Genomic DNA, 57,671 nt, shown 5'->3' with positions numbered 1-57,671 from the left:
ATATCAAGGGAAATGAACCCATTGCCCTGGATGAATTTATTCCTTATGCAGAAGTAGATTATGAATATGTGTTACAGCCTTTCGATATCATAGATATTGATTTTGCTTCGCCCAATGAAGAATTGTTGAGAGCTTTTGAATACCAGGGTGCCTCAGCGGCCAGAGGAGGAAGAGCCGGAGGAGGAGGTGGAGGAGCCATGGATATATTTTATTTTTCAGGCTATTCCCTGGATAAGGACGGTTATGTAAGAATGCCAGTACTGGGCCAAATCAAATTATCCGGCTTGACAGAGGAAATGGCCAGGGACAAGGTACAGGAAGCCATCAATGTTTATTTTAAAGAAGATGTAGAGGTCAGGTTAAGGATAGGAGGGATTAGGTTTACGACTTTAGGGGAGTTTCAGAGTGTCGGACCTAAAGTCATTCTCAAAAACAGGGCTACCATTTTTGATGCCATCTCCATGGCTGGGGAATCCAGTATTCTGGCGAGGAAAAATGAACTTTTCCTGATCCGGCAGTACGATGGAGGCATGAAAATTCACCAAATTAATTTGAACGACCGGCAATTGCTGGCCTCTCCTTATTATTTCATTCAGCCTAATGATGTTTTATATTTGCAACCCATGAAGATCCGGCAAATTGGTTCTGGAGAAAATATTTCCTCAAGCCTTCAGCTGGGGATCTCCATTATTACAGCGATGATGTTTATTTATGGGATTACCTCTGGAATTTTTTGAAAATGGAAAACTTGGATCTATCTCAATTTGAAGAGCAGGAAAAGCCGATTGATATCAAGTATTATATCATCAAATACTTCCGGTACTGGCCTTTGTATGTTTTTTGTATTGTTTTGGGATTGTTTGCCGTTTTTCTGTTCCACCGGTATACCGTTGAAAGTTATGAAGTAAAAGGCAGCATGATGATCAAAAGCAATGCTTCACCGGAGGTTAGGATTTTAGACCGTTCCAATATTTTTTCCGGAACAGAAAACCTCACCAACGATATTTTGCTTTTTTCCTCAAAAAACCTTGCCGAAGAGGCTTTGAGCAGGCTACACTTTGATGTCAGTTATTTTGCCTCTACCAACATCAAGGAAATTGAACTTTATAACAACAGCCCCATCAAAGTGGATGTGGATTGGAGCCATCCCCAATTGGACAATAAAAAAATAAGGATCCATATTCTTTCGGATTCCACCTTCCAATTGCTGCCCGGCGAAAATATGTTTTTGGACCAATTTTTTATGAGCTACCCTTATGCGGAAGAGGAACAGGCATTCTTTGGAAAAGAATATTATTTTGGCAAGGAAGTCAATGAGGGGAGGGCAAAATTCACCATCCATTTGGTAGACATCATGCGGCAATACGATGAATATGAATTTCTGCTTCATCCCCCGCAAGCGCTGATAGACCAATATGCCGGCGCTGTACAGGTAAGGCCCCTGGTCAATTACGGGTCGGTCCTTGAGGTAAGCATGGTCACCAAAATAGTAGATAAGGGTAGTGATTATGTCAATGCTTTGATGGATGCCTTTCTGGAGTATGATTTACGTGAAAAAAACAGAATTTCAGAAAATGCCCTGAAATTCATTGAGGAGCAATTGTTTATTGTAGAAGACTCCCTGAACTCAGTGGAATCCCGCATGCAATATTTTAAAGTAGAAAATAAATTGTTGGATGTCAATGCAGAATTTGGAGGAGTTTTGAACAACATACAGCAATTGGAGGAAAGTATACAGTCCATTGACTTCGAATTGGCGTATTACAATACACTGAAGGATTACCTGGTCAGCAAGACGGGCTCCTACGAAGAGATCGTTTCTCCATCGGTTATAGGCATCTCAGACGGTATATTGGGAGAATTAATAAAAAATCTGGTTGCCCTTTCTCTTGACAGGAGAAAACTGCTGGCTGTCGTCCGCGAAACCCATCCGGATGTAGCCGCACTTGACCAGCAAATTGAGCGGTTAAAGGAAAATATTTTTGAAAATATCGAAAATTTAATCGCCAATACAAACAGTAAAAAAAGAGAGTATCAAGAGAAATTAAGTGGATTTGACAGGCAGTTTTCCAAGCTTCCTCAAGCAGAATCCAGTTATTCCAATATTTTCAGAGAATTTAAACTTAGGGAAAACCTGTACACCTATTTATTGGAAAAGCGGGCTGAGGCGGGAATTGCAAAAGCATCTAATGTACCGGACAATAGCATCGTGGATTATGCCAAAAGAGGAGTGCTGATTTTCCCAAAGAAAACACAAAATTACTCCTATGCCATAGGGCTTGGATTTTTTCTGCCTCTGGGGTTTTTATTGATTTTTCATTATCTGAACAACCGGATCATGGATCAGATTCAATTGAAAAACATGCTGAAAATCCCTTTGTTGGGAACCATTGGGTATAGCGAAAAAGAAACAAATCTACTCGTAGCCGAGCATCCCAGGTCTCTTTCATCCGAATCTTTCAGATCTTTGCGATCTGCCCTGTTTTACATTGCCAGTGAGAAGAAATGTAAAAAAATTCTGGTCACTTCCAGTATATCTGGAGAAGGAAAAACCTATATCAGCCTCAACCTGGCCTCAGCAATGGCGCTCAGTGGTAAAAGAACCTGTATCATTGGTCTTGACCTCAGGAAACCCAAACTTTCAAATTACCTGGAAATCTCTAATAAAAGAGGTTTATCGACTTTTCTCGTGGATAAGGACAAAGCAGAAGATATTATCATCGCCACTAAATATGAAAACCTCTCTGTGGTACCATCTGGTCCGGTACCTCCAAATCCTGCAGAGTTGTTGTTGAAAGATAAAATGGGAGCTTTCTTAGAAAGGTTGGAAGAGGAGTTTGATATTATCGTAATGGATTGTCCCCCGGTAGGATTGGTATCTGAAACAATGGACCTGCTTCGGTTTTCGGATGTTAACCTTTACATCGTAAGGCATGATTTCACGCATAAAAATCACCTTTTGATGATCAATGATTTGTATGCCAATGACCAGATTAGAAATTTTTATGCTATTTTTAACGGTTTGAAAAGCGGAGGGGATACCTATGATTTTGGAGGGTACAATTACGGGTATGGCTATAATTACTCCTATATGAAGAAAAACAGGTATGGGGATGGGTACTACGAGGTAGAAAAAAGGAATAAACGAGGATGGGTAAATAAATTTTTGAATCGTTTTAAGGCCTGATTTATTTTGGGCTTTGTGAAAGCTTTAGGACTTTTGTGAAGTCCAGTCATTTTAATTTTAAAACCTATGAAAAAATCGATTTTGATTACTGGTGGGGCTGGTTTTATTGGCTCCCATGTTGTCAGACTTTTTGTGAATAAATATCCGGAATACCGGATCATAAACCTCGATTGCCTTACCTATGCCGGAAACCTGGAAAATCTGAAGGACATAGAGGACAAGGACAATTATGTTTTTTCCAAGGTAGATATCAATGAAGAGAAATTATTGGCAAAGGTCTTCAATGACTTTCAGATTACAGATGTGATCCATTTGGCTGCTGAATCTCATGTGGACCGTTCCATTTCGGATCCCCTTGCCTTCGTCAAAACCAATGTGATGGGAACCGTAAACCTGTTGAATACAGCCAGGAATTTCTGGAAAGACCTGGGGAACCACCTTTTTTACCATATTTCTACAGACGAGGTATATGGTTCCCTGGATAATGGAGGGTACTTTACGGAAGACACCCCATATGATCCCCAATCTCCCTATTCAGCTTCAAAGGCATCTTCAGATCATTTTGTAAGGGCCTATGCCAATACCTATGGTATGAAAACTGTCATTTCCAATTGTTCCAATAATTATGGACCCAACCAGTTTCCGGAGAAACTCATTCCGCTTTGTATCCATAATATAAAGGAGAAAAAGCCTTTGCCGGTGTATGGAAAAGGGGAAAATGTCAGAGACTGGCTGTATGTGGAAGACCATGCAAGAGCCATAGATGAGGTATTTCATAACGGTTTACCTGGCGAGACCTACAATATAGGGGGCTTTAATGAATGGAAAAACCTCGCTATTGTAGAATTGCTGTGTAAAATCATGGATGAAAGATTGGGCAGGTCAGCAGGTGAGTCGGCCAAATTAATCACCTTCGTGAAGGACAGGGCGGGTCATGACCTTCGTTATGCCATTGATGCAAAAAAGATCAATACTGAACTGGGATGGGAACCAAGCCTTACCTTTGAAATAGGAATTGAAAAAACCGTGGATTGGTATTTGGAAAATGAGCCCTGGTTAAAAGGAGTGACCTCAGGTGAATACCTCCATTATTATAAAGCGCATTACAGTTAATCGATTTTACAATGAAGCAATACCATCAACTGTTACAACATATCCTGGATAATGGTATTCAAAAGGGAGACAGGACAGGAACAGGAACAAGAAGCGTTTTTGGTTATCAGATGCGTTTTGATTTGTCAGAAGGTTTTCCTCTGGTCACTACCAAAAAATGCCATACCCGATCCATTTTTCACGAACTGCTTTGGTTTCTCAATGGAGACACCAATATTGCTTACCTGAAGGAAAACAAAGTATCCATTTGGGACGAGTGGGCTGATGATAAGGGAGATCTTGGACCCGTTTATGGCTACCAGTGGCGACACTGGCCCGATGGAAAGGGAGGGGAAATTGATCAGATCAAAAACCTGATCCATCAGATCAAAACCAATCCCAATTCCCGGCGATTGATAGTGAGTGCCTGGAATGTGGCGGATGTAGATCAAATGGCCCTTCCTCCATGTCATTTGCTTTTTCAATTTTATGTAGCTGATGGACACCTTTCCTGTCAATTGTACCAGAGAAGTGCAGATGTGTTTTTAGGGGTGCCCTTTAACATTGCTTCCTATGCCTTGTTTTTAATGATGGTTGCCCAGGTATGTGATCTCAAACCCGGTGAATTCATCCATACCTTTGGAGATGCTCACCTGTATAACAATCACCTGGAACAGGCCAGGTTGCAATTGAGCAGGGACTACAAGCCATTGCCCCGGTTGGAGCTTAATCCTGAGGTTAAGGACATATTCTCCTTTACCTATGAGGATATCATATTGAAAAATTACGACCCTCATCCCCACATCAAAGCAGCAGTATCTGTATAGGGTTTAGAAATTTTCAGGGCATTTCAAAAATGGAATCAATTTCGTCTATTGGCTGACAATCGTATTGTCGGCCTTCTATTTTTTCAATGTAGCTGATGCCGGCAATATTGCTGACAAAAACCTGATCTGCGTTTAAGAGGTCTTTGGGATGAAAGGACCCAACCTGACAATCTTTTCCCGTTTCTTTTAATTTTTGCAGGATTTGTTTTCTGCCCACACCTGCGATACAATAATTCTCCAGAGATGGGGTAAAGAATATCCCATTTTTTACCCAAAACAAATTGGAACTCCCTGCTTCGGATATACATCCGTTAAGGTCCAGCAGGATAACCTCATCCATTTGCCTATCCATTCTTTCCTGGTTTGCCATTACATAGGGCAGGGCATTTAAGGTTTTACAATTGGCCCATGGTGAAGGTGGAATTTTGATGGAAGCACAGAAATAGGCCTCTTTTTTAACCTTTGGAGCAGGTTGAAAGTCTGTTAACATCAGCCACTCAGCATGTCCTTTTTCAGTTGGGCTATATTTTCCTATTCCGCTTCTGTAAATATTCCACCTTATCCTGTAGGTGGACTGATCTCCCGGAAGATTTTTGACCAGGTCATTTACCAGGTGAATATTGGGATAGGTGAATGGTTGTATTTTAAGACATTCTATTCCGGCTGATAACCTTTCAAAATGATCTTTCCAAAATCGGATTTCTCCCTCCGAATACACCATCGTTTCAAAAATACCATCTCCAAAAAGAAATGCCCTGTTGGCAGGTATGGTATCAATATGTTCATAAACGCCATTAGGGTTCAATATAAATTGTCTCATAATCGTACAGCGATATGTTCGAAAACGAACAAATTTTTTTTAACTTTTTTCTTATCACGTTAAAATTAATTAAAAAATAAGGCTATTAGTTGATAATTCTTCGATTAGATGTTTACTTGGTGAAAATTATTTCTTTAGCACTAAATTTGAGTAATCATGTAAAGTTTTACTAACTTTATAATTGAATTTTCTGTTAATTGAAATCCTTCCCTTATCTTTCAAATTCGCTTAATTTATGAAAAATGTTTTGGGTTTTATTTTTTGTGCCTGCTGTTTGTCTATAGAAGGGTTTGGGCAGGCAACAACAGGCAAATTAACACTTGAGCAAAGTGTGGCCATCGCGTTGGAAAACAATTTGGATCTCAAAAGAGCTGAACTGAATCTCCTGAATGCAGAAGCAGGTCTTTTGGAGACTCAGGGGCAACGTTTACCCTCTTTTTCGATGGGGGCATCTTCTGGGTACCGTTGGGGCAGGTCCATTAACCCGGTGACCAACGATTTTGAAACCAGAAGGATAGGGAATGTCAACATTTCAGGAAGTTCAAATGTACCCTTATTTGCAGGCGGGCAGATTAATAATAGTATTAAACAAGCAGAAATCAATACAAAGACCAGCAGACTTAATGTTGAAGCCAGCAGGAATGATATCTCACTAAATACCATCAATTTATTTATCAATGTGGCTTTTTCAAAGGAGCAGTTGAATATTGCCAATTCACAATTGCAAACCAGCAGGGACCAATTGGAAAGGACTAGCAGATTGGTCCAGGCAGGCTCCATACCCATCGCAGACCAACTCGATCTGCAGGCACAAATGGCTACTAATGAGTTAGAGGTAATTAATGCGGAAAACAACCTGAGAATTGCCAGATTAAATCTTTCCCAGTCACTTCAGTTGCCTTTTACCGATGAATTTGACATCATTGTTCCTGAACTGGAAGTGGAAGGGTTGGAAATTGACAATAGAGGAGTTGAACACATCTACAGCGTGGCATCTGGTTATCTCCCGCAAGTGGAGGCAGCGGAATTGGGGGTCGAGGCAGCGGAACTTGGTGTTCGCATCGCCAAAGGGGCTTTTGCCCCAAGCCTTAATTTAAGTGCCAATGTGTTTTCAAACTACGTTGATCAAGCCAATTTTGGCACTGTAGATCCAATTTTGAGTCAATTTGAAAACAATCTTTCTCAATCTGCCAATTTACAATTGAGCATTCCGGTATTTTCTAATTTCAGGAATAGGGCCGGGATACAAAGAGCAAGGGTGCAGAAGCGGCTAAGTGAAATCCAGGAAACTGAAACCAAAAACCTGTTGCGACAGGAAATAGAAACCGCCTATACATCAGCCTATGCAGCAAAGCAATCGTACCGGAGTTCTCTGCTGCGGGTAGAAGCCCTGCAGGAAGCTTTCCGCATGGCCCAACAAAGATTTGAGGTGGGGGCAATCAATGCCGTAGATTTTCAGGTTGCCCAAAACAATCTCTTCAATGCACAGGCAGATTTGGTAACTGCCAAATATGAATATGTATTCCGCACCAAAGTTCTTGATTTTTACCTAGGAAACCCACTTTCACTTTAATCAGATATAATAATGGCAAAGAAAAAGGCAAATAAATTAATTTTTATCTTATTGGCAGTTGTGACTGTATTGGTGGTTTTTACAGTCGTCGCCAAAAATGCCGGATGGGTGGGCGGCGAAAAACCGATAGCGGTGGAGGTAGGAAAGGTGTCCAAAAAAGCAATTGTAGAAAAAGTCAGTGCATCAGGAGTGGTTCAACCCGAAACAGAGGTGAAAATGAGTCCCGATGTGGCTGGTGAGATCATAGAACTGAATGTCAATGAAGGTGATTCTGTAAGTGTAGGAGATCTTTTGGTCAAAATACGACCTGATAATTTTATTTCAGCACTGGACAGGGCACAGGCCAATCTCAATCAACAAATGGCCAATTTGGCACAATCAAAAGCCACCTTGAAGCGTTCTGAAGCGCAATTCAACCGGGCAGAATTGGCTTTTAACCGGAATAGTAAGCTTTATGAGGATAAAGTTATATCTGATGCTGATTTTGAACAAGCCAAAGCCGATTTTCTGACTGCCGAAAATGACCTGGAAGCAGCAAGGCAAACGGTCCTGGCAGCTGAATATATTGTTAAAAGTGCGCAAGCTTCGGTGGAGGAAGCTTCTGAAAACCTCCGTTTGACCAATGTTTACTCACCCACAGATGGAACGGTTTCTAGCTTATTGGTAGAAAAGGGCGAGAGGGTAGTTGGGACGGCTCAAATGGCGGGAACGGAGATGCTCAGGATTGCGGATTTATCCCGCATGGAAGTGAGGGTAAACGTAAATGAAAATGACATTGTTCGTATCAGTATGCACGATACTACTTTGATTGATGTAGATTCCTATGCCTTTAGTGGGAAAAAATTTACCGGAGTTGTCACAGCAATAGCCAATTCTGCCAATGAAAAAGCAAGTGCTGATGCGGTTACAGAATTTGAGGTGAGAATTAGGATTTTAAATGATTCGTACAAGGAATTGATTACCAATGAAAATCCTTTTCCATTCAGACCTGGGATGACAGCTAGTGTGGAAATCATTACAGAAAGAAAGGAAGATGTGCTCTCTATCCCTCTGGCTGCGGTGACTACCAGGGCAGACCAAACTTTTACTTCCGGGCCGTTGGATGGAAACCTGAAGGAGTTGGTTTTTTTGAAAGATGGAGAAGTGGCCAGGATTCAGGAAGTGAAGACCGGAATTTCTGATTTTGAGAACATAGAAATTTTGGAAGGCTTGCAGGAGGGCCAGGAGGTCATCACAGGCCCCTATTTTGTGGTAAGTACCCAGCTTGAAAACGACAAACCGGTGAAGTTGTCTGAAGAAGCTGGGTCGGAATAAAAAAGTTGGCATCAAGTCTCATGTCATCGTTTGAATGAGAGTAAAAGGCTTATTGGATTTTAAGATAGGTCAAGGCACCAAAAATTATATTGCTATTTGCGGTGTTTTGAACGATTGATGTAGCTGAAAGATCCCAGTTGATTACGCGTAGGTTCAGGCATGACTTGACATAAGGATAGTAGGGGGAATTGGGTGATTACAAATAAAATTATTTATAATCTTACCCAGGAACCAAACTTTTTCTTATTTTAGCAGGTGTACCAGTATATCCTGCATGTTTTCTATCCTTGGTTTATTTCGCAATAAATGGTTCGTTTTTTTCGCACCGCTTATTTGTGCTTTCTTACATTTGGCTTGCAGCCCAAATGTACCTGAGGCTGTTCGTCTGGAGAAGAAAAATATTCCGGAGCAAATCTCCTATAACCTGCATGTGAAACCCATTTTGTCCGACCGTTGCTTTTCCTGTCATGGTCCGGATCCCAATACACGCGAGGCAGGGTTACGGCTGGATACAAAGGAAGGCGCTTACAAAACCCTGCAGGACCGGTGGATGGAAAAAGCCATTTCTCCCGGAAAACCTGGAAGCAGTGAAGTTTTTCACCGCATTTTAGCAGAAGACCCTTTTCTTAGAATGCCCCCTCCTGAATCCAATTTGTCTTTATCAGATCAGGAAAAAGCGATTCTGATTCGCTGGATCGAGCAGGGAGCCGAGTACCAGGACCACTGGGCCTATCTTCCACCCAAAAAAGTACCGCCTCCAGTTCCAAAAAATCCAGCCTGGATCAGTAATGAACTGGATGCCTTTATTCTCGATAGATTGGACAAGGAAGGATTGTCACCCTCAGCCCAGGCAACAGCAACTACCTTGATAAGAAGGCTGGCTTTTGACCTAACGGGACTTCCGCCTGACTGGGAGATGGTGGAACGGTTCGTTAAAAATCCCTCGCAAAACACCTATGAAGAGATAGTGGATGAATTGATGGCTTCAGATGCCTATGCCGAACGGATGGCCCTGGACTGGTTGGATGTGGCCCGTTATGCAGATTCACACGGATTGCATGCGGATGGTATCCGGATGATGTGGCCCTGGAGGGATTGGGTTATAGAAGCTTTCCGTTCAAATATGCCTTATGACCAGTTTATCCAATGGCAAATAGCAGGAGACATGATGCCGGAGCAGACAAAGGAACAAGTGTTGGCAACAGCTTTTAACCGGAACCATCAAATGACAGCTGAAGGTGGGATCATTGATGAGGAGTACCGGTTGGAATATGTTTTTGACCGGTCTGAGACAACTGCCAAGGCTTTTTTGGGCCTGACCATGGAATGTGCAAAATGCCACGACCATAAATTCGACCCGCTTTCTCAAAAAGATTATTTTAGTTTAGCAGCTTTTTATAACAATATAGACGAAGTGGGCATGACCGGTGACGACAAAAATGCCGGCCCTATGATGCTTTTTTCCGACGAAAAAACAGACCAGGAAATTGCCCGGATCAAACAAAAAATCCTGGCTTTGGAATCCAGGCAGAAAACAGCGTTGGCCAGTCAAATACCTGAAACCACTAGGAATGTGCCGCCCAAAACCCTGGAAAAAGGATTGGTTGCCCAATTTCCCCTGGCTACCCATGAAAATGAATTGACAAGCTCTCTGGACAAGCATTTGGAGGCCAGGGTGTCCGGGAATCCCGAACCGGTTTCCGGCCCCAGCCTCGAAAAAGGTGGCTTGCGGTTCAAGGCCGATTATGACATCATTGAAATTCCGGAAACCGGGCTTTTCGAAATGGACAGGGGATTTTCATACAGCATATGGATCAATCCGGAAACCATTGAGCCCTATCGGTTTATTCTGGGAAATATTGGTAATAAAAATACGTATTGGAGAGGATATGAATTGTACCTGGATAGTTTAAATCAAATTAACGTCCAATTAATCCATGCACTTCCGCACAATGCCCTTCATGTTAGGAGTGGTCTGAAGCTGCCATCAAAAAAATGGACCCATGTTGCATTCACCTATGATGGATCAGGAAAGGGCAGCGGGCTAAGGATTTTTATTAACGGAAAGGAATCGGAAAATAAGGTCGAAAAGGACAATTTGTACAAAAGCATTCTTCCCGTTAATACAAGTTACACTGTAGTGAAAAAAGCACTGCGTCTTGCCAGAAGTTACCGGGTTTTTAGCGGGGATGATGGGATTTATACCGGCAGCCTTTCGGATTTAAGGATTTATGACCGGGCACTGACTGAGTGGGAAGTGGCCTGGGTTTTTTCTGAAGCCGCTGGAAAAGCGATGTCCGGTAAGCCTGCGGCGCTTGTTCACAGTAATTATTGGGACAATGCCAAACTGCAAGGAATAAGTGATTCCCTTTCCGATTGGCGGGCCGAAAAGTTGAAATTGATGGAAGGAATAGAGGAGGTGATGGTCATGCAGGAAAGTGCATCGCCACGGAAGACTTTTTTGTTGGAACGAGGTGCTTATGATGCGCCGGGACAGGAGGTGCAGCCGGCCGTGCCCGAAGTGATTTCTGGATTCTCTCCTGAATGGCCAAATAATCGTTTGGGCCTTGCCAAATGGCTTACTAGTCCGGAAAACCCCCTGGTAGCCAGAGTAACGGTAAACCGGTATTGGTACCGCATATTTGGCAGGGGCATCGTACCCACTGTGGATGATTTTGGCAGCCAGGGGCAAATGCCCAGTCATCCCGAATTGCTGGATTGGTTGGCAGTGGACTTTATAGAAAACGGCTGGGATGTAAAATACCTGATAAAAAAGATGGTCATGTCTGCAACATACCGGCAGTCCTCAGAGCCGACTGCACTCTTGTTGGAAAAGGATCCGGACAATGTGCTGTTGGCAAGGGCTCCACGGAGCCGGTTGCAGGGTGAGTTTATACGGGACAATTACCTAAAATCAAGTGGTTTATTGGTACACCAGGTAGGAGGCCCCAGCGTAAAACCGTATCAGCCTCCAGGTCTTTGGGAGGAAAAAGGCGAATTTTCTTATTTCCTGTACAATTATGAACAAGACACCGGTGAAGATTTATACCGAAGGAGCATGTATACCTTTATTCGGCGTACTGCCCCACCTCCGGCAATGACTACTTTCGACGTGCCTAACCGGGAGGAGTGCCAGGTGTCCCGGCAGGAAACCAATACCCCGCTGCAGCCGCTGGTGCTAATGAACGATCCGCAGGTAGTTGAGGCAGCCCGGGTACTCGCAGAGAAGATGCTTCAATCCGATGAATTGGAGCAGCAGTTGGTGGTGGGTGTAAGGAATTCGTTGGGAAGAGATCCGGAAAAGGAAGAACTAGAGGTGTTGGGCAGTATGTACCGGTCTGAAATGGAGCGTTTTGGGAATGATTTGGAATCAGCCCGCGATTTGCTGGCCGTGGGAGAATATCCGGTAGATACCCGAATTCCAGCTGAAAAAACTGCGGCCATGACCATGGTAGCCAGCCTGTTGTTCAACCACTACGAATTTTATACCAAAAAGTAAAAAAGCAAGCATGTATCACTTATGCCAACACACCAACAGCTATTCCCGAAGGGAATTTTTGAGTAAAACAGGGCTTGGTTTGGGCGGGCTGGCCCTTTCTTCCCTGATTGGTCCTTTGGATCTGAAAGCGAACAGTATCGAAGCATTGAATGATCCGCTGGGAACACACTTTTCTCCCAAAGTCAAACGGGTCATTTATTTGTTTCAAAGTGGTGGTCCTTCACAGTTGGAGTTGTTTGATTATAAGCCGGAACTGAAAAAAAGGAATGGGGAGCAATTGCCGGATAGCGTACGGCAGGGACAGCGGCTCACCGGAATGACTGCCGGACAGAAATCCATACCCATGGTAGGTTCGGTATATGATTTTAAACAACATGGGGCCTCTGGTGCCTGGGTAAGCGAGCTTTTGCCGCACATAGCCGGAATCACAGATGAGATTTGTATGATCAAATCCATGTTTACAGAGGCCATCAACCACGATCCGGCGATCACCTTTTTTCAGACAGGTTCCCAGCAACCTGGAAGGCCTTCTATTGGCTCCTGGGTAAGTTATGGTTTGGGTTCAGAAAATGAAAACCTTCCGGCATTTTGCGTATTGCTTTCACAGGGTAAGCAGGGAGCGCAACCGGTTTACAGTCGGTTATGGGGCAATGGTTTTTTACCCAGCTTGCATCAGGGTGTTCAGTTTCGTTCGGGTAAGGACCCGGTCCTGTACCTGAATGATCCTCCGGGTATTTCCGGCAGGGACCGCGGAAATTACCTGGATCATTTAAAAAAATTGTATGATTTGGAATTTGCCCAATCTCAGGATGCAGAAATCAACGCCAAAATCGCGCAGTACGAGATGGCTTACCGCATGCAGACCTCTGTGCCCGAAACCATGAATATTACTGATGAGCCAAAGCACATTACGGATATGTACGGACCGGATGTCTACCAGCCGGGAACTTATGCCGCCAATTGCCTTTTGGCTAGAAAACTGGCCGAAAAGGACGTGAAGTTTATCCAGCTATACCACAAAGGTTGGGATCAACATGGTAACCTACCCAAGGACATTCAAACCATGTCACAAAGCATGGATATGCCAACAGCCGCCCTGATTCGTGACCTGAAACAACGGGGTATGCTGGAAGATACCCTGGTGATTTGGGGAGGAGAGTTTGGCAGGACCAGTTACTCGCAGGGCAGGCTTAGCCCGGAGAATTACGGCAGGGACCATCATCCCAATTGCTTCACCATGTGGATGGCCGGAGCTGGGGTGAAAAAGGGTATCTCCTATGGAGAAACGGATGATCTGGGATACAATGTGGTCCGTGACCCTGTCCATGTTCACGACTTTCAGGCTACCCTTTTACACCTGCTTGGGGTGGACCACGAAAGGTTGACATTCAAACACCAGGGCAGGCGGTACCGGCTAACAGATGTACACGGTAAGCTTGTCAAAGGAATTCTCTCCTAATGTCAGATCAGGCCTAAACAAAGGGAAATTCAGGAGTTTATTATGGACAGGCTCCCACTTTATTGTTGAAGAGAACAGGTGTTTGGACGCCACTCCCGAATTTATGCTTTTGACCCTTCCAGTGCCCGTTCGATATCGAGAATGATATCGTCCACATGTTCCAAGCCCACGGACAGCCTTACCAAACCATTCAATATTCCTACTCTTTCCCTTTCTTCCTCGCTGAGTTTACTATGGGTGGTGGATGCGGGATGGGTGATGATGCTCCTACTGTCGCCAAGATTAGCCGTTACTGTTATCATTTGCAATTGATCAATGAATCTTTTGGCTCTGGCCAAGCCTCCCTTAAGGGTGAGTGTGATGATACCTCCTCCATGTCGCATTTGCTTTTTTGCCAGCTGGTATTGGGGATGAGAGGGGAGAAAGGGATATTTCACCATTTCTACTTCCGCATTACCTTCAAAATACTGCGCTATTTTTAAAGCATTTTCACAATGCCGGTCCATACGTACCGCCAGTGTTTCCATGCTCTTGGCCAAAACCCAGGCATTAAAGGGAGAAAGCGAGGGACCGGTATGCCGCATGAAAAATTGTACCTCATCAATCAACTCCTTTTTACCAAGAATGAGTCCTCCGAGCACCCTTCCCTGCCCGTCGATAAATTTGGTGGCACTGTGGGTAACGATATGTGCCCCCCATTTGGCGGGTTGTTGCAGGTAAGGGGTGGCAAAACAATTGTCTACCACCAGAATCAGGTTGTGGGCATTGGCGAAATTTGCAATGAATTCAAGGTCAATGATCTCCAGCCCCGGATTGGAAGGGGTTTCGATAAATATCATTTTGGTATTGGGGCGGAGTAGTTTTTCCCAATTGGCTATATCGGATATATCACCATAGGTGTGGGAAATGCCCCATTTCGGAAAAACCCTTGTCAATAATTGATGGGTAGATCCAAAAAGGGACCTTGCCGCCAAAATATGATCCCCTTGTTGTAATAAGGAAGCCATGCTTCCAAACATGGCAGCCATACCCGAGGCAGTGCAAACACCATTTTCTGTTCCTTCTGCAGCACAGACTTTTTCAATCAGGTCACTGGTATTGGGGTTGGCATAACGGGAGTAAATGTTTCCGGGAATCTCATCGGCAAACATTTGTCTGGCTTGCTCTGCGGAATCAAAAACAAAACTGGAGCTCAGGTAAATCGGAGCGGAATGTTCCCTTTGATCAGAAGAGGAAGCATTGATACGGACGGCCTGGGTTTCAAAATTTTTATCTGACATGAATTGTATTTTCTGGATTACAAGATATAACAAATCCCTGCCGGTCATGGGTAAACACCTGCCGGGAGATTAAGCTGTTCGGATTGGAAAAACTAAGGGGAAGTTGAAATAATGAATATTGTGTCATAAAGCCTAATTTATCGGTCCCTAATGGGCAGGTATTGGCACCTTTCCTGTTCCCGGAAGGTTGCCAGAGGTTCGCTGAGCCTGTTCTCTCACCTCTTCTTTATAAATCAGTCACCTGAAATTTATGCAAATAAACAGACTGCCGGCCTTTTATCCAAATCCGGAAGTGGTTTTAGGCAGTTAAAATGAAAAATCATACTGTATCCTGAACCGCCAGCCGCTCGCTTCACGGTTTACGGATTTTTCCTCAAAATCAAAATGTGTAATGTCGGCAGTTAGTTTGTTTTGGTGGCCGCTGAAGAAACAGTTGAAAGCCAATGAAATTTCCTCCTCATTGTTCATTTGAAGTGCGCGGTTTGGCTGATAAAAGGCATATCGGGAAGCCAATTCGAACAGGGGCTTCTTCTTAACAATCGCCTGAGGATTCAGAATAAAACCGCCCTGAACAAACCAGCCATGCAATTTTGTCAATTCCTGCAGTTGCTTGTCAAGGATATTTTTACGGTGAAATTCACTGTGCCAACTAAAATTTTTATATTTAAACGTACTTTCCAGCAGGTATTGGTCCATTTTATAGCGACCAGGAGTATTTTCTTCAAAACCCACTAGCTGCCCACCTCCCTGAGAAGAATACCTGGTATACTGGCTGGTATTGGTCGCTCCCGCCCAGGCAAGCGATGCGACCGGGGTTTTATAAAAAGTTAAGGCAGATCCAGACATCTTTACCCCCTCTCCAAGGATATTCCACTGCAACCGCCCTGAATACATTAATTTTTCGTCATCATTGTTTCTGGCTCCGATTCCGGCCCCCGTCAGTACCATCAGGTTATAATTAAAATCAGCCAAACCGCCTCCATCCCATCTGCCATATATACTGGCACCCTGTTGCCTGTCCAGTGTAAATGGTCTATTGATAATGGACCGCTCCATCATTTGCTGGTTACCACTCGAAATCACCCTTTCCCTGGAATATTCTGATTTCCATTGCCCTATTTTAAAATTCAACAAGGGCCATTTTTCCACCATCACCCGGAAATCCAGTAACCTCGAAGCTCCCAGTTCATATTCAAAATAATATTTTAACCAGGGCTGGTAGGCATGCCCCCCAACCTTTAGTCTGGCCCGATTTATCTTAAACAGGTTTTGTTTTTGTTCAAAAAAATCGTCAAAGGTGATGGGGTCCTGGTCACTGGGGGTAGCAAAACGAAACTGAAGCCTTCCTCCAAAATTTAGCTGGTATTTCCCATCGGAGGAAGAAAATTGAAATCCCCTGGAACCATAGCTTATTCCTTGTTGAGGGATAGAGTCGTTTTCTCCTTGAATAGCAAATGCAAAATGGGGAAGTCCCACAAAAAAAAACAGTAAAATTTTATAACTCATGCCAGCCGAATATTAATTCCTGAAAGGCTAATCGGCTGGTTTTTCAGGTACTGATGTACAAAGTCACAGATAGTGCAGGGGGCTTTAAGATTAAGCATATATTAATTTAATATTACCTAATTGTTAAATTTCCTACAAAGTTAAGGATACAAAATCAAAGTCCAATTGTTTTTTGCAGTTGAAAGTGGATTTGAGGATGATAAATAAGGTTAGGTCTACCTACTTTTATATTAAAATCCTCATCCCGAGACCTAATATTTTATAAACACGGATATTGCGATGACGGTGGATGTCGTCACCACGAGAATTACCTTTTCTTATACGCAAAAAACGGGATGAGGATGGGTTTTTTGCAATATAGAGGTGTTCGTGGTACCAGGATTATGCCTCGAAAGCAACTATTATTCCTTTAATTATCTGTTCTTTTGCCCTGATGCAAAAGAACCAAACCTGTCTGCCGGCAGGCAGGAAATCAAGACAAAAAAATCCTTCCCCCCGCAAACCTGCCGCACCCCCGGTTTTTTGTCGGGCCTATGCTCTTTGCGTATATAAATATGAATCTTCGATTTCTATTAATTTTTTCGGTGGTTTTCCTCTATAAAATCGGAATTTAATACGTCATCGGTAGACCTAACATTTTAAAAAACGCAGAAATGGGGATGACGATGTGGGTTTTTATCGTGTTGATTTTCAGCTAGTTAACAAACACGTCTTCGGCAGGGTGCCAACCTGAACATAATCGAATCTCGTTAAAATGCCGGGCGCATGCGGAAGTCTGTAGTTATCCGTGTACGCATATCCGATCTTTCTGTCCTTTTTTCGATTTTCTTATGTTCCCGCTCCAGTTCGGATCGCTCCCTTTTTAGGCTGAGCCTGTCGAAGTCCGGCTCCGCTCAGGGACCATCGCGATGACGAGAGGAATGTGCAGCGAGGATGTAGCCGGGTTTAAGCATATGCTTAAACCGGATTCAGGGTTGAATTACAAAAACTTGCCGATGGTTTCGGCCCAGATGGCATATCCCTTCTCGTTCATGTGCAGGTTGTCCTTTAAAAAAATATCTTCCATTGGTTTCTTTTCTGAATTTAACATCGGCTTCCACAGATCAGCATACTTTACTTTTTTCTTTCCACGGGCATACTTTTTCATGGCTGCATTCAGGGCAATGTATTCATCAGCCAGATTCCACCTGGCCACGCTGGGCTTGGCGCTGATCAGGACGATTTCGGTATTTGGCGACTCATTTTCAATTTGTTCTACGATCAGGTTATAAGTAGTGATGATTTCTTCTGTGGACTTACCTGCAGATATGTCGTTATCTCCCTCATATATAAATACCTTTTCCGGTTTGTAATCCAGTACAAGCTCATCCAGATAATGCAGCAAGTCACTTGCCTGAGATCCCCCAAAACCAGCATTTACAATTCTTTCTCCCGGAAAATCCTGCTGCAAACTTTTCCACATCCGGATAGTGGAGCTACCGGTAAAAACTACTGAAGATTGGTAATCAGAAACCGGATAATCTTTGGAAATTTGGCTTACCTGATCAGAAAACCGGGTAGGGTCCTGGGCAAATGCCAGAGAGTTGCTAATAAAATACAATAGGAATAGATAGAAGAAATTTTTCATGGCTTGGTTTATAATGCAGGTCTAAACTACTATAATAATTTGAATATTAAAACCAGATAGCAACATGTACCGTCTCAAAATCGAACACAAAAAGCGGACAGAACTGAGTTTTGAATCGATTTGGGGATTAAAATCTGCCATCCATAGCATGATTCAATCCTGTAATCCCAGTCATTTATCAGAAAAGATAATTGTAATAATTTGATTTTTAATACGTTATGGTTTTAATCCTTTTTTGAATGACAATTGTTTTTCTCACATCTATACACAAGCAGGCATGGTATGCGTTTTGAAATGAATTCCGCTAAACATTAATCTATTCATGAATAATTTCGAAAAATTCCTGATTTTTTGTTCTGGTGCTTACCTGCCATTGGTCCGGAGGTGTCCTGCAAGTACAAACAGGTTCATAGGAATTGGGGCAACTGTGCTATTTACGGCTATTTTTGCAGGCCTGTCTGTAAGTTATGCCTTGTCTACCGTTTTTTCATCGTTTTGGGTGATTTTGGGAATTGCTTTGATCTGGGCTTTGATGATTTTTAATTTGGATCGGTATATTGTTTCAACCCTAAAAAAGCAGGATCAATTTTTTCCGGAATTCAAACAAGCCCTTCCCCGATTGGTTTTGGCTTTGTTGATCGCGCTGGTTATTGCCAAACCATTGGAGTTACGGATTTTTGAAAAGGAAATCAACAGAGAACTGGATGAACAGCGTCTGGCTACAATCGAAAATAGTAGGGAAAAAATAGCAGCAGGGTATCCGGAAATCAATGACCTGGAAAGTAAGATTGAAAGCCTCAGGGCTGGGATTGCCGCCAAGGAGGATTTCCGGAACCAGAAGCAGGTGGAGTATGATCAGGAAAGATTTGGCGTAAAAACGGATGGGACCACGGGGCTTGCTGGCATAGGTATCAATGCTGAGAAGAAAGAAGAGCAACTGGATCAGGCAGAGCAGGATTACCAATATACCCAGAAGCTGAATGAGGGCAGGATTGAGGATCTGGAAGCGGAAATCAGGAAAATCAATGTATTGAAGGAACAGGAATTTCAAAACCAGATGGTCTCCCTGGATGCGTATGATGGTTTGGCAGCCCGGTTACAGGCTTTCAGGGATTTGACTTTGAAAAATACGGCCATTTATTGGGCCAACTGGATGATAATTTTTTTGTTTGTCATGATAGAGATGGCACCCATTCTGGTCAAGCTGATGGGAAGCAGAGGGCCCTATGACCAGTTGCTGGATTTCCATGAGGCAGGCATTGTCCTGGCAGGGGAGGAGCTATGGCACAAAAAATCCGGGGATAGCGCATTGAGAAAAGAGGTTTTTGATGAATTGTATGATAAAAGGAAGGCGCGACGTGTGGATTTTGACCTGGGTATGCTTGGGGAAAAGTAAAACCGTTAGTATTTGTAGCCGGAATTGCCTGAGCCTGGCCAGCACTCATTGTCCGGATGGCTGGGATTCCTCTGGTAGGAGGGAACGAATTAAGGAAACTAAGTATAACCATAAAAATGTTATATTTACATCATTAGAATAAATCCGTAAAAAGAATGGACGTATCTACCAGAAAACTAAATTTTATACAGGATCTGTTATCGGTTAGTGATGAAAAGATCATTGGTAAGCTGGAATCTTTATTGAAAAAGGAAAAGCAGAAAGAAGTCCAGAAGCCATCTGTTTATGATCTTTTAGGGGTTTTGACCAAAGAAGAAGGGGAAGAAATGGAGAAAACAATAAAATCCTGTTGTGAAAAAATCCATGATGAAGACTGGAAATGATCCCTGCTTGCTCGATACAAATATCGGTATTGATTTACTAAAAGGGCAGCGGAGTGTAGCTGATGGAATCAGTAATTCTAAAACGGTTTACCTCCCCGTTTTTGCATTAGGGGAGTTGTATTTAGGAGAATGTTCTGGTCGAAAGGCTTTTCATTATGATCAGATTAAAACATTTTTGAAAATTGCGATGGTTTTAAATGCTGGAGAACGGACCGCTTTAATTTATAGCCGGTTAAAAGCGTATTTAAAAATTAAAGGTACACCAATACCTGAAAATGATATTTGGATAGCGGCTATTGCGCAAGAACACAATTTACCATTAGTCACCCGGGATATCCATTTTAAGTATTTGCCTGATTTAAAGATTTTGTCCTGGTAAAAAATCGTGCTATTCGACATTTGCCATGTCGGATCTAGATAATCAGGGTTTGCAACCCTTATATAAGTGAATCAATTTGTAGCTGAATTTCTTTTGGAAAACAAGGGCATTTTTAATTAAACAGGCAAGCCATTTTTCAGGCCTGCCTGTTTATTTTATGGCTGATCGATTTTAAATGCTTTTTTTGGCCAGGTAGAAATCTACCATTTCCAAATCACTGCTTTCACGTTCCTGCATTTCAGCTACTGTTTTTGGCGGGGGAACAATGACTTTATCTCCTTCCCGCCAATCCAGAGGCATGGCTACTTTGTATTTGTCAGCCGTTTGTAAAGCCACAAGCGACCTTTTAATTTCATCCATATTCCTTCCTACATTCAAAGGATAGTACATGATCAATCTTATTTTCCCGTTAGGGTCGATGAAAAACACAGCCCGAACAGCAGCGGTCTCACTTTCGCCCGGCTGTAGCATGCCGTATTTTTTGGATACTTTCATGTCAATGTCTGCGATGATGGGAAACTCAAACAAGACACCTGTGTTCTTTTTGACATTATTGACCCAGGCGATGTGGGAATGGATAGAATCGATACTCAATCCCACCAACTTGGTTTTCTTCTCATCAAAGAAATTTTGTTCCAGGGCAAATCCACTCATTTCTGTGGTGCAAACGGGCGTGAAATCAGCCGGGTGGGAGAACAGTATGGTCCAGCTGTCTTTGATGTATTCTGAAAACTTCATGGGACCGGTAGTGGTCATGGCTTCAAAATCCGGAGCCTGATCGCCGATCCTGGGCATGGTCATTATATCTTCTTCGTTCATGGTATTTTTATTTATTTGATACCATAAAAATGCAGCTTTTTAAATACCGAACCTGTGATTTTTATCACCACAGCTGGGTATTATTCCAAATCGATCAGGTAATTTTCATTTTCCCAGTTGTTATTCAGGCTATCCCGATAATGAATGCTCATGATAAATGGGCCCTGGAGCAGGGATGGGCTAAAGTACAGCTCCTGTCCGGCTTCACTGGAGGTACCCTGGTAAAGGATGTTTCGGAAATCCGGAAAATGAGACCGTTTTTCTGTGTTATTGATTTTATTTGTGAACCTTTTCGGGTGTTGTAGCCCCCTGTATTCGATAAACAATGCCTTCTCAGGTAAATCAAAACGTCCAAAATCATTTTCAAAGGAACTCAGGCTCACCAAACCATTGAAGCTGTGGTCCTTGATGTAAAAATTTCTGTTGATGATATCCATTTTGCGGATATTTTTGGGATTGAATTTGGCAAAATCATCACTTCCAAAAACAGGCATGCCATCTATCAATAGCAAAGGGTTTTCCTGGAATACCTCATTGTAGGGGATATTGAAGTTTTTGAAGATGGTCTTCCTGTCCTGGCTCCTTACCAGCACCGTGGGTACATATTCCCTGATGACAGTGGCCATGTCATCAAAACGGTTGTAATCGTCCAAAAGGTAGTTGAAATCCGTAATGAACTGAAAGGGGATGGAATCTTCCGCCAGGTTTTCGGGTGCCAGGTAATACTGATGGCTGGCCCTTGCCAGTAAGCGTTCTTCCAGGAATTCCCTATCCTCCGGTACCATTACCAAATCAGGCAAGTGGAAGTTTTTACCTGGTCTGGCTTCCCAAAAAGGGGAATCCAGGATAAAGTTTACTTCCTGTTCAGGGTCTGAGGCCTGGACCACTACATACTCGTAATGATTGAAATTACCTGTTTCAAAATAGCAGGTACCGGTACTGTCCGGTCTGCTGATAAAAAGATGAAATTGTTTGCCATGAGCCGTAAGGTAATAGAAGCCTTCCGGATCCACGGTATTGTCCAGAACCCTTCCTTTGATGATAGGACCGAAAAGCTCAGGTATTAGCGGCGTATTTGAGTTAATCTTTCCATACATTTTGTCGAAATCCAGCGCTATTTCCGGTTGTAGGGATGGATTTGCCTTCCGAATGACAACCGAGAGCCATGGGGCTTTGGGTAAGGTGAGTTTGACCTGTTCCGAAGAACTGTTTTCGGTACTTCCGGTAAAGGCTGGGTTTTCCAATTCTTTATTGGTACCAGTCCGGGGTTTTTTGCTGATTGTTGGCGGTTTTTCGGGGTTGATAATGGTAATGATATCCTGAAATACACCTTTACTTCCCGAAGTATAAGGGCTGATCCTGGTATACACCCTGAGCAGGTAATGGTCTGAATCTATGGTGGAAGGAATTTCCAGATATGCCTGGTTTCTTCCTGCATTTAAATTGGCCATTTCCTGAATGACAGGTACTCCCTCCCTGTCCAACAGTTCCATGTAGATTACTTTTGAAGGACTGGGCTCATTTTGTGCCAATACCTTGATGTCCATCCAAAGCTGTTCTTCTGTTAATAAAACCCTATTGGATAGCTGCACGGAAATATCCTCCTTTGGCGTGGCACGTTCCTCCTGGGCTAGCAGTGGACATACCATAGAGAACACCATTCCGGTAGCCATGCAAAAGACTTTGCTCATGAAAACCTGTATGCTTTTCTTCTTTTTATTCATCTTTCCAATAATCAGGTTTGTTGGTGGTACCTCCCCTTATCCTGCAATCGGTGCATTCTGCTGTGGAAGCAAAGTAACCCGAACAGGGAAAAGTCTCACAATCTTCATAAAGCGGCACATAATTGCTTTGCCCAAACTTCTCATCATAATCCGCTACGGCTACCGTGTCGATTTCACAGCCTTGATAATCTCTGATTTCGGTCCTCCAGGGTCCTATATCTTCCCGGCTGATATACATTTCTTTCTCCCTGGAAATACCCGCTGATATATATCCTATTACCGGGCTATCAGGATCTTCGGTATGGTAGATATTGCTGTTTACAGCAGAAGGCAAAGGACTGAAAATGCTTCCAATATCATCTGAATTTCTGCGAAGGCCTTCCCAAAATACATAGGCCTCCCTATCCAGCACATATTGCCTGGCACTGATCCGGTATCGGATTCCCAGTTTTTCGGAGAGACTGTCTATGGTTAACAGTTCTTTTTGAAAAATCTGGTTGTTTTCATACCTGGCTGAAGATTCCAGAATTATCCTTCTGGATCGATCAAAACTCCAACATTGGTAGGTCAAATCTTCCTGGTCAAGAAACTCCATATTGCCACTTATCTCATCGTAGGTATAATAGGAGATGTAAGGGGTACGGTACATCCAGGTTTCCTCATAGACCCATAGGAAAAACTCGTTCTGATCATCTCCACCGGTATTGGCATACAGCTGAACATCTCCTTCCTGATGGGTAAAACTAATGTCAAATTCCGGACTGAACATGGGCTTGATCGGGTCTGTGGTATAACTATTCCCATTATCCAGTTCTATGCTTAAGGTATAGTTTTGGTTTTCCGGCAGGTTTTCGGTGAGCTGATAGTATCCGTTTCCCATAGACTGGAGCAACCACTCACCTTCCCTTTCTCCCTGAATCATGATTTCCCCGCGAGGGCTGGGAGCATCCGAATCAGCACCATATAAAGATAAGCTGTTGCTGAGGCTAATTTGTGTAGTGCCTCCACCTACTTCTATATATCCTTCAACGACCAATATATTTTGATCGAGATCACTGATCTCCGGGAAAAAAGGCTCCCGGCAGGCTACATTGCACAACAATAGGATCGCAATAATATACCATGAAGTTTTACTCAGCAGGACATCCATTAAAACTTGAAATTATAGGTGATAAAAGGAATGGGTCTGGCAAAAATGGATAACTGGTACCCTTGAATCGTCCCATTTACCGGAGAGAAATAAACCGAATACGGGTTGGCCCTGCCAAGAAGATTGTATATACCCAGGGACCAGGAGGCATGTGCCAGCTTACGGATCTTATGGTTTCCTTCAATGTTAAAGGAAAGGTCCACTCTGAAATAATCAGGGATGCGGTAGGCATTTCTATCGGAATAAAATACCCGTTCTGAGCCATTGTAATTGAACTTGGCCACGGGATAGGTAATAGGTCTTCCTGTACTGTAATTGGCATTGACAGACGTATTGATCCTTTTGGTAAATTCAAAATTTCCTACCAGCATGATATCATGGGGTTGATCAAAATTACTTGGGTATAATTTTCCCGAGTTGACTTTTTCTCCTCTTTCGTTGGGATTGGTTTCCAGCAAGGATCTGGAATAGGTATAACTGATCCATCCATTTAACTTGCCCTGGGTTTTCTTGGCCATCAGTTCAATGCCGTAGGCCCGGCCTCGGGTATTGAGTACATCCTGCTCCAGGTCATTGTTCAGGATCAGTGTAGCCCCACTTCTGAAATCGACCAGGTTTTGCATATTTCGGTAATAGACTTCTGCGGAAGTCTCGATGATATTGTTTTTGAAATTTTTAAAATAGCCTATGGCAAACTGCCTTCCTGTCTGGGGCATAAGGTAGGGATCGCTCAGTTTCCAGGTGTCGGTGGGAGCGATGGCCGCTGTATTGGTCAACATGTGCAAGTGCTGCCTCATGGTATTGAAACCTGCTTTGACGGAGGTGAAATTGTCTATGGCATACATGGCAGAAATCCTTACTTCGGGTCCCTGGTAGGTATTGATGATTTCCCCAGCCTCGTAGGCACGCTCTCCGATTTTGGTCTCCTCGGTCCTGAGGGAATTGAAGGGGTATTGATTGACGCTGTTTGGGCCCAGGTAATTGTAAATAACATACCTCATTCCATAATTAATCAGCAATTTAGGATTCGCTTCAAATTCATCACCTATGTAAAATGCTGATTCAAGCGCCTTTTCCCTGTTTACCCTTTCATTTAAGACAATAGATTCCGGACCCTGGGGAGTCTGTTTGCCCGGATTGAGGTTGTAAAATAGATGATTCATGCCAAAGCTAAGCCGGTGTTTATCGCTGATCTCATAGGTAAAATGGTTTTTCCAGCTGCTTTGGTCCATTGTAAAACCGAAACGAAAAGCATTGAGTGTATCCTGTTCACTTACTACGCCAAAACCATATTGATCATGACCAAGATGGAATTGACCTTCCAATTTGTCATTGAAATAATGTGTCCAACCCACATTGATATTTAGATTTTGGTAACGGAAGGAAGTATCCCTGTCAAAACGAAATGCATCCTGACTCCAGTAAGCCGAAAGCCTCAACTCATTGTTTGGGTCCGGAGAATGTTTGAAATTCAGGTTTAAATCATGAAAAGATGCCCTGCTGTCCCTGAATTCCGAATCCTCATCCAGGAAACCAAACAGCCAATTGGAATAGGTTCCCCTGCCGCCAATGGCAAAGGTGGTGTTTTCTGACAGCGGTCCCTCCAGATACAACCGGCTGGTCATCAACCCGATTCCTCCTCCGCCCTGAATTTTTTCCTTATTGCCAAACTTGCTTTTCACATCCAGGACGGAAGAAAGCCTTCCTCCAAATTGCACGGGAATACCTGCTTTGTATAGGTCTACACTTTCAATCATATCTGGATTGAAGGCGGAAAACATCCCAAAAAGGTGGGTGGGATTGTAGATGGTAGCCTCATTATACAAGATCAGGTTTTGATCCGCAGCGCCACCACGTACATTAAATCCTGCACTGGCTTCCCCTACCGTTTTTACGCCAGGTAAGGTCAGCACGGCCCTTAAAACATCTACCTCACCCAGGACCGCCGGCAGTTTTTTTAGTGATTGGACAGTAATGTTGGCCAGGCCCATTTCAGGTCTTTCGATATTCGCAGACTTTTCTGAAGTGACGGTTACTTCGGAAAGAGAGATGATATTGTCATCCATGGCAACATCGAGTCGTCCATCACCTGACAAATTGATTTGGCGCTGCTCCTGGTAAGCCCCGAAGTTTTGGAAGATAAGTGTATGCCGGCCTTTGGGCAAGGTAATGACATAGTTACCAGATTCGTCAGAAATGGACCTGGCATCCTGATCCGATGTGTAGACCAATGCTCCGATTATAGGTTCACCCGACTCAAAACTTGTTACTTTTCCGCTAATGGTACCATTTTCGCTTGCTGGATTAGAACTGCCATCTCCCACTTCCCATAACCGGTTTTTGGCAAAATCCCGGTTTACTCTCTCCGCTGAAGGGTTGATGCGCTTCCCGTCTTCATCCGTCTCCGGTTGGATTCGGAAAAAACCAGCCGGAAGATTCACTTCCAATGCTTTATCCTTACTGAGAAAGATTCTATTTTGTTGATCTATGGTAAAAAACACACCTGCAGGCTGTAATATTTCTCTTAGCAGGTCTTCAATTGGACTGTCATAGGCGTTAATATTGACGGTTATTTCTTTGACATCATCGGATTTATAAAAGAACCTGAAAGATGATTTATCCTCTACCATTTGGGCAAAACGGCCAAAATCCAGACCTGAAAAGATGCCGCTGATCCGATCTCTTTCCGGAGTCTGAGAGAAAAGAAGAGAAGTAGTAGCTATAAAAAGCAAAATACCGGAAAATACGCTTTTTTTCATTTTCATTCCCCCTCATTCGACAGGTAGACCAGGGTTTTTAAATAGGCTTCCCTGTTTTTCCGATAACGCAGTCCATTTTTTCTTAGCTCTCGCCTGGCTGATTTCTTATTTAATTCCAGCAGTGGAAAAATCTTCCTTTTTGCAGGAACGGCCACCAGTTGCCCTTTGATTTCAAAAAAATACTTTTCCACTTCTTCATAGCTTCTGATAAGTTCCGCTGTTGAAGTTTCTTGTTTCCTTTGTTTGCGGTGTTTACAATATAGTCCGGTTTGGCCTTTGATAATTTCCCGGTAAAAACCATTTTTATGAAAAATAAAACCATCTGGTTGGGACTTCTTTGTAAAAATGGTACCGTCACTTAATACAATACCATCAATTTTTGCGTGATTCATGATCATTTTTTGCTTGAAAGCACTGGAAAAGGATAGGATCAGATCATCCCATATTTCATACTGAACGGGAATGTTTTCAAAAACGAAGCCGCTGATAGTCAAGGTCCCATTTTCCATTTTTGATGTAGCGAAGTAAGGATGACCATCGAGAGATCTTCTTTGTTCTATGTATTGTGTACCGGTATGAATTTCAGGATAGGATTGAATGATTTGTTCATACCGGTTGATAAAGTTTGTTTGAGCGAACAGTATTTGAACCTGCATCATGAGGAAAAAAATAAAAAGTATTCGTTGTATCATGGAATAGGTTAGAACAGGATTAGGCCAATCATTAAGCAGAATTTAAATATAATCTAATTTTCTCCTCATTTAATAGTTGCTTGATTAAATTTCTAATTTTTTTTGTTTATTTGGTCGCCTATGGTGGCAATACAACGTTTACTTTACACAAGGATCGATCCTTAATCATGATGAAAGAGCCCGAAAAAACAAGCAATCCATTAATCAATCCTGAGGAAGAGGCTTTTATGGCTGGTCCTCAAAGCAGGTATCTGGATTTTAAATTTATTGTAAAGGTACTTTTGGAATTTATCCGTGGATTCAGAATGCTTCATTTTGTTGGGCCATGTGTAACGGTTTTCGGGTCAGCCCGTTTCGAGCCAGGTGATAAATATTATGAATTAGGGTTGAATGTAGGGAGAGTTGTGAGTCATATGGGATTTACTGTCATGACCGGTGGGGGACCAGGAATTATGGAAGCAGCCAATAAGGGTGCTAAGATGGCTGGCGGGAAATCTGTTGGGTGCAATATTATTTTGCCATTTGAACAATACCCTAATGTATATTTAGATAAATTCATGAATTTTAAGTATTTCTTTGTTAGAAAGGTACTTCTTTCCAAATACAGTTATGCATTTATTGTACTTCCAGGGGGGGTTGGTACATTGGATGAATTTTTCGAGGCATTGACTCTTATTCAAACTCAGGTAATGAAAAGATTCCCGGTAGTGTTAATGGGTAAGGATTTCCATGCCCATCTATATCAGCACTTAAAGGCCATGGCTGAATTTGGTACCATAAGCAACGTTGATCTTGATCTGTTTTTGCTGACTGATAGTATTGAAGATATGGAAAATCACCTAAAAAAATTTGCTATTGAGGGGTTTGGGTTAAGGAGAAAAGATCCAGTGAGGCCTTCAAAAATACTAGGGGAGGAAGCCTAGCGAAAATTCATTTTTTCTGTTGACATTCTAATTTTGGCCTGATTCTTGAAAAATCAGTACTGAAGTAAGTAGTTACTTTTTTTAAAGTAGTATCAGTCAGGATCAAGTTAAATGGAAAATTGTTCACACCAAATTAATCCAACTCATACAGTTCTGATAGGAACAGGAAGCAGCGTTGCAGACTATCTTTTATATCTGGAAAAACAGCCATTAGTAGGGAGGATAACCATCATAGGACAGGATTGGACAGATCTTTTTTTTCTGCAATGCTTGTGTAGTTTGACGAAACTAAAGCTTAAGATTAACCAAATTGATCCTGGTGAATCTGCGGATCAGAAGGGTGTTTTTTTTGTTTTTTCAAAGGTGGAAAGTATTGATTTTAATGCGAAAAAAATTTTTTGCCAAAAAGGAGTGTTTCAGTACGATTCATTGATTTTGGTCAACGAAAATCGGCCTAAAGCCTTGCTTAACCATAAGCTTAAACACATTAAAAATTATCATTCCAGTTGTGAATTTAGTTCCTGGATCAAAGATGTTAATAATGTTGCGGTCATTGAAGGAAATGATTTTCCTGCTATTGCCATGGCAGAAAGATTATCATTTTTTGGAATAAAGACATATTTGGTTTGCAAAAGTAATTATTTGGCCGAAGGATTTCTTCCTGGTGAAGAGGCCTGTCTTTTAGCCAAACAATTAAAAAATAATGGCATAACGGTCCTGTTTGGTCAGCAAATAGAGAAATATTTGCTTGACCAATCGGGCAATATTTCAGGATTTCGGTTGACTGACGGGAAGGAATATGTTTGTACAATGGCGCTACATGCTTCCGGACATTTCCCGGAGTTTTCTTATTTGAGGGATACAGATTTTTATTCCGGAAAAACTTTCTTTGTAGATCAATCCTGTAGGGTTACATCGGTAAAGGATGTTTATGTGATGGGACATAATTTGTCAATTGAAAAAAAAGTGGGTGGGGATTTGAGTAAACGCTCGTTTTACCCGGATTTAGGAGCCATCAGCTTTTTTAAAGATAAATTAGATGTCCGAAAAAGACAAACAAATTTTATTCATTATGAGTTGATGGGGTTGACCTGGTCAATTTACGGAGATTTTTCCACTAATTGGGGAAAGAGCTCGCAAAATTTTTATTGGGAACATCCAAATGGCCAAATTTCTTTCAGGTTGCTTTTCGATGCCAGAAATTTTACGGTAATATCCATAGTCACATTGGGTATTGGTTTTAAAGATCAATTCATGATTAATGCCATTGACAAGCAGTGGAAGGCAGAGGAGTTGATGGATAAATTAGATAGGGGAATATACCCTGATCAAAGCTCTTCCGAAATATTCGCCCTTATTTTTAAAGCTTTCACGGTAGAGTTTAAAGAAAAGAAAAAAGAAAATAACTCCTCCTTCATGGAGAGAATTTTGGAGAAGTTATTTTAAAAGAATTACCTGTTTAATTAAAATCCTGCTCGCAATCCAAGTCATCAATTTGCTGCTCTGCATCTGCAACAGCATTTTGCCATTCTGTTCTTGATTGTCCGGTCAACGCCTGACAATTCCCATAAGGCCTTAACTCATCCAGATAGGCCCGGGCAGCAGTCCTTAAATTTTCACAACTGGCTTCAGTTTGCGTTTGACCATGAGCGATCGCTGCTTGTTGAAGGGCGTCGATTTCATCACTTAATTCAGTCCCCCATTGAACAGAGCAGGCAGTAGGTGAATCATCCTCTGAAGAGCAGCTAAATAAAAAGAGCCCGGACATGATAAAAAGAACAATTAACGATTGTTTTTTAATAAAATTCAACATAATTGGTTTGTATTTATTTTAAAAGCATTGCTCTAATGTAAATAAAAAGGAGAGGACAAAAAAACAAAAGACATAAAAATAAATATGAATAGCTAAAAAAAGGATTCAAAAATATATTACCCGTATGATTTATACCCTTTATTATGGTCAAAAATTGAAATGATACACCCAATCTTCCGGTGGTAGCTTACCGATAGGTGATTTTTTCAATTGCTCAATTATTTTAAGATTGCCTTTTTACATCTATAAATATTTATAACCAATTGAAATAGATGGTTCTATGCTTTTTTTTTAAATTCAAATGAAGATTAAGGTATTATTCGAGATACCCGATAAAAGGGTGGAAAAATATTTTCGAATTACGACAAACATTTGATTGTTCTTCGGGTTTAAAGAATAATATTTATAAGATTGAAAGACAATTATGGGAATGAAAGAGAATATACAGGAAATAGCAGATCATTCAATGAATGGTTTATTTGGTGAGAGAAACGAATCGAAAGATTTGCTGATTAAAAATGCCATTTTTATCCGTGATAAAGGCTGTTTAACAAAGGTCAAATATGAGAATATTATTTATCTTAAGGGTGATGGTAATTATACAACTTTGGTTACCAGAGAAAAAAGTTATTCTTTGAGGAACATTTTAAAGGAATTTGAAGAAATGCTTCCAACTGAAAACTTCCTCAGGATACATAAATCGTTTATTGTAAATCTCAATGAAATTAACACCATATCCCCTAAAGAGGTAAGTGTAAATAACCAAAAAGTCCCTGTTGGCCGTACCTATTATCAAACGCTTATCAATGGGGTAAACAAATTGGGAAGTAACGGTTTTGACTAAAACGAAATCTCAATTGGACAGATTTTCGTCAAAATTGATTTTATCGTGCCACAATAAACTACTGTCTCCATAACTTAAGAAACGGTATCTCTTCTCTACGGCTAGCTGATATATTTCTCTCCAGTGCCTTTTGGTGAGTGCAGCGATAAGTAGCATTAATGTAGAGCCAGGTTGGTGAAAATTGGTGATTAAACCATTACATACTTTGAATGAATACCCAGGAAAAATAAATATTTCGGTAGATCCAACTAGTTGTTCCAATCGATTGGTTTGCATGTGATTCAAAACAGCTTCAAAACTTTTCGATTTTGAGGGTAAATCCAGGTGTTGCTGGTAAGGATATAATTTCTCAACAAAAAAATCTGGTTTTTCTTTGTTTAAAAGTTTTACTCCAAACCAGTATAGGCTTTCCATTGAGCGCATAGAGGTAGTTCCTACCGCAACAATATTTCCTTTGGCTTCATGCAGCTGTTGTACATTTTTTTTTGAAAAAACCATTTGTTCACAGTGCATGGGGTGTTCGGTAACATTTTCATGTTTGATGGGCCGGAAAGTTCCTGCCCCCACATGAAGGGTAAGGTAATTGATAGAAATTCCCTTTTTGTTGATTTTTTCTATGCTTTTATCGGTGAAATGTAAACCTGCTGTAGGAGCAGCCACAGCCCCCTCCATTTTGGAATATACCGTTTGATACCTTAATTTATCCGAATCAATTGCTTTTCTATTTAGGTAAGGTGGTAAAGGAACTTCCCCGCAGGCTTCAACCAGACTGGCAAAGGACAAATCGGCAGGAGTCCAGCTGAATTGAACGGATTTGTTTGCTTTATTTATCAATACTGCCTGAACGGTATATTGAATGCCTTCAAGTACTATTTCTCCCTGTAGCTTTTCACCCTCTTTCCATCTTTTCAGATTTCCGATCATGCAATTCCAAACCACGGGGCTTGAGCTTTCCATACTCTGTTGGATCAGGTTGGATGGGGCAAGGGGGTTCAAAAGGAATACCTCTATAGTAGACCCTGTAGGCTTTTTAAATAGTAGCCTTGCGGGTATAACCTTGGTGTCGTTAAAAAATAAATGGCTATTGGAGGGAAGAAGCGCAGGTAACTCAGAGAATTGATGATGGCTTATATGGCCCTGCTCAAAATGTAGGAGCCGTGAAGCATCTCTTTTTTCGAGTGGGAATTTGGCAATGAGTTCCTCGGGCAAATCATAAAGGTAGTCCTGAAGTTTTGGAGGGTTTTGCAGCAGCATTTTCCGGCAATGGTTTTGATCCTAAATTCCGGACAAATATAGGCCTTTCACGGCAATTCAAGATTCTCTATTCGTTTTCTTTTGCATAAATGCGGTTCGGGAAATTCATTTTGGGATGCAGAATTAGGATCATTAATATCCTGAAATTCCAGGGAAATTAGCCATCTTTGAAGCGATGTAATCTAAATATTTTGGACTTTAGGGGGGGTACTTTATAATCAGTCAGGTCGAGGATTAGGGTAAGGAATGGTCCGGTTTAGATTTTAGGTCAAGAAAAAATGTTATACGCTTTTATGAAAAAGAATTGACAATTTTAAAATTGTTATCAGGGTGAAAATCTCAGGAAAATGAAAGATAATTTTAAAGTAAAAGTACAGATCAAGCCCTACACTTTAGATTTTAAATTTGAAGCGGGAACGAGCAGGGGTGTTTTAAAGGAAAAGGAAACCTTTATTATACATGTTTTTGCTGATGCTTTCCCGGGGATTTCAGGTTTTGGTGAAGCCGGTCCCCTCAGGGGATTAAGCCTGGATGACCTCACTGATTTTATACCAAAAACCAAACCTATTATTCAAAAAGTTGAAAACCTGTCTTTTTCATTGGATAGGCAGAAAATATTGCAAGCTATTCGGGAGTTGCCCCAAATTGATCGTTTTCCAAGTCTTCGGTTTGGTCTGGAAACTGCATTGCTGGATTTAATTCATGGCGGCAGGAAGAAGATTTTTTCCTGTGACTTTTATGATCACCAAAAACCTGTTCCCATTAACGGGTTGATCTGGATGGGTGACAAAGATTTCATGAAGCGGCAAATTGATCAAAAACTTAGGGAAGGTTTTAATTGCATCAAAATGAAGATCGGTGCGATGGATTTTGATTTGGAATGCAACTTACTGGAAATGGTGCGAAATCGTTATTCGGAACATGATGTTTCCCTGAGAGTGGATGCGAATGGAGCCTTTGGATTGGACGAGGCCATGGAAAAATTGAATCAATTGAGTCAATTTGGTGTCCATAGTATAGAACAGCCGATAAAACCCGGAAATACCGCAGAAATGGCTTATTTATGTAAACACTCCCCTGTGCCTATTGCATTGGACGAAGAACTGATAGCTGTGTCAAATGTAAAAGATAAAGAGGCTTTGATCGAACAGGTAAAACCAAGTTACCTGATCCTGAAACCCTCATTACTGGGTGGAATAATGGCTACTGAGGAATGGATTTCCATTGCCGGGAATTCAGGTACAGGCTGGTGGATGACTTCTGCTTTAGAAAGCAATATTGGTCTCAATGCCATTGCCCAGTTCGCCTCGTCTTTACAAACGGACCTTCCACAGGGATTGGGTACGGGTCAGTTGTATCACAATAATTTCCCTTCTCCTCTTGGCATCACCAATGGGCACCTTAGCTATAATCCCCAAAAACCCTGGTCTATTCCTAAGCTGTTTGGATTAGATGCAGACTAAGTAATAAAATCTTTATGCTTTATTTCAGATTACCTTCTATTTTTGTGTTTCCAATAATTTTATTCCAGCAAACTTTGGAATATTGTGATTTGTCTTAAGCCCATGAACCAAAAAAAACCTATTCTGTATATTGTTTTTCTATCTCTTACAGCAGCTGTTGGAGGTTTTCTTTTTGGCTATGATACGGCGGTGATCTCGGGAACCATTGGGCAAGTTAGCATGCAATTTGATCTAAATGCATTGGAGCAAGGCTGGTATGTGGGCTGTGCGCTGCTTGGGTCTATCCTGGGGGTAGCAATAGCGGGCAGATTGTCGGATCAATGGGGCAGAAAGAAGGTTATGATATTGTCAGCGCTTTTGTTCGCTGTTTCTGCATTGGGCTGTGCCATTACCCATAGTTTTGAGGCTTTGGTCATATACAGGATTATTGGTGGAGCAGGAATAGGCATGGTTTCAATTGTTTCCCCCATGTATATTTCCGAAGTGGCCCCATCAAAATTCAGGGGAAGTCTGGTAGCGCTTTACCAACTGGCCATTACTGTAGGCTTTCTGGGTGCCTATCTGGTGAATTACCAATTGTTAGAATGGTCAGCTTCAGCCTTTTTCAGCGAAAACACCTTGCTTCATTTGATTATTCACCAGGAAGTATGGAGAGGTATGCTGGGGATGGAGTTGGTTCCTGCCATTTTGTTTCTGCTGATTTTGTTCGCTATCCCAGAAAGTCCAAGGTGGTTGGTAATTCATGAACGAAAAGCGGATGCTGAAAAAGTATTTAGGCAATTGTATGAAAGCAGGGAACTGGCAATGCAAAAAATAGTGGAGGTAAAGGAACAGGCCGCAAAGACTACCGCCACCCATTGGGGCTTATTGAAAAATCCGAAGATATTGAAGCCCGTATTGTATGGAATGGCCATTGCCATCCTGGGCCAGTTTATGGGTGTGAATGCGGTGTTGTATTACGGCCCGGGAATTTTTGAGCAAAGTGGTTTATCCGGTGGGGATGCTTTGTATTATCAGGTGATGGTGGGCCTGGTTAATGTAATGACTACAATTTTGGCATTGCTGATCATAGACAAGGTTGGGAGAAAGCAATTGGTTTATTTTGGCGTAAGTGGTATGATTATCAGCCTGCTGATGATCAGCATCTATTTCACTTATGGTGAATCTTTGGGCTGGACATCAATGGCCCTGCTGGTTTTGTTTTTGGTATATATTTTCTGTACGGCCATCTCCATTTCGGCTGTCATTTTTGTTTTGCTTTCTGAAATGTACCCCAACAAAATCCGTGGTCTTGCCATGTCCATCGCTGGCTTTTCCTTATGGGTTGGCACTTACCTGGTGGGGCAGCTCACTCCCTGGTTTTTGGAAAATTTGGGTCCGTCAGGGACTTTTCTTTTCTTCGCCATCATGTGTTTGCCTTATATGTACATTATTTGGAAGAAAATTCCTGAAACAGCCGGGAAAAGCCTGGAAGATATCGAAGCATATTGGTTAGGCACAGATACCGATAAAACTTAAAATTTGATGAAATCCAGCATACCGGAGGTGACACACCGATGTATGCGTATAAAGCACCTGCTGCCGGTAGATAGAAGCAAGACTCCCTAAATCGGAACCATCTGTACGGGGCAAGTTATGACCTTTGAAAAACAACGATATAGACATGAAATCGAGCATGTCGCAAGCGACACACGGAGGAATGATTATCCAACATGCGAGATTCCACCCCGATTTATTGGGGCAAGTTATGGCAACTTAAAGACAATTATAAACACATGAAAAAATACCTGGATTTATACAAAAATGAGTTGCTGGACAACATCATTCCCTTCTGGATGGAGCACAGCAAGGACCAAACCTATGGGGGATATTTCACCTGCCTTGACCGGGAAGGTAAGGTTTATGACAGGGATAAATTTGTTTGGTTACAGGCCAGGCAGGTGTGGATGTTTGCCAGGTTGTATGATACGGTGGAAAAGCATCCGGATTGGTTGGAAATGGCCGGGTTGGGGCTCTCTTTTTTAAAAAAGAATGGAATGGATAAGGAAGGCAATTTTTTCTTTTCCCTAAACCAAAAAGGACATCCTCTGGTACAACCTTACAACATCTTTTCCGACTGCTTTGCCGCAATGGCATTTGCAGCCTATTACAAAATCGATCCCAGGGAGGAATATGCGAAGCTTGCCCTGAATACCTTCGAAAATATACTTAGACGCAGAGAGAATCCTAAGGGAAAATACAATAAAACCTATCCGGGTACCAGAAACCTGAAAAGCTTTGCTTTGCCCATGATTTTGAGTAATCTCACCTTGGAAATGGAGCATTTGTTAGGTGATGAAAGGGTAGATGAAATGGCTTCCGAAGTAATCCGGGAGGTCATGGACGTGTTTTATCAAAAAGAATCCGGCCTGATATTGGAAAACGTATTCGAAGATGGTAGTTTTTCGGATTCTTTTGAAGGAAGACTGAGCAGTCCCGGTCATGCCATCGAAGCCATGTGGTTTATGCTGGACCTTTCACATCGTTTTGGTGATGTTGATCTGAGAGATAAGGCAGTGGCCTGTGGTTTGAAGACCCTGGAATACGGATGGGATGAAACCTATGGGGGGATTTATTATTTCTTGGATAGTAAAGGTTACCCTCCTGAAAAACTGGAATGGAATCAAAAATTATGGTGGGTACATTTGGAAACCCTGGTGTTTTTGGCCAAGGGGTACGCCATGACGGGCAATCAACAATGTCTGCACTGGTTTGAAAAAGTCCATGATTATACCTGGAATCATTTTAAAGATCCTGATTATCCGGAGTGGTTCGGTTATTTGGACCGTTATGGTAAGGTGCAGTTACCCTTAAAAGGTGGTAAATGGAAAGGTTGTTTCCACGTACCAAGGGGATTGTTTCAAGTTTGGAAGACGCTGGAAAAATTATAATTAGGCCCTGATAAATAACCTATAACTAAGAAGAACATGAAAAGACGAGATTTTATTGGAAAGGTAGCATTGGGTGGGGGGACAGTATTTTCCACCTCCCTTATGGGCATGCCATCCACTGGAAAGGAGCATCAAAAAAGGGTGAAAATCCATGAAAACGGGAAGGTTTTCGAGGCTGACCTGGTCATCGCAGGAGCAGGCTTGGGTGGTTGTGCAGCCGCTTTTGCAGCATTGAGAAACGGACTGACCGTAATTTTAACAGAGGAAACCGATTGGATAGGGGGGCAGCTATCTCAGCAGGGGGTTCCTCCTGATGAGCACCAATGGATTGAAACACATGGTGCACCTGTATTGTATCGGGAATTCCGGGACAATATTAGGGCCTATTACCGAAGGCATTACCCATTGACGGATGAAGCAGCAGCCAACGACCGTTTAAATCCGGGAAATGGCTCCGTATCCAGACTATGTCATGAGCCAAAAGTAGCTCACAGGGTTTTGGAAGAAATGTTCTCATCCTATGAAAGTGCCAGAAAAATCCTCATCCTAAAAGAGCATAAAATAAGGGCAGCCGCTGTTACCGGTAATAGGGTTGAACATCTGAAAGCCAAGGATTTAAATTCCGGGTATGATTGTGTGTTAAAAGGCCGCTATTTTGTAGATGCCACGGAACTTGGGGAATTGCTTCCGCTGACGGGTACTGACTATATTACAGGGAGTGAATCCCGCGCTGATACGGGTGAATTGCATGCAGGACCTTTTCACAGGCCTGAAAATAACCAGGCATTTACGGTTTGTTTTGCCATTGATTATGTAAAGGGCGAAGACTGGACCATTCCCAAACCGGAAGATTATGATTACTGGAAGAATTTCCGACCCCAAATGGATCCCCCCTGGGCAGGAAAGATGCTGGAACTCAATTACAGTAATCCCCGAAACCTGGAGCCTAAGGCGCTTGGTTTTCATCCTGAAGGGATCAAAACAGGGGATAAGCTAAACCTGATGTTGTACAGAAGAATCCTGCATCAGGACAATTTCAAACATGGTTTTTACCAGGGAGATGCCACTATTGTCAACTGGCCTCAAAATGATTATGTTTCTGGAAATATCATTGATGTCAGTGAGTCTGAGTTTAACAAGCATGTGCAGGCCGGAAAGCAGCAAAGTCTTTCCCTTCTTTACTGGTTACAAACAGAAGCTCCAAGACCGGATGGAGGTAAAGGTTGGCCTGGATTGAGGTTAAGAAATGACATGATGGGAACTGCAGATGGTTTGGCCAAGTACCCTTATGTAAGAGAATCAAGAAGGATCAAATCCATGTTTACCGTATTAGAGGAACATGTAGGCGCAGAGCAGCGGGCTCAGGTTTCGGGATTATCCGGAGAGAACCTTAAATCAGCCGATTTTTTTGATAGTGTGGGCATAGGATACTACCATATTGACCTGCACCCCAGCAGTGGAGGGGATAATTATATTGATTTTGGTTCCCTGCCATTTCAAATTCCGCTTGGAGCGCTGATCCCACAAAAGACAGAAAACCTCCTTCCTGCCAATAAAAACATTGGTACCACTCATATTACCAATGGCTGTTACCGTTTGCATCCGGTAGAATGGAGCATAGGTGAAGCAGTTGGTATGCTTGTTCCTTTTGTATTGAATAAAGAAGTACAACCGGCAACTGTGAGGGCCGATCGGTCTTTGTTAACAGACTTTCAAAATTTTCTTCGTACCCAGGGGATTGAAACCGCATGGCCGGGCGAAAAATAAAAAATGTGGCCCGGATTCTCTGTGCTTCACTTTGTCATTTCGGGTTTAAAATATGGGATATTATGCATCAATACTTTCACATACTACAGCAAGGCTAAAATCGATTTAGCCTTGCTGGGTGAAATATATTAAAGATTTCAAATAGGAATAATCCATTATTTTAATCAAATTTGTACCTGCTTAAAAAAACAAAGCCATATTATCCGGAACCGGGAGACCATTTGTTTTTGATTTTTTTCTTCAGTTTCAAAACCTTCTAATGGATTGAAGGTTTGGTGCTATGGGCAACCTTTTCCGGGTGAATGATGTTGTATTTAGGTATAATTAAACGTTTCAACAAAAATTAATTTATGGCAAAATCGAAAGAAACTTTCAATAAAAAGGAAAAAGAAAAGAAAAGATTAAGGAAGAAGAAAGAGAAGGAAGAAAAAAAAGAGGCCAGAAAATCCACATCCAATAAGGGGGGTGATCTGGATGACATGATTGCCTATGTAGACGAAGAAGGCAATATTACCTCAACTCCTCCGGACCCTACGGTAAAGAAAAAGAAAATAGAGTTGGAGGATATAGAAGTAAGCGTATCCAAGCAGGCACCCGTAGATCCGGAAGACCTGAGAAGGAAAGGAAAAGTTACTTTCTTTAACGAATCCAAAGGCTACGGTTTTATCAAGGACCTGGAGTCTCAGGATAGTGTTTTTGTTCACGTCAAGGGATTGGTTGACGATGTTAGAGAAAATGACCAGGTTACTTTTGAGACAGAAAAAACGCCAAAAGGATTGAGTGCCATTGATGTCAAACTGGCGAAGTAAGCTTTTGAGTCATCTTTCCTATTTATAATTTATAAAATTGTGAACAGCTAAGTGGTGGAGGGCAATCATGTTATCTCCGCTTCTTTGCCCACAATTGTAATGTTTTGCCCTTTTTCAGCTGCTTCTCAATAGACAGGGATTGTCTCACTGAAACAAATTATTTCCCAGAACGGGGGCAATAAGTTTACCGTTGATTTCCTTTTGATTGCTGTTTAATATATCCCATGGCTCCATTATTGGTTCGTCTGAAAGATCAAATGTACCATAATGCATAGGGATAAAATATTTCCCTTTAAGTATATTGAAGGCGTTTATGGCATCTTGAGGACTAATGTGTGCCTGAGACATGAACCATTCCGGTTTATAGGCTCCAACGCCCATCAGACAGTATTCTGGGTCTCCCATGATCTGCCGGATATCTTCAAAATGTTTTCCAAAACCACTATCTCCCATAAAATAAACTGTTTTATCAGCATGGGCTATGTGGAAACCTCCCCATAAATTTTCGTTTAAATCCCAAAGCCAGCGGCGGGACCAATGTCTGCTGGGAAGGTAAGTAATGGTCAAATCAGCTGTTTGGTACTGTTGGTACCAGCCTGCCTCCTGAATTTCCTGGCCCCGGGTCCAATCCTGTAAGACTTCACCCAATTTCAGTCCGGTTAAAATTTTCATATCAGGATTATTTTCAGACAGAAATTGAATACTCTTTTTATCACAGTGGTCCCTGTGGTTATGAGAAATCAACAGGTAATCAATTGGAGGAAGGTTTTCTACTGGAAAAGGAAGTGGGCTTTCTCTTTTTAAAAAAAAATTATCAAATAAAACCGGATCCGTTAAAATTACCTGTCCATTGAGCTGGATCAAAAAGCTTGCATGGCCCAGCCAGATAAGAAAATCTTTTCCATCCCTTGGAATAACTGCCTGTTTATTCCATTCCAGTGTCCTTGTTTCGGCTGCCTTTTCTTCTTTTTGTGGGTTCGGAGATGTTTGCCATTTCCATAAATCTCCAAAACTTGAGTCGAATGGCTGGTATAGGTTGATGAATTCCCCCTTTGAATTCATGGGATTACCCTTCCAGGAGTCTGAGGGATGAATGGTTTTTAGCTTAGGATTATACATAAAGGTGATATCAGTATTTTCCTCTGGAGAAAAACAGGATATAAAAAGAAATAGAAAAAGCAATGGCAAAGGCCTGTAGAGCACCCGCTTTATCATTCTGTTTTTGTCAAATAGGAGTGATGCAATAAAATATTTTCCACTTCTGCCCAGGAATGAACCCTTTTGTGTTTACCAGGAGAGGTCAATGCATTATGAGGTTGGGTAAAAAGATAACTTTCACCTGAAAAAGTATCCAGATTTTTAAAGTGATCATCGATCATGATATCTGTCTGAATGATTTCCTTTGAACCACAGAAGACCATTTGTTTCCAGCTGATAAAAGGAAAATGCAAATTGAGCCAGGCTTGTTTTTCTGTCAGGCTCAAGGGAAATTCTGTGGCAGCGGAGACAATAAACAAACGGTATTTTGCGCTGAGATTTTCCAATGCTTTTTTTGCCCCGGGAATTAATGGCGCATTTTTGAAAAAACCTTCTGAATTTACATGTGTATATAAATAAGGAAAGGCCTCTTTCTCTGTCAATCCCTTTAGTTGCTCCGGGTTTAACCTTTCTCCGGTTTCCCGGAAATGCATGTCTATAAACTGCCGGTAAACGTCTGCCAATACGCCATCCATGTCTATGGCAATTGTTCTCATGTGTCTTTGTTGTTTAGCGCATCCACCAACTGCCGGTTGAGTTTTCTTTCTCTTTCCAGGGTATTTCTTCGGTGCTGCTCAAATTCCTCACGCAAATCCTCCAGGGTCTGTTGGGTTTCTGCGGTAATCCTGTGGCCTCTCTTAAAACGGAAAAAAGAGATAATCAACACAAGCAGAAGTAAAATGATGATGCCCCAAACCAAATTATTATAATAGTTCTTATGAAGCAGCATTCCTAAAAAGGTAAAACTGTCTCTCTCTGCTACGGCCTGATCATAATCTGCGGCGGTGGCGCTTAGTTTTTCATTTAATGCATTGATCTGTTCTTTATTTTGATTCAGCTGTTGTTTTAACTCCTGAACGCTGCTTTGGTAGGAATTAATGGAGTCCAGAATATTGGATTCAATTTTATCCAGTTGGCTTCTGCTTACCACTTTATATTCCTGGTAATTCGAAGAAGTATTTTTCAGGTATTCAAATTGTTCTGCTATGGTACCACTATCCAAAGAGGAAGTACCGGATGTTTCTACCTGGGCCTGAAGGGAGAAATTAACTCCCATTAGCGCTGCGAATAAAAAATAGCTGATTTTCATTATCATGGTGCTGTTTTCAATTTGATGATCAGTTGTAAAGCCTTATCAATAATGATGCAAAACTAAAAAATAATTGAAAAACAAAGCTTCATTTTTATATTTATGTACTATTCAATTTTCTTTTTCTTGAAATCCAGGGACACTGAATTGATGCAGTACCTGATTCCGCCTTTATCATCAGGGCCATCCGGAAAACGATGCCCCAGGTGTCCACCGCAAGCAGCACAACATATTTCTTCTCTCACCATCCCGTGACTATAATCCATGGTTACAATAATGGCATCTTCTGAAACCGGATGCGTAAAACTGGGCCAGCCACATCCGCTATCATACTTGTCTTTACTGTGAAAGATTTCGTTCCCACATCCCTTGCATTCATATATACCGGTTTCCTTATTAAGATAATATTCACCTGTGAAAGCCCTCTCAGTTCCTTTTTGCCGTAATACACGATAGGATTCAGGATCTAACTTTTTTTTCCATTCTTCATCACTGACCAATCGTTGCTGTTTATTTCCCATTATATTCAATTTTTCTACATGCTGATAACCAGCAAGACTTCATAATGGTTTCTTTATCTAATGGATTGATGCTATAATTCGAGAACAGGCCAGCCTGATTTCTTCTTCACTGATGGTAAGTGGTGGGGCAATGCGCATGGCATTGTCACAAAAAAGAAACCAGTCGGTAATTACCCCATTGACGATGCAACGGTCAATGATTGGTTTAAGCACCTCAAAAGAGTCGAAGGACAGGGCCATCATTAATCCTTTGTTTCTTATACCTGTGATTTTTGGATGATCCAGAAGCTCTCTGAACAAAAGTGCTTTTTGTGCTACCTGAGCGGTTAGCTTTTCCTCATGAATGACCTGTATGGTGGCCAGAGAGGCAGCAGCACTGACGGGGTGACCACCAAATGTGGTAATATGCCCCAGGAGCGGGTTGTTTTTTAAAACGGACATGATTTCCCGGGAAGAAATGAAAGCTCCTATGGGCATGCCGCCACCCATTCCCTTGGCGCAAACCAAAATATCAGGTTGTATATCAAAATGTTCAAAAGCCCAAAATTTTCCGGTTCTCCCAAACCCGGCTTGGATTTCATCCAGGATCAAAAGCGCATCTGTTTCGGTACACCTTTGTCTCAGAGCTTTGAAATACGTTTTGCTGCCTACCCGGATACCAGCTTCTCCCTGAATGGTTTCTATGATTACAGCCGCTGTATCTGCGGTGATATTTTCAAGGTGTTCCAATTCTCCATACTCAATATGGCTGATTCCTGGCAAAAGCGGACGGTATGCTCGTTTGAATATTTCATTTCCTCCTACGGATAAGGCGCCATGTGATGATCCGTGGTAGGCATTGACACATGAAATTATTTCTCGTCGGTTGGTATATCTTTTAGCCAGTTTCAGTGCCCCTTCCACAGCTTCACTTCCGCTATTGACCAGGTAAACATTATCCAGCGGATGAGGCAGTGTTTTGACCAAGGCTGCTGCCAACAAAGCCTGGGGTTGTTGGACATACTCGCCATAGACCATTAAATGAAGGTATTTATCCAATTGTTCCTGAATTGCAGCCAGAATATGCGGGTGGCGGTGGCCCACGTTACTCACTCCGATTCCTGAAATCAGGTCAAGGTAAGATTTACCATCAGGACCGTACAGGAATACGCCTTCTGCTTTTTCGATTTCTATCATCAGGGGGAAATCTGTGGTCTGGGCCAAATGGGATAAAAAAAGCTGTCGGTTATTCATGTGAAGGGTATGATTTTTTTAGGCGGTTTTGGAATTTCAAATGATGCACGAAAGTAAGCATATCTTCCTTGCTTTAAAACCTGATTCCATAACCGAAGGTTTTGGATGGGTAAAGTAGCCTCCTTTCCCACATTTTCATCAAAGTCCAAAATTTATCCATTCAGATGCGGGTTTATTTGGTACAATTCACTTATTTTGAATAGTTCAAAACCATAAACTTAAAAAAACCGATGAAAATTAAATGTTATAGCCTGGCCCTTCTTTGCGGGGTATTTTTCTCTACTGCTGTTCTGGCACAACAAAATCAAACAAAATTACCACCTGAAGCAACCGAGTTTTATGAACCGGAGGTAAAACCGGTTACACCGGGTAAGGAAAACCACCTTCCTCCGGCAGATGCCATTGTGCTTTTTGATGGTAATGACCTCAATGCTTGGGTAAGCGATCGGGATGGAAGTTTTCCCAAATGGAATGTAGAGAATGGGATCCTTACTGTGGCCCCCAAAACAGGAGGTATCAAATCCAAGGAAGTATTTGGAGATGTTCAGGTTCATATTGAATGGAGGTCTCCCAGCGAAGTATCCGGAAACGGGCAGGGCAGAGGCAATTCTGGCTTTTTCTTTATGGGAAAGTATGAACTTCAAATCCTGGATTCTTATGATAACAAAACCTATTCCAATGGTCAGGCAGCAAGTATTTACAAGCAGCATCCTCCTTTGGTCAATGCCATGAGGCCTCCAGGTGAGTGGAATACCTACGATGCGGTATTTACCGCTCCCAGATTTAACAGCAATGGCATGTTGATTTCTCCGGCAAGGATCACTGTTTTTCACAATGGGATATTGGTCCAAAACAATGTAGAACTTAAAGGCCCTACCGAATATATTGGGATCCCCAATTATGTAGCCCACCCGGAGCAGCTTCCGTTTCATATACAGGACCACAGTAATCCGGTAAGTTTCAGAAATATTTGGGCCCGAAAATTAGATTGACCCTACCCGATAGAAAAATCAAAAAGATCATGAAGTCAAGGAGAAAATTTATTCAAAAATCATTACTGGCATCTGTGGGTGCAGCAGCCCTTCCCAACCTGGTCACGGCTGCACATATGGATGCCTTAAAGACCAAAGTTGCTGCCAATGAGCAGATCAATTTTGGATTGATTGGGTGCAAGGGAATGGGCTGGTCCAACATGAACAGCCACCTGCTATTACCAGAAGTCAATTGCGTAGCTCTTGCGGATGTAGACCAGAATGTACTTGATCAGAGGACAGCCGATGTGAATCAACTCAGGGGTAAAAAACCAAAGCAATACAAGGATTACAGGCAAATGCTGGAAGATCCGGATATTGATGCGGTCATTATCGGCACTCCTGACCACTGGCATTGTTTAAACCTGGTGGACAGTCTTTCTGCCGGCAAACATGCCTATACAGAAAAACCCCTGGCAAATAGCATTGAAGAGTGCAATCTAATGGTAAAGGCGGCCGAACGCTATGGGAAGCTCGTCCAGGTCGGGCAATGGCAAAGAAGTGGTTCCCAATACGAGCAGGCCATCAATATGGTCAAATCAGGTAAACTTGGGAATATCAGACTTGTCAAGACCTGGGCTTATCAGGGCTGGATGAAACCTGTTCCTGTGGTTCCGGATAGTCAGCCACCTGCAGGAGTGGATTACAAGATGTGGCTGGGTCCTGCACCGGACAGACCTTTCAATGCCAATAGATTTCATTTTAATTTCCGTTGGTTTTGGGATTATGCCGGGGGCTTGATGACAGACTGGGGCGTACATGAGATAGACATCGCCCTTCACGCCATGGGAGTAAGTGCTCCCAAATCCGTCATGGCCTCAGGAGGTAAACTTGCCTATCCGGATGATGCCTCCGAAACCCCGGATACCTTGCAGACAGTCTATGAATATGATGGTTTTAATATGCTTTGGGAGCATGCTACAGGGATTGATGGAGGTAACTATGGCACAACCGAAGGTATCGCCTTTATTGGGAATAACGCTACCTTGGTGGTCAACCGCGGAGGTTGGAAGGTAATCGCCGAGACAGAAAATGTAAATGGGGAGCGCAAGGAGAAAATTGAATCCATGGAGCTTGTCAGACCAGAAGGTAATGCACAGCGGATTCATTGCAAAAACTTTGTAGAATCCATAAAAGCCAATGATCCTACCATGCTAAATTGTGGTATCAAAACGGGATCCATAGCAGCTATAAATGCACATATGGGTAACGTTTCCTATAAATTGGGAGAGAAAATCTACTGGGAAGCCGATAAAGGCAAATTTACCAATGGAAAAGCCAATAAAATGATCAAAGCCGATTATAATAATGGATGGAAACTTCCATCTGTTTAGGCAGAATAAAATACAAATAATAAAAAAGAGGCTGTCCGAAAAGGGCAGCCTTTTTTATTAATAATTAGCCAGCATTTTCTGAATATGGGCTTTAGCATTGAGCATGTCCTGGAATACATCCTTTATTACATGTCCTTTGTCCAACAGGTAAGTAACCCTTTTGGGAATTCCAATAAGAGGAACCAGGGCATCATATTTTTTGCATACCTCACCTGATGTATCTGATAGCAACTCAAAGGGTAGGTTATTTGCTTTTTTAAATCGCAAATGAGTGGCGATATCGTCTTTACTGATTCCGATAACCGGTAGATCCAGGTCTTTAAAATCGGCAAACTGATCCCTGAACTCACATGCCTGAGCGGTGCATCCTCCGGTAAAATCCTTCGGATAAAAATAAATTACACAGGCTTTGCCAAAAAGATCCCTGGAAAGTTTAAAATCAGTTCCTGAAGTGGAAGGTAAAGTGAAGTCTGGTGCTTTTTGTCCTTTCTTTAATCCCATTTTTTTATTGCTTAACAACCTGTACAAAATTAAGTTTGTAAAAAATGGATTTTATTGCGGTTCAGGAACCAATTTTTTCTAATGTTGCTTTTAATAAGAAATTTTCTTTTCGTGATAAAATAATCTGTTTTGAGTAATGAAAGTGTCCGACACATGTTGTTGGCAAGTTTTTTTTTCGCCCTTATGAATGTGACGGTCAAGTTCTTACCTCATATTCCCGCCATCGAAATCATACTTTTCAGATCTGTTTTCAGCTTTATTTTCAGTTTTTTGATTTTAAAAAGACAAGGGGTACCCGTTTTGGGCAACAATAAAAAATTATTGATCACGAGAGGAGTAGTGGGGTCCATAGGACTGATTACATTTTTTTATACCCTGCAGAACATCCCACTGGCCAGTGCCGTAACCATTCAATATTTAGGTCCAATTTTCACCAGTATTTTAGGGATTTTTATAGTTAATGAAAAAGTAAGACCCATTCAGTTTTTTTACTTTGCCATTGCTTTTTCAGGGGTACTGATGATTGAAGGATTTGACTCCCGGATTGATCCATTATTTTTGGGCATTGGAGTGACCTCGGCCCTGTTCTCAGGCCTGGCATATAATGTGATCAGAAAATTAAAAAATACCGAACATCCTCTGGTTATCGTTTTTTATTTCCCCCTAGTGACCATTCCCATTGCCGGTGTATTGAGCTATTATTTTTGGATTACACCTGAAGGTTGGGATTGGCTGTTGTTGCTTTTAATTGGCATCTTGACCCAATTTGCGCAATATTTCATGACCATGGCCTATCAAAATGCCAATTTGGCCAAAGTGGCCAGCTTGAATTACATTGGGATCATCTATGCCCTGGGTTTTGGTTTTGTTCTTTTCAATGAAACCTACAATATCTGGACATATGCTGGCATGTTACTGGTACTTTCAGGAGTGATCATGAATTTGTTCAATTCGAGAAGAGGTAGGATAAATTAAGGGTTAAATGATGGATTAAGCCGTTGAAACCTGTAAATTTGGGCTTCACAATACTACTTTTATGAAAATCACAAAAGATCTTTACCAAAGTTCACTGACCTTGTTGACTGATTTTTACCAGTTTACCATGGCATATGCCTATTGGAAATCGGGAAAAGCAGAGGAAGAAGCAGTTTTCAATCTTTTTTTCAGGAAAAATCCCTTTCAAAGTGGTTTTACCATTGCCGCAGGATTGGATTATGTCATTGATTATTGCCGAAACATGAAGTTTACGGATCAAGATCTGGCTTACCTGGCAGATATGAAGGATGCCAAAGGAAATAAGGAATTCGATCCTGAATTTATTACCTATTTAAAAAACCTTACTTTTAGTTGTGATGTAGATGCGGTTGAGGAAGGTGAGGTGGTTTTTCCCAATATGCCTATTGTTAGGGTAAAGGGACCATTGATCCAGTGCCAACTTCTGGAAACACCATTACTGAATATCATTAATTTCCAGACTTTAATTGCCACAAAAGCGGCAAGGATTGTACTGGCTGCCAACGGGGATCCGGTGATGGAATTTGGATTAAGGAGAGCTCAGGGCATAGATGGGGCCCTGGCTGCAAGCAGGGCTTCTTACATAGGAGGTTGTTCCTCTACCTCCAATGTAATGGCAGGTAAACTTTTTGATATTCCGGTTTCTGGCACCCATGCCCATAGTTGGATCATGTCATTCGACAATGAAATGGAAGCTTTCGAAGCATATGCAGCCACCTTTCCCGACGATACCATATTGTTGGTAGACACTTATGACATTACACAGGGTGTAAGGAATGCCATAGTCATTGCCCAAAGGTTGAGAGAAAAGGGAAGACAACTGAAGGGGATTCGTATTGATTCAGGAGATTTGGCCTATTTCAGTATTATGGCCAGGGAAATGTTGGATAAGTCTGGATTCCCCGAAGTGAAAATAGTAGCAAGCAATGATCTGGATGAACACATCATTACCTCACTTAAAATGCAGGAAGCGGCTATAGACATCTGGGGCGTAGGTACCAAGTTGGTGACCGCTTTCGATCAGCCTGCCCTGGGGGCTGTATACAAGCTTTCTGCCTTGAAAAATGCTGATCAGGAATGGATTCCGAAGATCAAGTTGTCCCAGCAATCGATAAAAATAAATATCCCCGGTTATCATAATGTATTGAGGTTCACCGCACAGGGAAAAGCCATTGCGGACATGATTTATTTGGAAGGGGTAGACCAGGGACACAAAGTTACGATCATCGATCCAAACGATCCAACCAGGAGAAAAAAAATAGCTGTGGAGAATGCGGAAGCTGAGATTTTGCTTAAACCTATTTTTTCAAAAGGAGAAAAAGTATATCACAGACCGACTATTCATCAAATCAGGCAAAGAACTCAGGACAGGTTGGCTGCTTTTGATAAAACACACAAAAGATTGATCAATCCACATATTTATCCCGTGGGCCTGGAGGCCAGTTTGTATGAATTCAGGACTAACCTGGTATTGAAGGCTAAATCCTTGGAAAATGGGATTTAAATAGAACTGAAAAATAATAATGATGTATTGGTTCAGACCTGAAAAAAATAGGGTAGGCGTTAATCTTTCAGATTTAGGTTAAAATCCAACTGGAATCCAGGCCATAATCTTTGGTATTTCAAAGGGATTGTTATTATCATTCTCCAGTTTTTTCATTTTCATGATTTCTAAATTACCGCAGGAAAAGGAAAGTGTTCCTTCCTCATCTATTTCAAAAGTATGAGCTGATTTTAAGACGGTAAGAAAAATGTCTTCCCCATTTCCTTCACACAACTTTTCTGTCATTCCCATGAACCCCAGCACATCAATACCGTTTCCTTCCAGGTAGGTGAGGATGCTAAAAATATTACAACCCGTGTGGCCAAAGGCTGTTTTATTGACCGTGTCAAAGTAAAGGGTAGGTTTTTTATCGGGAAAGAGCTCATCAAATGGCTTGAATTTGTCATAGATATAGCTCAATTCCCACAAACCCTCCAGTTCTTTCTGAGAGGTTGTTTTTTTCGATTTTTCAGGAAAAGGTTCTACTTCAATGGTATCGGGAATCTGGGAAAAACCCAAGCCTGCTATTAGGAAAAATAAAACCATCCAAATGGAAAATAATTTTTTCATGAGTGTAGGGTTTATTGTCAAAGGAAATATAAGGATTAATTGATAAGAATAAAATAAATTACTCAAAAATTAAGCCATAAACCAATTCTCGATTAGAGGATGTTCCTTAATAAAAAAACCCTTCAAGAAATTTGATCTTGAAGGGTTTCTGTTGAGAGAATAATTTTTGTGCTATTCCTTGGTTGCTGTGGCAGAATGCAATTTACCCATTTCCTGATCAATTGTCCAAAGTCCAATGCCTTCTTCCCCTATGATTTCAAAAATCTCCAGGGCTCTTCTGGCTAATGTCTCTTCTTCCCTTTGCTCGGTAACAAACCATTGCATAAAGCTAAAGGTTGCAAAATCTTTTACATTGAAACAATGGTCTACGATGCTATTGATGGATTTCGTCACTGCAATTTCATGCTCCAGGATAAGTTCAAAGACCTCCCTGAGAGAATTAAAATGTTGCCGGATATTGGTGATTTCTGGTTGGATGGCATGTCCTCCTGCCTCGTTGATATACCGGAACAATTTTAACATGTGACCCCGCTCTTCTTCCGCATGGTCATAGAGAAAGCTGGCAGAATTGGAAAAACCCTGCATTTCAGCCCATGAAGCCATAGAAAGATAATAAGCGGAAGATTTTCCCTCCATTTCTACCTGCTTGTTGAGTTTATTTTCCGTATCCATGAGCAGTGACCTTTTTAAGGTTACTATTTCTTTTTCTTTGGTTTTCATATACTTTTCGTTTATATTATTCTTTTGGTAATACCATAACATTTATTTTGCTCGGAAAATTTTCCGTGTGAAATACTTTATGCAAAGCCTTCACAAAATCTTCTTCTGAGGCTTCAAAGATATTCTCCACATATTTCTGAGGATTTCTGTCTATTAATGGAAACCAGGTACTTTGAACCTGTATCTGTATTTTGTGCCCTTTCTTAAAGGTATGATAAACATCCTGTAATTGAAAGTCTACATCGGTAATTTGGTCGGGAATAAAGGGGCTTGGTTTTTCAAAACTATCCCTGTACCTGCCTCTGATTACCTCCGATCGTACCATTAGGTGGTAATTTCCCATGTCTACTCCATCCAGGACATATGGGTGGTTGGGATGATCTCCCGGAAAAACATCAATGAGCTTCACAACCCAATCAGCATCTGTCTGGGAGGTGGCGACTTTTAATTGGGCCATGATTTCTCCTGCAAGTGTCAGGTCTTCTTCGAGCACCGGGGTTTCGAAGGTCAATACATCGGGTCTCCTTGCCGCAAAGCGCTGGTCGTCGGCCATGTATTTCCTGGGGGTAAATGTAATTTTGATATCCTGGCTGTAAGGTACGGGATTGGCAGGGTCTGATTCAAAAGATGAAAACCTGTTTCCCGTTGGTTTTTCAGGTGAAAGCCCTCCTTTTTCCTGAAAGTAAAAGCTTTTCCACTCACTTTCCTTTGGAGGCCATTCCTGAAAGGCTTCCCATTTATTCAATCCCGTATCAAACATGTACGCTTCGGGCAAGCCTGGCTTACCTGTTGATTCGGCTTTAAGAAAATGATGGAAAAATTTCCGTTCCACTTCTTTTTGGTACCAGGTGGAGATGGAATCCCCAAAATACATGTTGGATATTACTTGCGGACCCGTTTCTCTTGACCAGTCCCCGTGCGACCAGGGACCCATTACCAGGCTGTTGTAAGTATCGGGATTATTTTTTTCTATGGTCTTGTAAATTGTCAATGGCCCATATAAATCTTCTGCATCAAACCAGCCTCCAACGACCATCACAGCGGGTGAGACATCGTTCAAATGCGGAATAATGCTCCTTTTTTGCCAGAATTCATTGTAGTCGGGATTGTTCTTCAATTGCTGCCAAAAGAAATTGTCGGCACCATAGTATTTGTCAGCATTCTTTAATGGTCCCATGTCCATGAAAAATTGATAGCCATCATTGGTACCGGGATTGACCATGTCGTACCAGGCTTCTGTCGTCGGCTCTTCCTTTTGATAACCAAATACGGAAGTGGCCAACCAATAACTTAGGAAATAAGCGCCATTATGGTGAAAATCATCAAAATAGAAGTCTCCTATTGGTGCCTGGGGAGATACAGCCTTAAGACTGGGATGGGCATAGGGCAAGGCCGCAGCACTGTAAAATCCGGGGTAACTGATGCCCCATTGACCCACTTTGCCATTGTGGTTGTCCACATTGGCCAACAACCATTCTATGGTATCATAGGTATCTGTACTTTCGTCGATATCTTGCGGATCACCACTTCTTTCGGTTAATGTGGGCCGCATGTTGTCATAGCTTCCTTCAGACATCCACCTTCCACGAACGTCCTGATAGACAAATATATACCCGTCTTCCATTAGAAAAGGGGACGGCCCCAGGCTGTTTTTCAGGTTTCCCTCTCCGTAAGGTCCTGCACTGTAAGGGGTTCTTTGCATTAACATCGGATAAGTTCTGGATGTATCCAGGGGGCTGTAAACCACCGTATGCAGCTGGGTGCCATCCCGCATGGGGATTGTATATTCTTTTTTCTCGTAATTTTGTACCACATAATCGGCTTGCTCCTGCCCAAAAGTTGGTTGGAAGGATAACACCAGGAGCAAGGACATCAGCCAAAGGCTATTTACATGATTTTTCATAAGACATTTTTTAGCAGCTTGGGTACATTCCGGTAATACCAAAGCTTATTTCCCTATTTTGAAGTAATTTTCATTAGTTTTACAACTCAATATTTTACGGCTTCCGGAAGAACAAAACCAATTTTTCGATTGAAGCTGGTAACCGTTAAAGTTAAAACAGTATTTCCAATAAATGAAGACCATTGCATTAATTCCTGCAAGATTTGGGGCTACCAGGTTCCCGGCCAAGCTTTTGTCAGATTTAAGGGGAAAACCTTTGATTGCAAGAACCTATCTCAGCACCCTGGCAACCGGTGTTTTTGATGAGGTCATGGTGGTAACTGATCATAAAGACATTGCCAGGGCGATAGAAAATGAAGGTGGTAAAGTGTTTTTTAGCCGAAAAGAGCATGAAAGTGGTTCGGATAGGATTGCCGAAGCAGCAGAATCCATTGAGGCAGATATCATTGTAAACGTTCAGGGTGATGAACCCTTTCAAGACAAAAGTTCTCTTTCGGATTTAATAGCCGTTTTCGCTGATCCCCAGGTAAAAGTAGCCTCATTGATGAGTTCAATTAAAGGGCATGAGCTCATTCAAAACACAAACATCGTCAAGGTGGTGGTTGATGCAAATAATTTTTCCCTTTATTTCAGTCGATCAGCAATTCCTTTTCAACGAAATGAAAACAGCACCCCTGAATATTACAGGCATATTGGGATTTATGCCTATAAAAAGGAATTGTTAATGGCATTCACGGGGTGGGAGAAATCCACATTGGAAAAAACAGAAATGTTGGAACAGTTGAGGTTGCTCGAAAATGGATATAAGATCAAAATGGTGAAGACCAATCACCAGGCCGTGGCCATCGATGTACCTGAAGACCTTGATAAGGCCCTTGCCTACTATGATGCCTTTTTTGGGCAATGATAGCTCCAGGGAGATCCGTTTGCCAGAAAACTGAATTTAGTTTTAAACATGAAGTAAATTAAGGGTATGCACGACAGCTAGTCCCGCTGTTTCTGTTCTCAAGCGATGTTTGCCCAGCGAACAAGGTTTAAAGCCTTTTTCCAGGGCCATAGCTACTTCGCCTGGACTGAAATCACCCTCCGGGCCAACCAAAACCAGATAGGATTGATTGGGTTTGGCCAATTGGAATAAATGTTTGGTGTTTTCCTTGTCCAGGTAGGCGATGTAACGTTCGTGGTTGGTAAAAGCGTTGTCTGAAATAAAATCTTCAAATTCAGTGATTTCATTCAATACAGGCAGCCATGCTTTAAAGCTTTGCTTGCAGGCAGCAATCAGTTTTTTGGTCAGGCGATCAAAATTGACCTGGCTTCTTTCAATGTGGTTGGTTTTGAGAAAGGTAATCTCATTGAAGCCCATCTCTGTGATTTTTTCAAGCATCCACTCCATGCGATCCAGATTCTTTGTTGGAGCTATGGCCAAATGAATATGGAATTTTTCCAAAGGGGAGAAATCCTGGGCGATAATCTTTAATTTACATCTCTTGGGATGGTTGTCCTCAACCATACAAGTAAAGAATGACCCCTTGCCATTGGTGAAAAGGACTGTATCCCCAATATTTTTTCTTAAAACCTTTACCAAATGATTGGATTCCTTTCCTTCCAACTCAAAAGATTCTCCACTGATGTGTTCTTCAAAAAACAATTGCATTTGCCGGATTTTTGTTTTTTCTTGTCGCAAATATAACCTGAAAATGTAAGTAGTAATTCCTTATTGTAGCAGATATTTATTTACCAAAGAAATTTGTCATATATGAAGGCCAAAACTCTCATAGATTTAATTAAAACCAGTCCTGATCCCGATTGGCAGCATTGGTTGGAGGAAACGCTTGCAGCATTTGATTGTGTAACGGGCACGGTGCATGTGCTGGGCAAAGAAAGTGATCTTTTGGAATTAAAGGCCCAGGTAGGTATACCGGATTTTTTATTGCCAAAAATGTCCCAGATCCCTGTGGGGAAAGGGATGGCGGGTATTGCCGCCGAAAGAAAAGAAGCTGTGCAGGTTTGCAACCTGCAAACTGATGCCTCAGGAGTCGTACGGCCTGGAGCCAAAGACACCAAAGTGGAAGGAGCCATTACCGCTCCTATGCTCCTGGATGGGGTTCTCTATGGCACACTTGGCATAGCCAAAAAGGATCCATACGAATTTTCCGATGAGGAGACCCATGCCTTGATGCAAATAGCTTCCGCCATGGCAAAGGCGGTTTAATTACTTACACTTTAACAAATATTTTAAGGCGATAAAGGATGTAAAGAAAAATCCAAACCAACATAAATGCACCAAATGCCTGAAATACGGGATGCCAATCCTCTGGAAGTGGAGCATATAGGCCACCAAATAACTTGGTGCTGGTGTAATTGAAATTGATAAAGCTGTAGGCAAAGTAAACCGTGAGCGAATTCAGACCAATAACCTGGAAAAAAAAGGCCCATTTTCTGATTTTCCAAACATCAATGACCAAATAAAACATCAATAGAAACAAGAACGCTATTCCTGAAGTCAGAAGGATAAATGAGCTAGTCCAAAGGTGTTTGTTGATCGGGAAGTGCAGGCTCCAAAGTAAACCGACAGCGATTCCCAAAATTCCCGCCAGGGCAAGGTATTTAATTTTTCGGTTATCCAGCCAGGCTTTACCCAGAATTTCCCCGGCCAGTGTGCCAAAAAGGGTAAGGCATAAGGCTGGTATTTGGGTTAAAATTCCCAATTCGTCATAGTTCCCCTGTAACATTCTTCCCGGAAGGAAGGTCCTGTCAAACCAGCCTACCAGGTTTCCTTCTATGCTCAGGTCTCCTGCGCCAAAACCAGGTACAGGGATTAAATATAAAGCCGCGTAATACAACAACAGTATGCCCAGGCCTGTGACAAGTCGTTTGGTAAAGTCAAGGTTTAAAAACAAAAGGGTAGATACAAAAGTGGCCAATCCAATCCTGCCCAGTACACTGCCCAGCCTTATCTGATCCGGTTCAAAAAATGGGATGGGGGCATTTTTATAGAGAATGCCTAATAAAATCAAAATCAGCATTCTGATAAATGTTTTCCTGTAGAGGTTGAATTTCGAAAAACCCATAGATCTGCCCTTATTTAATGAAAAAGTCAGGGACACCCCGGCAATGAATAAAAATAAGGGAAAGATAAAATCATAAAAAGTAAAACCGTTCCACTCCGGATGGGTAAGTTGATCTGCTATCCAGTCCAGCGCCGCTATTCCTGTTTTACCTTTTAACAAGACCAGAAATGTACCCCCTCCTGCAATCAGCAACATATCAAAGCCTCTCAGGGCATCAATGGATAGTAATCGCCTGGATTTTGTCGGGTCTGCAGAAATAGGGGACTCCAGTTCCGGATCTTTTTTGAGGCCTTCTTGAGTGGTTTTATTCATGATTAATATATTAGGTAAAATGGGTTTTTACTTGTAAATCTCCTTTGATTTAAAGGATTGCTTCCAATATATTTTATTTTTCTGAATTTAAAAAGTATTTTTATTCCTTGCATTGGATACTGGTATGAAGTGCCAATGGTTGGTTTTTGTAAATTTGTGTTAATGATCAAGATGAAAAAGAATAGAAGAGATTTTCTAAAAGTTGGAAGCTTGCTTGGCTTGGCGGGTTTATCTGGCTGGTCTTCAGAAGTAAAGGCTGCCCCTACGAAGAGAAGGGCGGCTTTAGCCAATTTCAATATGAGTGGTTTTGCAGCACCGCCGTTGGAAAAAGTAAGGATAGGTTTTGTAGGTCTTGGAAACCGGGGGCCGGGAGCAGTGGTGCGAATGAGCAAAATCGAAGGGGTAGAGATCAAAGCTTTGTGTGATCTCAGACCGGAAAGAATAGCACATGTAAAGGATAGGATAAAAGATACCCCCCATAAACCTGCAGTTTATACCGGGTCAGAAGAGGCCTGGAAGAAAATGTGTGAATCCGAGGATTTAGACCTGATCTATATCGCTACTCCCTGGTACCTGCATGCACCTATGGCGGTATATGCCATGGAGCAGGGCAAACATGCGGCTACGGAAGTTCCTGCAGCCATAAGCCTGGATGAATGCTGGCAGCTGGTAGAAACTTCCGAAAAAACCAGAAAGCATTGCATGATGCTGGAAAATACCTGCTACGATTTTTTTGAGTTGCTCACCCTAAATCTTGCCAGGCAAGGTTATTTTGGGGAGATCATTCACGGAGAAGGGGCCTATATCCACGATATTTTGGAGGGTAATTTTTCCAAGACCAAGTATTACGATATGTGGCGGCTAAAGCAAAACCTGCGCAACGGAAACCTTTACCCCACCCATGGTTTGGGCCCTGTAGCCCAGATCATGAATATCAACCGGGGTGATCAAATGGATTATCTGGTAGCCGTTTCAAGCGATGACTTCATGATGGGAGAAAAAGCCAAAGCACTTGCCGCTGAGGACGATTTTTACAAGGAACTTGCGGGAAAAAGCTTTCGGGGCAATATGAATACCACAACCATTAAAACGCATCGGGGACGAACCATTATGTTGCAACATGATGTCACTTCTCCCAGGCCTTATTCCAGGCTGCATACCATCAGTGGCACAAAAGCCTATGCTCAAAAATATCCGGAACCGGGCAAAATATCAACCGGTCATGAAGGCTGGTTGTCTGAAGAAGCCATGAAGGAATTGGAAGAGGGTTTTTATCCTCCTATTGTAAAAAAAATCGGTGAATTTGCCAAACAAATTGGCGGCCATGGTGGTATGGATTTTTTGATGGATTGGCGTTTGATAGATTGCCTTAGAAATGGCATCCCTCTGGATATGGATGTTTATGATGCTGCTAGCTGGAGCGCTATCGCCCCTTTGAGTGAATGGTCTGTAGCCAACAGAAGTGAAAACATTGATGTACCCGATTTTACTAGAGGTGCCTGGCGAAACAATCAGCCTGTAGATGTGGAATTGAGCAAAGGCGGAAATACCAATATTTTGACGAGATGAACACAGGTCTGGAAGGGAAAACCAGCCAATCCTAAAAAAGATTTTGCTTTTGCCCCCTTTTTCCACCACTTTTAAGATTTATTATCATCAATAAACCATTTGAATGAAAATTTATAAGCGAAAAAATCCGCTGGAAATGGGTAAATTGGCAGGAGACCATGCTGCTAAGGCCATCCTCGCAGCCATTAATAGTAAAGGGTCTGCCAATATTATTCTTGCCACCGGAACCAGTCAATTTGAAACGATCAAAACTTTATTGACCCATCAGGAAATAGATTGGAGCAAAGTAACCATGTTTCACCTGGATGAATATCTGGGATTGCCCATTACCCATCCGGCCAGTTTCCGGAAATACCTTAAGGAAAGGTTTTTGGATGAAGTGAAGCAGTTAAAGGCCTATCACCTGATTGATGGAGAAAAAGATCCACAAGAAGAAACAGAGCGATTGGGAAAGCTGATTTTAGCACAACCCATAGATGTGGCATTGGTGGGTATTGGAGAAAACGGACATTTGGCATTCAATGACCCACCTGCTAATTTCTCTACTGAAGTGCCTTATCTGGTGGTAGATCTCGATGAGGACTGCCGTAAACAACAATTGGGCGAAGGGTGGTTTCCTAACCTGGAGGCAGTGCCAAAGCAAGCCATCAGTATGTCTATCCAGCAAATCATGAAGTCAAACAAAATCATTTGTTCTGTTCCTGATGAAAGAA

General features: G+C 42.0%; 49 protein-coding genes and 1 riboswitch (2 of these 50 cut by a window edge). Of the genes, 27 read left to right on the top strand and 22 right to left on the bottom strand.

Annotation, left to right across the window (positions count from 1 at the left end; all coding sequences use genetic code 11):
• From G9Q97_RS04820 to G9Q97_RS04805, 4 genes are all read left to right on the top strand, one after another.
• Positions 1-737 carry the 3' portion of a polysaccharide biosynthesis/export family protein gene (locus G9Q97_RS04820; protein ID WP_187357708.1) on the top strand. The gene continues 79 nt to the left of window position 1, outside the view, so the window shows 737 of its 816 coding nt (coding positions 80-816); its start codon lies beyond the left edge, outside the window; it ends in the stop codon at positions 735-737.
• Between the two features lie 2 nt (positions 738-739).
• The gene (locus G9Q97_RS04815) at positions 740-3,187 is read left to right on the top strand and encodes a GumC family protein (protein ID WP_166143717.1); all 2,448 of its coding nucleotides are present in this window, start codon (positions 740-742) and stop codon (positions 3,185-3,187) included.
• 66 nt (positions 3,188-3,253) lie between these two features.
• A complete protein-coding gene (gene rfbB, locus G9Q97_RS04810; RefSeq protein ID WP_166143715.1) occupies positions 3,254-4,300 on the top strand; it encodes a dTDP-glucose 4,6-dehydratase in 1,047 nt (348 codons plus the stop codon).
• An 11-nt stretch (positions 4,301-4,311) separates the two neighbouring features.
• On the top strand, positions 4,312-5,106 hold the full coding sequence (locus G9Q97_RS04805) for a thymidylate synthase (protein ID WP_166143713.1): 795 nt from the start codon (positions 4,312-4,314) through the stop codon (positions 5,104-5,106).
• A gap of 13 nt (positions 5,107-5,119) precedes the next feature.
• Here the strand turns inward: G9Q97_RS04805 and G9Q97_RS04800 are convergent, their stop codons facing one another.
• Entirely contained in the window at positions 5,120-5,926 is an 807-nt protein-coding gene (locus G9Q97_RS04800; protein WP_166143711.1) for an aminotransferase class IV, read from the bottom strand.
• A 235-nt stretch (positions 5,927-6,161) separates the two neighbouring features.
• Between G9Q97_RS04800 and G9Q97_RS04795 the strand changes: the two genes are divergently transcribed.
• The 4 genes from G9Q97_RS04795 (at position 6,162) to G9Q97_RS04780 (ending at position 13,771) form a co-directional block, all read left to right on the top strand.
• Positions 6,162-7,499 (top strand): TolC family protein, encoded by a 1,338-nt coding sequence (locus G9Q97_RS04795; protein WP_166143710.1) that lies wholly within the window; start codon positions 6,162-6,164, stop codon positions 7,497-7,499.
• A gap of 12 nt (positions 7,500-7,511) precedes the next feature.
• Positions 7,512-8,813 (top strand): efflux RND transporter periplasmic adaptor subunit, encoded by a 1,302-nt coding sequence (locus G9Q97_RS04790; protein ID WP_166143708.1) that lies wholly within the window; start codon positions 7,512-7,514, stop codon positions 8,811-8,813.
• A gap of 349 nt (positions 8,814-9,162) precedes the next feature.
• On the top strand, positions 9,163-12,312 hold the full coding sequence (locus G9Q97_RS04785) for a DUF1553 domain-containing protein (RefSeq protein ID WP_246255421.1): 3,150 nt from the start codon (positions 9,163-9,165) through the stop codon (positions 12,310-12,312).
• A 10-nt stretch (positions 12,313-12,322) separates the two neighbouring features.
• Complete coding sequence (locus G9Q97_RS04780; protein ID WP_166143704.1) at positions 12,323-13,771, top strand: DUF1501 domain-containing protein; 1,449 nt, start codon at positions 12,323-12,325, stop codon at positions 13,769-13,771.
• 101 nt (positions 13,772-13,872) lie between these two features.
• On the opposite strand, the gene G9Q97_RS04775 is transcribed toward G9Q97_RS04780, so the two are convergent.
• The 3 genes from G9Q97_RS04775 to G9Q97_RS04765 all read right to left on the bottom strand — a co-directional run bounded on the left by G9Q97_RS04775 (position 13,873) and on the right by G9Q97_RS04765 (position 18,184).
• Positions 13,873-15,051, bottom strand: coding sequence for a trans-sulfuration enzyme family protein (locus G9Q97_RS04775; protein ID WP_166143702.1), 1,179 nt, complete (start codon positions 15,049-15,051; stop codon positions 13,873-13,875).
• A gap of 134 nt (positions 15,052-15,185) precedes the next feature.
• A riboswitch (SAM riboswitch) is annotated at positions 15,186-15,286 on the bottom strand.
• Between the two features lie 71 nt (positions 15,287-15,357).
• Positions 15,358-16,557 carry a porin gene (locus G9Q97_RS04770; RefSeq protein ID WP_166143700.1) on the bottom strand — a complete coding sequence of 400 codons (1,200 nt, stop codon included), beginning with the start codon at positions 16,555-16,557 and terminating at the stop codon, positions 15,358-15,360.
• Between the two features lie 979 nt (positions 16,558-17,536).
• Entirely contained in the window at positions 17,537-18,184 is a 648-nt protein-coding gene (locus G9Q97_RS04765; protein WP_166143698.1) for an SGNH/GDSL hydrolase family protein, read from the bottom strand.
• Between the two features lie 322 nt (positions 18,185-18,506).
• Between G9Q97_RS04765 and G9Q97_RS04760 the strand changes: the two genes are divergently transcribed.
• The 3 genes from G9Q97_RS04760 (at position 18,507) to G9Q97_RS04750 (ending at position 20,342) form a co-directional block, all read left to right on the top strand.
• On the top strand, positions 18,507-19,580 hold the full coding sequence (locus tag G9Q97_RS04760; protein WP_166143696.1) for a DUF4407 domain-containing protein: 1,074 nt from the start codon (positions 18,507-18,509) through the stop codon (positions 19,578-19,580).
• A gap of 155 nt (positions 19,581-19,735) precedes the next feature.
• The gene (locus G9Q97_RS04755) at positions 19,736-19,963 is read left to right on the top strand and encodes a hypothetical protein (RefSeq protein ID WP_166143694.1); all 228 of its coding nucleotides are present in this window, start codon (positions 19,736-19,738) and stop codon (positions 19,961-19,963) included.
• On the top strand, positions 19,944-20,342 hold the full coding sequence (locus G9Q97_RS04750; RefSeq protein WP_166143692.1) for a type II toxin-antitoxin system VapC family toxin: 399 nt from the start codon (positions 19,944-19,946) through the stop codon (positions 20,340-20,342). Before G9Q97_RS04755 ends, G9Q97_RS04750 begins: the two co-directional genes overlap by 20 nt.
• A gap of 171 nt (positions 20,343-20,513) precedes the next feature.
• On the opposite strand, the gene G9Q97_RS04745 is transcribed toward G9Q97_RS04750, so the two are convergent.
• From G9Q97_RS04745 to G9Q97_RS04725, 5 genes are all read right to left on the bottom strand, one after another.
• Positions 20,514-21,161 (bottom strand): peroxiredoxin, encoded by a 648-nt coding sequence (locus G9Q97_RS04745; RefSeq protein ID WP_246255420.1) that lies wholly within the window; start codon positions 21,159-21,161, stop codon positions 20,514-20,516.
• Between the two features lie 80 nt (positions 21,162-21,241).
• Positions 21,242-22,885, bottom strand: coding sequence for a hypothetical protein (locus G9Q97_RS04740; protein ID WP_166143690.1), 1,644 nt, complete (start codon positions 22,883-22,885; stop codon positions 21,242-21,244).
• The gene (locus G9Q97_RS04735) at positions 22,878-24,035 is read right to left on the bottom strand and encodes a DUF4249 domain-containing protein (protein ID WP_166143688.1); all 1,158 of its coding nucleotides are present in this window, start codon (positions 24,033-24,035) and stop codon (positions 22,878-22,880) included. The genes G9Q97_RS04740 and G9Q97_RS04735 overlap by 8 nt, the downstream gene beginning before the upstream one ends.
• The gene (locus G9Q97_RS04730; protein ID WP_166143686.1) at positions 24,035-26,800 is read right to left on the bottom strand and encodes a TonB-dependent receptor; all 2,766 of its coding nucleotides are present in this window, start codon (positions 26,798-26,800) and stop codon (positions 24,035-24,037) included. The genes G9Q97_RS04735 and G9Q97_RS04730 overlap by 1 nt, the downstream gene beginning before the upstream one ends.
• Positions 26,797-27,486 (bottom strand): hypothetical protein, encoded by a 690-nt coding sequence (locus G9Q97_RS04725; RefSeq protein WP_166143685.1) that lies wholly within the window; start codon positions 27,484-27,486, stop codon positions 26,797-26,799. Before G9Q97_RS04725 ends, G9Q97_RS04730 begins: the two co-directional genes overlap by 4 nt.
• A gap of 167 nt (positions 27,487-27,653) precedes the next feature.
• Between G9Q97_RS04725 and G9Q97_RS04720 the strand changes: the two genes are divergently transcribed.
• Together G9Q97_RS04720 and G9Q97_RS04715 are read left to right on the top strand one after the other, a co-directional pair.
• Positions 27,654-28,409 carry an LOG family protein gene (locus tag G9Q97_RS04720; protein ID WP_166143683.1) on the top strand — a complete coding sequence of 252 codons (756 nt, stop codon included), beginning with the start codon at positions 27,654-27,656 and terminating at the stop codon, positions 28,407-28,409.
• A 111-nt stretch (positions 28,410-28,520) separates the two neighbouring features.
• Positions 28,521-29,855: an FAD-dependent oxidoreductase gene (locus G9Q97_RS04715; protein ID WP_166143681.1), complete on the top strand. Its 1,335-nt coding sequence runs from the start codon at positions 28,521-28,523 to the stop codon at positions 29,853-29,855.
• A 13-nt stretch (positions 29,856-29,868) separates the two neighbouring features.
• On the opposite strand, the gene G9Q97_RS04710 is transcribed toward G9Q97_RS04715, so the two are convergent.
• Positions 29,869-30,222 (bottom strand): hypothetical protein, encoded by a 354-nt coding sequence (locus G9Q97_RS04710; protein ID WP_166143679.1) that lies wholly within the window; start codon positions 30,220-30,222, stop codon positions 29,869-29,871.
• 430 nt (positions 30,223-30,652) lie between these two features.
• Here G9Q97_RS04710 and G9Q97_RS04705 point away from each other — a divergent pair, with 430 nt between their 5' ends.
• Positions 30,653-31,066: a LytR/AlgR family response regulator transcription factor gene (locus G9Q97_RS04705; RefSeq protein WP_166143677.1), complete on the top strand. Its 414-nt coding sequence runs from the start codon at positions 30,653-30,655 to the stop codon at positions 31,064-31,066.
• A 9-nt stretch (positions 31,067-31,075) separates the two neighbouring features.
• Here G9Q97_RS04705 and G9Q97_RS04700 read toward each other — a convergent pair whose 3' ends face one another.
• Positions 31,076-32,320: an S-adenosylmethionine:tRNA ribosyltransferase-isomerase gene (locus G9Q97_RS04700; protein WP_166143675.1), complete on the bottom strand. Its 1,245-nt coding sequence runs from the start codon at positions 32,318-32,320 to the stop codon at positions 31,076-31,078.
• Between the two features lie 347 nt (positions 32,321-32,667).
• Here G9Q97_RS04700 and G9Q97_RS04695 point away from each other — a divergent pair, with 347 nt between their 5' ends.
• The 5 genes from G9Q97_RS04695 (at position 32,668) to G9Q97_RS04675 (ending at position 39,289) form a co-directional block, all read left to right on the top strand.
• Entirely contained in the window at positions 32,668-33,783 is a 1,116-nt protein-coding gene (locus G9Q97_RS04695) for an o-succinylbenzoate synthase (RefSeq protein WP_166143673.1), read from the top strand.
• Between the two features lie 84 nt (positions 33,784-33,867).
• Positions 33,868-35,301: a sugar porter family MFS transporter gene (locus G9Q97_RS04690; RefSeq protein WP_317168718.1), complete on the top strand. Its 1,434-nt coding sequence runs from the start codon at positions 33,868-33,870 to the stop codon at positions 35,299-35,301.
• A gap of 257 nt (positions 35,302-35,558) precedes the next feature.
• Positions 35,559-36,713, top strand: coding sequence for an AGE family epimerase/isomerase (locus tag G9Q97_RS04685; protein ID WP_166143669.1), 1,155 nt, complete (start codon positions 35,559-35,561; stop codon positions 36,711-36,713).
• 36 nt (positions 36,714-36,749) lie between these two features.
• Entirely contained in the window at positions 36,750-38,480 is a 1,731-nt protein-coding gene (locus G9Q97_RS04680) for an FAD-dependent oxidoreductase (protein WP_166143667.1), read from the top strand.
• A 350-nt stretch (positions 38,481-38,830) separates the two neighbouring features.
• On the top strand, positions 38,831-39,289 hold the full coding sequence (locus tag G9Q97_RS04675; RefSeq protein WP_166143665.1) for a cold-shock protein: 459 nt from the start codon (positions 38,831-38,833) through the stop codon (positions 39,287-39,289).
• A gap of 144 nt (positions 39,290-39,433) precedes the next feature.
• On the opposite strand, the gene G9Q97_RS04670 is transcribed toward G9Q97_RS04675, so the two are convergent.
• The 5 genes from G9Q97_RS04670 to G9Q97_RS04650 form a co-directional block, all read right to left on the bottom strand.
• The gene (locus G9Q97_RS04670) at positions 39,434-40,504 is read right to left on the bottom strand and encodes an MBL fold metallo-hydrolase (protein ID WP_166143663.1); all 1,071 of its coding nucleotides are present in this window, start codon (positions 40,502-40,504) and stop codon (positions 39,434-39,436) included.
• A complete protein-coding gene (locus tag G9Q97_RS04665; protein ID WP_166143661.1) occupies positions 40,501-41,043 on the bottom strand; it encodes a 5' nucleotidase, NT5C type in 543 nt (180 codons plus the stop codon). Before G9Q97_RS04665 ends, G9Q97_RS04670 begins: the two co-directional genes overlap by 4 nt.
• Entirely contained in the window at positions 41,040-41,636 is a 597-nt protein-coding gene (locus tag G9Q97_RS04660) for an HlyD family secretion protein (protein ID WP_246255417.1), read from the bottom strand. Before G9Q97_RS04660 ends, G9Q97_RS04665 begins: the two co-directional genes overlap by 4 nt.
• Before the next feature lie 107 nt (positions 41,637-41,743).
• Positions 41,744-42,157, bottom strand: coding sequence for a peptide-methionine (R)-S-oxide reductase MsrB (gene msrB, locus G9Q97_RS04655; protein ID WP_166143659.1), 414 nt, complete (start codon positions 42,155-42,157; stop codon positions 41,744-41,746).
• Positions 42,158-42,214: 57 nt separating this feature from the next.
• A complete protein-coding gene (locus tag G9Q97_RS04650; RefSeq protein ID WP_166143657.1) occupies positions 42,215-43,390 on the bottom strand; it encodes an aspartate aminotransferase family protein in 1,176 nt (391 codons plus the stop codon).
• Between the two features lie 230 nt (positions 43,391-43,620).
• Between G9Q97_RS04650 and G9Q97_RS04645 the strand changes: the two genes are divergently transcribed.
• Positions 43,621-44,382 carry a 3-keto-disaccharide hydrolase gene (locus G9Q97_RS04645; protein ID WP_166143655.1) on the top strand — a complete coding sequence of 254 codons (762 nt, stop codon included), beginning with the start codon at positions 43,621-43,623 and terminating at the stop codon, positions 44,380-44,382.
• Between the two features lie 29 nt (positions 44,383-44,411).
• Entirely contained in the window at positions 44,412-45,755 is a 1,344-nt protein-coding gene (locus tag G9Q97_RS04640; RefSeq protein ID WP_166143653.1) for a Gfo/Idh/MocA family protein, read from the top strand.
• 57 nt (positions 45,756-45,812) lie between these two features.
• Here the strand turns inward: G9Q97_RS04640 and G9Q97_RS04635 are convergent, their stop codons facing one another.
• Complete coding sequence (locus G9Q97_RS04635) at positions 45,813-46,256, bottom strand: peroxiredoxin (RefSeq protein ID WP_166143651.1); 444 nt, start codon at positions 46,254-46,256, stop codon at positions 45,813-45,815.
• Between the two features lie 153 nt (positions 46,257-46,409).
• Between G9Q97_RS04635 and G9Q97_RS04630 the strand changes: the two genes are divergently transcribed.
• Together G9Q97_RS04630 and G9Q97_RS04625 are read left to right on the top strand one after the other, a co-directional pair.
• Positions 46,410-47,231, top strand: coding sequence for a DMT family transporter (locus G9Q97_RS04630; protein ID WP_166145146.1), 822 nt, complete (start codon positions 46,410-46,412; stop codon positions 47,229-47,231).
• Between the two features lie 61 nt (positions 47,232-47,292).
• Positions 47,293-48,774, top strand: a complete 1,482-nt coding sequence (locus G9Q97_RS04625; protein ID WP_166143649.1) for a nicotinate phosphoribosyltransferase — start codon at positions 47,293-47,295, stop codon at positions 48,772-48,774.
• A gap of 78 nt (positions 48,775-48,852) precedes the next feature.
• On the opposite strand, the gene G9Q97_RS04620 is transcribed toward G9Q97_RS04625, so the two are convergent.
• The 3 genes from G9Q97_RS04620 to G9Q97_RS04610 all read right to left on the bottom strand — a co-directional run bounded on the left by G9Q97_RS04620 (position 48,853) and on the right by G9Q97_RS04610 (position 52,006).
• Entirely contained in the window at positions 48,853-49,383 is a 531-nt protein-coding gene (locus tag G9Q97_RS04620; protein WP_166143647.1) for an META domain-containing protein, read from the bottom strand.
• Positions 49,384-49,554: 171 nt separating this feature from the next.
• Positions 49,555-50,103 (bottom strand): ferritin, encoded by a 549-nt coding sequence (locus G9Q97_RS04615; protein ID WP_166143645.1) that lies wholly within the window; start codon positions 50,101-50,103, stop codon positions 49,555-49,557.
• A gap of 16 nt (positions 50,104-50,119) precedes the next feature.
• Positions 50,120-52,006, bottom strand: a complete 1,887-nt coding sequence (locus G9Q97_RS04610; protein WP_166143643.1) for a CocE/NonD family hydrolase — start codon at positions 52,004-52,006, stop codon at positions 50,120-50,122.
• 172 nt (positions 52,007-52,178) lie between these two features.
• Between G9Q97_RS04610 and kdsB the strand changes: the two genes are divergently transcribed.
• The gene (gene kdsB / locus G9Q97_RS04605; protein WP_166143641.1) at positions 52,179-52,913 is read left to right on the top strand and encodes a 3-deoxy-manno-octulosonate cytidylyltransferase; all 735 of its coding nucleotides are present in this window, start codon (positions 52,179-52,181) and stop codon (positions 52,911-52,913) included.
• 42 nt (positions 52,914-52,955) lie between these two features.
• Here the strand turns inward: kdsB and G9Q97_RS04600 are convergent, their stop codons facing one another.
• On the bottom strand, positions 52,956-53,660 hold the full coding sequence (locus tag G9Q97_RS04600) for a 16S rRNA (uracil(1498)-N(3))-methyltransferase (RefSeq protein ID WP_166143639.1): 705 nt from the start codon (positions 53,658-53,660) through the stop codon (positions 52,956-52,958).
• A gap of 102 nt (positions 53,661-53,762) precedes the next feature.
• Between G9Q97_RS04600 and G9Q97_RS04595 the strand changes: the two genes are divergently transcribed.
• Complete coding sequence (locus G9Q97_RS04595; protein WP_166143637.1) at positions 53,763-54,218, top strand: GAF domain-containing protein; 456 nt, start codon at positions 53,763-53,765, stop codon at positions 54,216-54,218.
• A 4-nt stretch (positions 54,219-54,222) separates the two neighbouring features.
• On the opposite strand, the gene G9Q97_RS04590 is transcribed toward G9Q97_RS04595, so the two are convergent.
• Positions 54,223-55,389 carry an acyltransferase family protein gene (locus G9Q97_RS04590; protein WP_166143635.1) on the bottom strand — a complete coding sequence of 389 codons (1,167 nt, stop codon included), beginning with the start codon at positions 55,387-55,389 and terminating at the stop codon, positions 54,223-54,225.
• A 171-nt stretch (positions 55,390-55,560) separates the two neighbouring features.
• On the opposite strand from G9Q97_RS04590, the gene G9Q97_RS04585 reads away from it, so the two are divergent.
• Positions 55,561-56,958 (top strand): Gfo/Idh/MocA family protein, encoded by a 1,398-nt coding sequence (locus G9Q97_RS04585; RefSeq protein WP_166143633.1) that lies wholly within the window; start codon positions 55,561-55,563, stop codon positions 56,956-56,958.
• A gap of 103 nt (positions 56,959-57,061) precedes the next feature.
• Positions 57,062-57,671, top strand: the 5' portion of a protein-coding gene (locus G9Q97_RS04580; RefSeq protein ID WP_166143631.1) for a glucosamine-6-phosphate deaminase. 143 nt of this gene lie beyond the right edge of the window; 610 of the gene's 753 nt are visible here — the first part of the coding sequence; the start codon lies at positions 57,062-57,064; the stop codon falls past the right edge of the window.

Origin of the sequence: Cyclobacterium plantarum (assembly GCF_011290685.1) — a bacterium.
GTDB lineage: Bacteria > Bacteroidota > Bacteroidia > Cytophagales > Cyclobacteriaceae > Cyclobacterium > Cyclobacterium plantarum.
The sequence above is the reverse complement of the archived record's forward strand: the minus strand, read 5'-3'. Positions and strand labels throughout refer to the sequence as shown.

Excerpts from the sequence above, each read along its gene's own strand:
- G9Q97_RS04760 (WP_166143696.1), top strand. The coding sequence starts at position 18,507 with ATGAATAATTTCGAAAAATTCCTGATTTTTTGTTCTGGTGCTTACCTG.
- G9Q97_RS04705 (WP_166143677.1), top strand. The coding sequence starts at position 30,653 with ATGAAAGAGAATATACAGGAAATAGCAGATCATTCAATGAATGGTTTA.
- G9Q97_RS04695 (WP_166143673.1), top strand. The coding sequence starts at position 32,668 with ATGAAAGATAATTTTAAAGTAAAAGTACAGATCAAGCCCTACACTTTA.
- G9Q97_RS04590 (WP_166143635.1), bottom strand. The coding sequence starts at position 55,389 with ATGAATAAAACCACTCAAGAAGGCCTCAAAAAAGATCCGGAACTGGAG.
- G9Q97_RS04660 (WP_246255417.1), bottom strand. The coding sequence starts at position 41,636 with ATGAAAATCAGCTATTTTTTATTCGCAGCGCTAATGGGAGTTAATTTC.
- G9Q97_RS04615 (WP_166143645.1), bottom strand. The coding sequence starts at position 50,103 with ATGAAAACCAAAGAAAAAGAAATAGTAACCTTAAAAAGGTCACTGCTC.
- msrB (WP_166143659.1), bottom strand. The coding sequence starts at position 42,157 with ATGGGAAATAAACAGCAACGATTGGTCAGTGATGAAGAATGGAAAAAA.
- G9Q97_RS04715 (WP_166143681.1), top strand. The coding sequence starts at position 28,521 with ATGGAAAATTGTTCACACCAAATTAATCCAACTCATACAGTTCTGATA.
- G9Q97_RS04650 (WP_166143657.1), bottom strand. The coding sequence starts at position 43,390 with ATGAATAACCGACAGCTTTTTTTATCCCATTTGGCCCAGACCACAGAT.
- G9Q97_RS04755 (WP_166143694.1), top strand. The coding sequence starts at position 19,736 with ATGGACGTATCTACCAGAAAACTAAATTTTATACAGGATCTGTTATCG.
- G9Q97_RS04645 (WP_166143655.1), top strand. The coding sequence starts at position 43,621 with ATGAAAATTAAATGTTATAGCCTGGCCCTTCTTTGCGGGGTATTTTTC.
- G9Q97_RS04595 (WP_166143637.1), top strand. The coding sequence starts at position 53,763 with ATGAAGGCCAAAACTCTCATAGATTTAATTAAAACCAGTCCTGATCCC.
- G9Q97_RS04600 (WP_166143639.1), bottom strand. The coding sequence starts at position 53,660 with ATGCAATTGTTTTTTGAAGAACACATCAGTGGAGAATCTTTTGAGTTG.
- G9Q97_RS04625 (WP_166143649.1), top strand. The coding sequence starts at position 47,293 with ATGAAAATCACAAAAGATCTTTACCAAAGTTCACTGACCTTGTTGACT.
- G9Q97_RS04805 (WP_166143713.1), top strand. The coding sequence starts at position 4,312 with ATGAAGCAATACCATCAACTGTTACAACATATCCTGGATAATGGTATT.
- G9Q97_RS04745 (WP_246255420.1), bottom strand. The coding sequence starts at position 21,161 with ATGAACGAAGAAGATATAATGACCATGCCCAGGATCGGCGATCAGGCT.
- G9Q97_RS04620 (WP_166143647.1), bottom strand. The coding sequence starts at position 49,383 with ATGAAAAAATTATTTTCCATTTGGATGGTTTTATTTTTCCTAATAGCA.
- G9Q97_RS04710 (WP_166143679.1), bottom strand. The coding sequence starts at position 30,222 with ATGTTGAATTTTATTAAAAAACAATCGTTAATTGTTCTTTTTATCATG.
- G9Q97_RS04800 (WP_166143711.1), bottom strand. The coding sequence starts at position 5,926 with ATGAGACAATTTATATTGAACCCTAATGGCGTTTATGAACATATTGAT.
- G9Q97_RS04770 (WP_166143700.1), bottom strand. The coding sequence starts at position 16,557 with ATGAGTTATAAAATTTTACTGTTTTTTTTTGTGGGACTTCCCCATTTT.
- G9Q97_RS04610 (WP_166143643.1), bottom strand. The coding sequence starts at position 52,006 with ATGAAAAATCATGTAAATAGCCTTTGGCTGATGTCCTTGCTCCTGGTG.
- kdsB (WP_166143641.1), top strand. The coding sequence starts at position 52,179 with ATGAAGACCATTGCATTAATTCCTGCAAGATTTGGGGCTACCAGGTTC.
- rfbB (WP_166143715.1), top strand. The coding sequence starts at position 3,254 with ATGAAAAAATCGATTTTGATTACTGGTGGGGCTGGTTTTATTGGCTCC.
- G9Q97_RS04675 (WP_166143665.1), top strand. The coding sequence starts at position 38,831 with ATGGCAAAATCGAAAGAAACTTTCAATAAAAAGGAAAAAGAAAAGAAA.
- G9Q97_RS04750 (WP_166143692.1), top strand. The coding sequence starts at position 19,944 with ATGATGAAGACTGGAAATGATCCCTGCTTGCTCGATACAAATATCGGT.
- G9Q97_RS04630 (WP_166145146.1), top strand. The coding sequence starts at position 46,410 with ATGTTGTTGGCAAGTTTTTTTTTCGCCCTTATGAATGTGACGGTCAAG.
- G9Q97_RS04720 (WP_166143683.1), top strand. The coding sequence starts at position 27,654 with ATGATGAAAGAGCCCGAAAAAACAAGCAATCCATTAATCAATCCTGAG.
- G9Q97_RS04680 (WP_166143667.1), top strand. The coding sequence starts at position 36,750 with ATGAAAAGACGAGATTTTATTGGAAAGGTAGCATTGGGTGGGGGGACA.
- G9Q97_RS04815 (WP_166143717.1), top strand. The coding sequence starts at position 740 with ATGGAAAACTTGGATCTATCTCAATTTGAAGAGCAGGAAAAGCCGATT.
- G9Q97_RS04700 (WP_166143675.1), bottom strand. The coding sequence starts at position 32,320 with ATGCTGCTGCAAAACCCTCCAAAACTTCAGGACTACCTTTATGATTTG.
- G9Q97_RS04670 (WP_166143663.1), bottom strand. The coding sequence starts at position 40,504 with ATGATAAAGCGGGTGCTCTACAGGCCTTTGCCATTGCTTTTTCTATTT.
- G9Q97_RS04790 (WP_166143708.1), top strand. The coding sequence starts at position 7,512 with ATGGCAAAGAAAAAGGCAAATAAATTAATTTTTATCTTATTGGCAGTT.
- G9Q97_RS04725 (WP_166143685.1), bottom strand. The coding sequence starts at position 27,486 with ATGATACAACGAATACTTTTTATTTTTTTCCTCATGATGCAGGTTCAA.
- G9Q97_RS04780 (WP_166143704.1), top strand. The coding sequence starts at position 12,323 with ATGTATCACTTATGCCAACACACCAACAGCTATTCCCGAAGGGAATTT.
- G9Q97_RS04665 (WP_166143661.1), bottom strand. The coding sequence starts at position 41,043 with ATGAGAACAATTGCCATAGACATGGATGGCGTATTGGCAGACGTTTAC.
- G9Q97_RS04735 (WP_166143688.1), bottom strand. The coding sequence starts at position 24,035 with ATGGATGTCCTGCTGAGTAAAACTTCATGGTATATTATTGCGATCCTA.
- G9Q97_RS04685 (WP_166143669.1), top strand. The coding sequence starts at position 35,559 with ATGAAAAAATACCTGGATTTATACAAAAATGAGTTGCTGGACAACATC.
- G9Q97_RS04775 (WP_166143702.1), bottom strand. The coding sequence starts at position 15,051 with ATGTCAGATAAAAATTTTGAAACCCAGGCCGTCCGTATCAATGCTTCC.
- G9Q97_RS04730 (WP_166143686.1), bottom strand. The coding sequence starts at position 26,800 with ATGAAAATGAAAAAAAGCGTATTTTCCGGTATTTTGCTTTTTATAGCT.
- G9Q97_RS04740 (WP_166143690.1), bottom strand. The coding sequence starts at position 22,885 with ATGAATAAAAAGAAGAAAAGCATACAGGTTTTCATGAGCAAAGTCTTT.
- G9Q97_RS04635 (WP_166143651.1), bottom strand. The coding sequence starts at position 46,256 with ATGGGATTAAAGAAAGGACAAAAAGCACCAGACTTCACTTTACCTTCC.
- G9Q97_RS04765 (WP_166143698.1), bottom strand. The coding sequence starts at position 18,184 with ATGAAAAATTTCTTCTATCTATTCCTATTGTATTTTATTAGCAACTCT.
- G9Q97_RS04585 (WP_166143633.1), top strand. The coding sequence starts at position 55,561 with ATGAAAAAGAATAGAAGAGATTTTCTAAAAGTTGGAAGCTTGCTTGGC.
- G9Q97_RS04795 (WP_166143710.1), top strand. The coding sequence starts at position 6,162 with ATGAAAAATGTTTTGGGTTTTATTTTTTGTGCCTGCTGTTTGTCTATA.
- G9Q97_RS04640 (WP_166143653.1), top strand. The coding sequence starts at position 44,412 with ATGAAGTCAAGGAGAAAATTTATTCAAAAATCATTACTGGCATCTGTG.